This is a genomic window from Reichenbachiella sp. MALMAid0571 (assembly GCF_040151475.1).
GTDB lineage: Bacteria > Bacteroidota > Bacteroidia > Cytophagales > Cyclobacteriaceae > CAXBNB01.
Genome location: NZ_JBDKWG010000150.1, coordinates 115,343 through 173,013 on the forward strand (window position 1 = coordinate 115,343; position 57,671 = coordinate 173,013).

The following is a 57,671-nucleotide window of genomic DNA, read 5'->3' on the forward strand; positions in this document are numbered from 1 at the left end:
GGTGCAGGAATGCCTTTTTGGAGTTCTGGTAAAAACGATGCAAACTTGGCCAGTCGGTCACTCCATGATTTGTCTTTGATCAAGACATAGGCCTCATGTGCGGATTTGTAGTTGTAGAGGTTGTCTTCGTAGTTTTCGATTGGTCCAACTACAAAATCCAACCCATTGGTTTTCATGTCCATCCATGCCATGTCGCTGGGTTGGTATTGATCTGTTAACAGTGCTTCAGCTCTCAATTCAAGGTATTTTTTCAGCCCTTTGTCTTCTGCCAATTCAGCCGCTTGGAGTAGCAGTTGTGAAGCCTTGGTGATTTCTTTCTTGAAAGCCACATGATAAGGAATGTTAATCAAGTTACCATTTTCATCTCTTCTCACCAGGTTGTATTGCTGATCTGTTTTAGCAATAGCTGAGGCTTCAAATTCGGCTTTGGTCATGTCAGTAGGGTAGAAGTTGGCACCATTGGGTTTTGAGCCAATTCCGGTTACAAATGATTTATTGCCATCCAGTCTGTCCCATGGGCCGTAATTAATCAATCCATATTGTTTGTAATCTTCATCGGCTAAACTACTCAGAAACTCTTCTTTGTTTCCATAAGCTTCCTGCCAGAAGATGTCATCCATTATTTTAGCTATTTCAATAAATACCGGAATCATCTTTTTTTCATTTTCCGACAATCCGGATAAATCTGCTGTGAGTTTTACTTTTATATAAGTTTCCAATTTTTGTTGAATTTCAGTTTTGACAGTCTTTTCTGTGGGTATGTCTTGCTTTTTTTGCTGATTACAAGCAATAAAAGCAACTGTTATAATTAAGTAGAATGTTTTTTTCATTGTTTTGGGTTTAGTACTGCTTGCTGACTCTATTGATCGCAAAGATCGATTTATTCGATTGTGCTTTCGATCAATACACTAATCTAATTTTTTATTTGTTAATTTGAGAAAGAAACACAATTGAGAATATGAAAAACATACAAACCTTTTATGGCTTACTACTAGCTCTGTTTTTGATAGGATGTAATACATCTACCAATTCACAACCCATATCTAAGGTGATACCTCCGGTTGAATTTGAAGAAAAAATGAAATCCGAAGATGCCATTATATTGGACTTACGAACCGACAAAGAAGTAGCAGAAGGTGTAATTCCAGGAGCTATTCAATTGGATTTTTATGCAGATGATTTCAGTAAGAAAGTCGCCGAACTAGACAAAGATAAGGTCTATATGGTTTATTGTGGATCGGGAGGACGAAGTGGCAAAACCGCTAAATTATTCTCTGAAAAGGGTTTTCCAGAAGTATATGATTTGCAGGGAGGTATAAATGCCTGGAAAGCAGCAGGAAAAAAACTTGAAAAATAAAGTCCGTCAATGCTCTGGGATAAGTGTCTTGGTTATGCATTTCGTTATCGGAAATGCGCACTAGGGGTTTAATGCCAAGTGAAAAATGCTTGATTTGGTATATGTTTTGAGACCTGTCAGGTTTATCTCTCAAAACCCGATGTTGAAAGTAGTTTTCCTGTCTTGTCTGGAAGAAACCTGACAGGTCTGTGTATCGGCTAACGATATAAACTTGTTTTCCCTGATGCACATTTAGCCATTTCGGCATAACCCCTGACTTCAACTTGTAGCAGTTTTGTTGGATGCTTTACTCAAAGTCATCATACAGCAGGTATTTTTTTCTTTTCGCTTTATAAGCAATCAATCCTTCTGCCCAGCTTTGTCTTATTTCATCTTCAGAAATCCCGGCTTCTATTTGCTTTTGGAGTTGATCTGTTCCAGCAAGTTTGACAAAGTATTTATTGAAGAATTTATCCTTGTTTTTTGATTTGTTGTAGAACTCGATGAGATAACTCAAATCCAATTGATTCTTTACTTTGACATTGGATAAATCATAGCCATAGCATGTTTCACCTAAGTATTTGGGATTTTTTGACATACCGTCAATGCTTTCAGGAGTGAAACTATAATCTCCCATCGTGCTGTCCGGTATTCCAATAATTTGAAAGGGAGTCAGTGTTCCTCTTCCCACACTTACTGCTGTACCTTCAAACAGACAAATGGATGGATACAGAGCAATAGATTGATCGGTAGGTAGGTTAGGAGATGGTTTCACTGTCAGAGAATAGGGAGTATTGTGATCCCAGCCCGTCATTTCAATAACCGTTAGTTTAAGTGCTTCAGCCTGATTGATCCATTTTTCACCTACCATCATTTTGGCGTATTCTCCGGCGGTAAGCCCGAAAACTATAGGTACCGGATTCATGCCTACATAAGACTTGTTTTCCATTTCCAGTATTGGCCCATCTATATAATGCCCATTGGGATTTGGTCTGTCGAAAATGATCATTTCTACTCCATTCTCAGCACAAGATTCCATCATGTACTGCATGGCACTGAAGTAGGTAAAAAACCTCGCCCCAACATCCTGACTGTCAAATATTACCACATCAACATTGTCTAAATCTTCCGGGGTGGGCTTTCTGTGATCCCCATAAACTGAAATAACAGGAACTCCTGTTTTGCTGTCAATCGAGTTGTCGATATGTTCCCCAGCATCGGCATTTCCCCTAAATCCGTGCTCAGGAGCAAAGATCTTGGCTACATCGACATTTAGTAAAATCAGGGTGTCCAATAGGTGAGTTTGCCCGATCACTGACGTGTGATTCACCAGCAGCCCGACTTTTTTGTCTTTTAACAAAGGTAAATACTGACCTAATTGCTCGGTTCCAAGTACTATTCCTGGTGGTTCTGGCTCAGTAGTGGTTTCCTTGTTTTGGGTGGCAGAGTTGCACGAAAAAATAAGCACAAAACAGAAGTAGATTATTAAATGTTGGATGTTAGATTTATACATATATTTTTGTTGAATATTTGAAAGAACACAGTGTCTGGTTGAAATCTCTTTCAGTAAGAGGTAAACAAATGTATCAATTAATTTACGGAGTTTAATTTACAATAACGGCAAAACCGATTTGAATCTACCTTATTTTATATCCAGAAGAATAACCAACGACAGTCAGTCGTCCTTCTCTTCTGTGATTTCAAAAATTGCTGTAGTGAGCATAGCAGTCAGCCTGGCTGCTATGATTCTTGCGTTTTTCATCTTGGGAGGTTTTAAGGAAACCATTAAGAACAAGGTATTTAATTTTAAAGGTCATCTGGAAGTTACAAAATATAATTTTGGAAACTCAGTGGACGAGCAGGCAGTCAGCACCAATTCGGATTTTGCTCATTTTTATAAAGACATTAAATACATAGATCATATACAGGCCTTTGCTCATAAGGCCGGGCTACTCAAAACCAAAGAAGAAGTGCAGGGTGTAATCTTCAAGGGAGTGGGCAGAGACTTTGATACAACCAGATTCGGGCCAAATATTGTTGAGGGCAGGTTGTTTGGTTTTAAGGATTCCACATACAGCCAGGAGGTGATTATTAGTAGGAAAATTTCTCGTTCGCTTAGACTCAATGTGGACGATGATGTATTTATTTCTTTTGTCCAAAATCCTCCCAGAACCAGAAAACTGCATATTACCGGGATTTATGAAACGGGTTTGGAAGAATTTGACAAACAATTGATAATAGGAGACATTGGGCTTGTTCAACGAATGAACAACTGGGCAGATACATTGGTAGGAGGGTATGAGGTGTTTATCAAAGACCCAAACAAGATGACAGAGGCTGAGGAAGACCTTTTTGATATTATTGACATCAATTTGTTTGTGGACAAAATAAGCGACAAGTATGTGCAGCTTTTCGATTGGCTCAATCTTCTGAATCAAAATGTTGCAGTTTTTCTTGGCTTGTTACTGGTGGTAAGTGTTATCAATATGATTTCAATATTGCTGATCCTGATCATGGAAAGAACCAATATGGTTGGGGTGTTGCAGGCATTGGGTTCTCCCAGAAAACAGATTAAAAAGATATTCATTTACAATGGTATGTTGCTGATAGCAAAGGGTTTGTTGTGGGGAAATGTAGTCGCTTTATCTGTCGCTTTCATCCAGGATAAGTTCAAGGTAATTCCCCTTGATCCTGAAAACTACTATATGTATTTTGTGCCGATCCATTGGGATTTTGTAATACTTATTACTTTGAATTTACTAACTTTTATTGTAGTCAGTTTGGCACTGGGCATTCCTACTTTGGTAATTTCAAGGATAAAACCCATTACGGCTATTAAGTTTGATTGAGGAAAGTCTGAACAAATGGAAACCTTCAAAGATCATTTTTCAGGCCATTCTTCCAGCTACCAAAAATACCGTCCGGCCTATCCTGTGGAGTTGTACCAATACATTTCCGGATTATGTGAGGAGCACGATCGTGCCTGGGATGCAGGTACAGGCAATGGACAATGTGCTTTGAGGCTTGTCGATTATTTTGATCATGTATTGGCCACAGATCCCAGTGCCAATCAAATAAAGAATGCTGTTTTACATAATCGAATAAAATATCATGTATCCAGAGCGGAAAACTGCCCTGTTTCTGACAGTAGTATGGATTTGGTGACAGTAGCTCAGGCCATTCATTGGTTTGATTTTGATCTGTTTTTCAAGGAAGTCAAAAGGGTATTGAAACCAAATGGAGTATTGGCTTTTTGGACTTATACTTTAGCTGAAATTTCTCCTGAAGTAGATGAAGTCACAAACTACTTTTATCGGGATATTGTAGGGAAATATTGGCCAAAGGAGAGAAATTTTGTTGAGGACAAATATCAAGGTATTCCCATGCCTTTTGAAGAAATACAAACTCCTGCTTTTGAAATAAAGATCAACTACAACATGCACAACTACCTGGCTTATCTGGGAACATGGTCAGCGGTTAAAAACTTCAAAACAGATAATCATTCTGATCCAATAGATCTGATTAAATCTGAAATGTCAGCTGCCTGGATCAATATCGATGAATATAAAGTAGTCACCTGGCCAATTTATTTGAGGGCAGGAAGAATATGATTTCAATTGGTTGTTTTCTTCACAATCTTGTAGCTTTTTACTGTCCCATTTTGAGCTAATTGTACGATATATATTCCCTTCGAAATATTTTCAAGTCCATAAATTTCATGTGTGGTTTGGACACTGTTAAGTTGCCTGTTAAGGATTTGTCTGCCGTCCAAAGTATTTATTGTAAGGGTGTAAGTGTCTTTGGCTTCCTGAGGTAGTACAATCTGGAATGTTTTGACAAATGGTATTGGATATATTTGAACCCCCGATAAAATATTTTCTTCTATTCCGGTAACTTTATCAATAGTCAATATTCCATTTTCATAGACAAAATCATAATGATCATCACTTCCCCCTGTTAGCTCGATACTATATTCACCAGCATCACTTGACTGAGTAGCCTGAGTATTAATAGTCGGAGGGGTGTCGATCACCGAAGCATCCTCACCGTTCACAAAACCGACATACTCAAAAGTTAGGGTTGGCATCTCATCTCCCTGATTTATAGTTTGATCATCTGCTGTCACCGTTAGCGTTGCTTTAGATACATTAAATGTTTGTGTGACTTCCTGAGCTGGATTGTAGGTGTCATTACCTGCCTGATTGGCAGTTATTGTTACTTCACCTACTCCGGTGATAGTTACTTCATCATTTGAAACAGTGGCCGGGCCGGATGTTACTTCATAGCTAACATCTAATTGGGAACTGGAGCTAGCATCCAATGCGAATGTATCTCCATAAACTTTATTTCCTATTTGATCAAAATTAATCGTCTGATCTAACAAGTCTGGAAATACTTCAAAAGACATCTCAACTTTGCTGGCTGCAAGATAGTTGTCATTTCCTTCCTGACTGGCTTCAACTCTGAATGTACCTATACTATTTACAGTGAGTTGATTTCCAGAGATCACCCCATCACCTTCAAGCAAGGTAAATTCGACGGTTAAGTCAGATGTAGCACTCGCCTGTAGGCTAATGGGTGAATCCTGTAGCGTTTTATCGCCTGTTGTTGTGAAGTTTATTGTTTGAGGTGCTTTTTCAATGGTCAGCGTTCCACTTACATAGTTGAAGTCATAGTTGTTGTCTATTCCGTCGGAAAGTGTGATTTCATAATCACCAACTGCACTTGCTTCTGTAGCAGTAGCGGTAGCAGTGGGAGGGGTGTCTATCATCGAAGCATCTTCATTATTTACAAACCCATCATATTCAAAAGTTAGTTCAGGATTTTCACTGCCATAAATTTTGGTTTGATTATTGGCAGTTATTGTGAGAGTTGCTTTTTCTACGGTTAGTGTTTGAGTTTTACTTGTAGGTAAATAGACATCATTTCCTGCTTGACTTGCCGTGATTTCTGTAGAACCTACTCCGATTATCACCAACATATCACCCTCTATTACAGCCACAGACTCTTCTGAACTGGAATAGCTCAATTCGAGTTGACTATCGATAGAGGCTGGTATTGTGAAATTTGAATCACCGTATGATTTACTCATGTCAGTGAATGTAATGGTCTGTGTTGCCTTGCTTACTGTTAATATTTGTGATTGGTTGGTTGCCGCTTTGAAGCCGTTGTTTCCATCTTGTGATGCTGTAAAAGTCGTTTCACCCAAACTGTGAATGGTGACTGTTTTTCCATTTACGCTTGCCACATTGGTGTTGGAAGAAACTATGGTTACATCCAAACCACTGCTCGCTGAAACTTCAAGATCAAATGACTCATCTAATATCGATTTACCTGGTATTTCTGCAAAGGAAATAGATTGTGTGAGTTTAGATGCAGTAGTGAAGTGTAGTGTTTCGGAGGACGGTGAAGTTCCAGTTTCATTGGCTAGTCTAATTCTACAATAGTAATCTGTTTCTTCGTTCAGAGACTCAAAGATGAAATCCTCATTATCTGTAGAAGCATTATCAATAACCACTTCAAAATTTTGATATCCATCTACATAGGTTGAGAAATGCTCGTCCAAGGCTAAATCAATATAAGCAGTGATGCCAAAAGCACGTGGGCGCGTATAGTTGATGCTTGCTGTGACGGCTTGAATATAATTCGTTTTTATGGTAGGTGGATTTGGAGTATAAGTTACTTGCTGTTGCTCGGAGTAATTAGAAGTGCCTGCTGCATTTTTCGCAGCTACGTACCACTCTGAAAAATTACCGTTTACTTCGAAAAAGTTGTCAGTAATTTCAGTAGCATTAGTACCGGCAGCACCTCCGCCTGTAGTATATGAAAAGATGTAACTTTCAGCTCCCTCTACTTCATCCCAGGTCGCTTTGTAAGAATTATGGGTGATATCAACCGCAGTAAGTCCAGTTGGTACGTCGGGAATTAATATTTCATTAGTAAATGTCCAGCCGTCATTGCCTTCTCGATCTATTGAAAAATCGGCTGTTATTGTAGCACCTTCTGCTGGTAGATTAGTTAATTCGGTATAAGAGATTTCGATATCCTCTTCTTCTCTACTGACAAATTTTGCCCCATTGTTTCCAATCAATTTTATAAAGTTGTCAGCCTCACCATTAATATCCGCAAAGGCCACTTTTATCGTCTCATAGATATTTACGGTTTTTCCCGGAGGAATCATTAAAGTGTCGTAACTGGAGTCAAAAATCTGTGCCTCGTTTCCTGTTTGCAAATAGCTTAGTGTGTCGCCACTAATATCAATTCTGGGCCAGGTGCTGTATTTGTTTTCATTGTCGCTAAGGTAGATGTGGGTATTGGTGAAATCAGATCCATTTTCTTCATTATTGCCAATAAGCCTCCAATCAATATTTATAGAGCTATTCTGAAATTCTCCACGTCCGGATAAATTGTAAAGTTGCTCGACATCAATGTATTTATCAGATAAGTGCGCATGCCCTCCGTCAATAAAGATACTTTTTGCTCTTAGGGTATCACCAGATACGGAATGCTCTCCATCATAAAAATATAGGGAAAAGAGGTTATCATCTGTATTGCCAAGGTAGTGAGAAGTAACATCAGTGCCTCGGAAATTGATTGTCATCAGGTTGGATATTGTGGTTTGTGAGAGATAGATTAATCCATATAAATTAATTTCCTTTAAGTCAAATTCAATGGAATCTGTAACGCCAAGCATTTCAAAATTATTGATTGCAATGTCCTCTGATGAAGTAATCACAGCATTTCCATCTGTAGAATTTGCGTCAAAAAGAATGTTGTCTATTTTCGAAAAAGCATCTTCATGCAGTTCGCTTCCTCCGGATGATGTAGCCCAGTGTGCGAGATCGGAAATATCTCCTGAGCCTCCAACCCAATAATAGGTTAGTGGGGTAATTTCATTGATTGTAAAACCTGAATTGTTTCCTTCATCCAGACTATTGTTGGCTACTACTGTTTCGCTGGCGGTGATGTTGATATTTGTAAAGCTACAATAAGACAGAGATGCTTCATTTGTAATATCAAGTGTGGACTGATTTTCTCCTCCTACAATCTCTGCAAATTCACTTCTGGTTCCTTTTAATTCAAGATATTCAACGGTATTAGTCGTATTGTCGGATAGTTCCAACCGACTGCTATGCATGATCAAACTGTCTATTGAATTTTCATTAATTATAGTAAGTTCTCCATTGCATGATGATAGTTTCTCTATGGTGTTATTGTTTCGAATTGTGGCATTTGGCATTACCAAACGATAGTAAGAGTGCCCACCTCCAAAAAAGGATAATTTGGGATAATCAACACCATATATAGTTGATGTAGGTAGATCAATGGTGCTATTGGCTTGAGTATTGAAACGATTACCAGTAAGATGAATTTGAGCTGCTTCATCTGAAGTTAGCGTAGCATCATAAACCCATACGGCTCCATTAAAATTGACAGCCTGCCCGTTAATATCAAGAATTGATGAATTACTCAAATTGGCATAGTCGAAAGCAACTGAATCTTGAAGAATTAGCGTACCTCCTCCATCTACATGTAAGCTTATTTTGTCAGAAAAACCATCTTTTTGGAAACCTCCGTTGTTTTGGAAAGTGCTTGTGTTGCCTGATGAAAAATACATAGGACAAGTAACAAGAATATTGTCTTCAAGAATCACATTCCCTGAAATGGATAGCTTGCCTCCATCAACATCATCGAGGACTATGTATTCATAAGCCAGATTAGTTACAGTCAAATCCTTCATCTCAGCGTCCACATCGACATATACCCTGTTACCATTGCCTATAAATGAGTTTTCATCAAACACTACATTATCAGTCGGGCCTGGAAGTACACCAAAGCGCTCGGTACCGCCGCTGGTGGTTGCCCATTCATCCAGATCGGACCAGTTGCCCGGGCCACCTACCCAATAGTAGGTTTGTTGGGCATTTGCGAATTGCGAGAGTACAATAAAGCTGATAAAGAGGAGAATTCGATTGTTCATTATGGTATGAATTACAGGTTTCATCCATAAATGTAGATCAGCAAATAGGGGAGCTAAAGGCTGTTTTAGCGAAAGGAGGTTTTACTTTAGTAAAGGTGCTTTTATTTTGAGTAAAGCGTAAGACTAAATCATGGTTAGCCGATCCATTAAATCCTTGCGATACGATTTACCGATTTGTACTTTCAAGCCTTTCAAAAACACATAATTTTCGGAGATAGAATCTATATGATCAAAATTGATCAAATAGGAGCGGTGAATCCTATGAAAACCTAATGGAATAAGTGTTTTCTCAATACTTTTTAATGTGTGGCTTATAATAAATTTTCCTTTTTCAGTATAGACATTGGCGTAATTGTCGAAGGCTTCTACATACACTATATCCGAAGACATCATAGATACAATTTCTTGTCCGTTTCTGAGAAATAGTTTTTCAGGTTTTCGCTGCTGAATGTCTGGTTTAATGGTTCTGGCAAATGCCATCTCTACATTGGCAATAAGATCACCTTCACTGAAAGGCTTGACGATATAGCCCGAGGGGCTGGTCTTTTTTGCACGGTCAAGGGTTTTCTGATCGTAAAATGAAGTGAGGTAAATAAATGGGATTTCAAGTTTCTCAGCTATCTGTATGCCATCCATTTCTCCTGCGATTTTTACATCCAGCAAGGCCAAATTTGGGCTGTGGTTCTCCAGATGCTTAAAAACATCAATTCCTTCGTCCAGTACGGCAGAAATATGATATCCCTGACTTTCCAACGTAGCTGCCAGGTCATCGGCTATTAATGGTTCGTCTTCCACTATTAAAATGCTTCCCTTACTCATTTGATTAATTTATACCTTGAAAGAACCAATTGAACGGTTGTTCCTTCATTGTTGATGATATTGATTTCTGCTTTTAATTTTCTTGAAAGTGATTGTATCATTTTCCAGCCAAATGAATCTGACTTATTCAAATTATCAGAATCCATACCGGTACCATCGTCTCTCACTTTTACCCAAAGTTGCTCACCTTTCTCTTCAATTTCAATATATAATTTCCCCTTTTTGTTTTCCTCAAAAGCATATTTGAGTGCATTGGTTATTAGCTCATTGACAATCAGTCCTAACGGAATCATTGTGTCAATATCCAGCTTAATGCTTCCTGTTTTTATCTGATGATCGATTGTACGCACACCAAAGGTCTGGAATATTTCTGAGATCAAATTTTCAAGGTATTCCTGTACATTTACTCCTCTTACGTCATCTGCGCTGTATAATCGTTGATGGATCAAAGCCATAGATTTAACCCTGCTTTCTCCTTCTCTTACTGCATCAATAGCAGCTTCATCACTCAGGTTTCTTGCCTGTAGTTTCAGTAAGCTGGAAATAATTTGAAGGTTGTTTTTAACCCTATGGTGGATTTCCTGTAACAGTACTTCCTTTTCGACCAATGATTTTCTTTTTTGTCTGAAAAGAAAAAGCAGCAAGACAGCAAGCGACAAAACAAATATTGAAATAACCAGAAGACTATTGCGTTCAGATTCACTTTTTGCTAATGTTAATGTTTGCAATTTGTTCTCAGCATTGAGCTGTTGGATTTCAATTTCCCTTTTCTCTTTTTCATACAATTGTTCGAGCTCTGTGGTTTTTACGAGCACCTCATTGTCAAATAGTTTTTCTTTTTTGTCTAAAGCCTTTTCCAGTTGTTTCAGTGCTAAATCCACCTTTCCAAGAGCCTTGTAAATTTGGTAGGATAAAAAGTAAAAATTGTATGCTATTTCAAGTTTCCCTTCGTCGTTGATCACTTTACCCATACGATCGACATATTGTTGCGCTTTAAGGGTGTTGCCATGTTGGTAGTAATACTGGCCTAGTGCATTCAATACCTGAGCTTTTGTTTCATAAGGTGTTTTAATATTTAGCAAGCTTTCCGCTTCATTGTATAGGTTCAATGCCTTGACAGAGTTTTCTAACTGTTCATGAACCATAGCCTGATTTACCAGCTCATGTAAATATACGGACTGGTTTTGGAGTTTTTGACTTAGTGCCAAAGCTCGTTCTGAGATAAGAATAGCACTATCGTATTCTTTAAGGTATCTTAATGCCGAGCTCAGATTAGTGAGAGAATTTAAAATACCACTTTCATCACCAAGTCCTTCTTTTATCTTTAGAGAGGTTTGATAGGCACGTTTTGCTAATTCATATTTTCCGTTCTTTCTGTATATAATCCCCAGGTTGTTGTGAACAAGGGCAATCATTCTTTGGTTACCTAGTTTTTTATAAATTTCGCCTGATTCGTTATATTTTTCAATTGCCTGTTCCATCTCTCCTTTAAAGGAATGCATTACTCCAATATTGAAAATGGAGCTGGCTTGTCCTTCAAGATTTTCATGCAATCGGGCATATTCACCTGCTTTAAGGTAATAATGAATGGCACTATCAAACTCATTTTGGTAGTCATAGGCAATCGCTTTGGATGTCAATCCTTTGGTGATGAGGTAAGGGTTGTTCAATTTGGTTCCAATCAGCTCTACTTGATTAGCGTAATGCCATGAGGAATCAAAATTGTACTCTGCCCACTGGTAATTCAGGTCTGAGTAGGTGATGGCTCTTGTACTGTCATTTGTGGTTTGAGCGGCTTTGATTCTAAGCGAGTCAATTATCGTTAGGTTTTGGGCATTATCAATTGCCGGAAGAAAGAAAAGAAAAATAAGCAACAGCCAACGGATCATATTTTTAAAATTAATTCATCATCGTTGACATGCAATAAAAACGGTATAATATAATTTGGAGTAGTTGTTTTTTTGGCGAAAACAGGTTTGAATATTTTACAAAATAATGATCGATCACAAAAATCCGGCATAGTTTTGTAGCTTCCTTTGAATTCAATGATCAAAAAGAAGCAACTTATTGTGATAGCCGGACCAACTGCGGTAGGAAAGACTTCTATGGCAATTGATTTGGCACGCCATTTTGATACGGAAATCATCTCTGCCGATTCCAGACAATTTTTTCAGGAAATGAACATTGGTACAGCAAAACCAACAGTGGAAGAGTTGAGTTTGGCAGTGCATCATTTTGTTAATAATCTTTCAATAGAGGAGGATTATGATGCTGGTAAATTTGCTGAAGAGGCTGAACAATTACTTGTACAGCTTTTCGAAAAACACGACAAAGTAATACTGGTTGGTGGGTCAGGAATGTACATCAAAGCACTCTGTGATGGCTTTGACGAAATGCCTGAAGTGCCTCAGCACATTAGAATGGAATTGAGCGAAACATGGGCTACCGGAAACCAAGAGAGCCTGCTTGAAGAACTGAGGTTGAATGACCCTGAGTTTTATGAATTTGTTGATTACCGCAACAAACAAAGGGTGACCAGGGCATTGGAGGTAATTCGTGCGACGGGCAAATCTTATTCTTCGTTTAGAAAAGGAAAGACAAAAGTCCGGAAAGCGTATTCAATAGTTAAAATAGGTCTGGAACGGGAGAGGAGCGAGTTATATCAATTCATTAATTTGCGAATGGATGCTATGATCGATCAGGGTTTATTTGAAGAAGCCGAAAGCCTCTATCCGTTCAAAGAGTTGAATGCCTTGCAGACCGTTGGTTATAGGGAAATATTTGATTATTTAGATGGGAAATACGATAAGGAAGAAGCCATTCGTTTGTTGAAAAGAAACTCACGAAGGTATGCCAAACGGCAGATGACCTGGTTTAAAAAAGATGAAGAGTTTAAATGGTTTTCTCCTGAAGAAAAAGAAAAGATTATTAAATACATTGAAAGTCAGGAACAGTAGTAAGTGGAATGAAATTAGAACAAGCATGAATAAACTATTTGGACTGATCATTTTAGCTGTATTACTCTCTGATATTAAGCCAATCACAGCTCAAGATCATCAATATACAAGACAAGACTCGTTGCGTGGTTCTATCACTCCTGAGCGTATATGGTGGGATTTGACTTATTATCATTTAGACCTCAAAGTTGACATAGACAATAAATTCATCTTCGGAAAAAATTCAGTTTATTATAAAGTCTTAACTCCAAACCAGGTGATACAGATTGATTTGCAGCCTCCAATGAAAATCGATAAAGTACTGCAAAATGGAAAAGAGTTGACGGTCAGACATGAAACGAATGCTCATTTCATTGAATTATCTGAAGTGCAAAGGGAGGGGGCTCAAATGGAATTGGATATATACTATTCGGGTAATCCAATTGAAGCGAAGAATGCTCCCTGGGATGGAGGTATAGTTTGGTCAAGGGATAAAAAAGGAAATCCCTTTGTAGCATCAGCTTGTCAGGGAATTGGTGCCAGTGTCTGGTGGCCATGCAAAGACCATAGTTATGATGAACCAGACAGCATGCTTATAAGTACTACAGTTCCTGAGACATTGACAAATGTTTCTAATGGTCGGTTGAGGAAGGTTGACGAAAATGTTGATGGAACAAAAACATATCATTGGTTTGTGTCGAACCCCATCAATAATTACGGAGTGAATATTAATATTGGCAATTATGTACACTTTTCAGAAAAATATACAGGAGAGAAGGGAAGTCTTGATATGGATTTTTATGTGTTAAAGTATAATTTGAAAAAGGCTCAAAAACAGTTTACACAGGCAGCCATGACTATCGAAGCTTTGGAATATTGGTTTGGTCCTTATCCTTTCTATGAAGATGGTTATAAGCTGGTGGAGGTGCCTTATCTGGGGATGGAGCACCAGAGTTCGGTAACTTATGGTAATGGCTATAGCAATGGTTATAGAGGTCGTGATTTGAGTAGCTCGGGTTGGGGAATGAAATTTGACTTTATCATTGTGCACGAAAGTGGTCATGAGTGGTTTGCCAATAATATTACCAACATTGACGTAGCTGACATGTGGATTCATGAATCATTTACTTCATACTCAGAAAATCTATTCCTCGACTATCATTATGGAAAGAAAGCCTCGTCTGAATATGTGATCGGTACCCGACTCAATATTGTGAATGACGAACCTATTATTGCTGATTACGGCGTAAATCAGAGAAGTTCAATTGATATTTATTATAAAGGATCTAATATACTTCATACTTTGAGGCAAATCATTGATAATGATGAAAAATGGCGACAAATCCTTAGAGGATTGAATAAGGAGTTTTATCACCAAACAGTCTCAACCAGGCAGGTAGAAAATTTTATTTCTCAACAAGTCGGTATCAATCTTAAAAGCTTTTTTGACCAATATTTGCGAGATTCTCGAATGCCTGTGTTGGAATATTTTATAAGGAATAATGAATTGAATGCAAGGTGGACAAACTGCTTAGGTGAATTTGATATGTCTCTGAAAATCAAGTCGAATGGTAAAGAACATTGGATAAAGCCTACTACGCAATGGCAAGTGATGAAGCTGGATGAAAAAACAGAATCCATCCGGATAGATTCAAACTTTTATGTAGGCAGCATGAATGTTTTGGGAAATTCGAAAGATTAGGATTTCTTCATCAACTCATTGTAATCATTGATCGCCTGCTTAACGATAAGTTTGGCAATATCTGCATCTAAAAAGTCTTTGACCTCAACTGTTTTCTTTTCCAGTTTTTTATAGTCTTCAAAGAAATTCCTCAGCTCTTTCACAAAGTGTTTTGGGAGTTCTGAAATGTCATTGATATGGTTGACACTCATGTCATTTTCTGCTACAGCTATGATCTTATCATCGTGCTCACCCTGATCCAGCATCCTCATCACGCCAATTACTTTCGCAGGTACTATACAAAGCGGAACGATAGTGATTTGAGACAAAACCATGATGTCCAACGGGTCATTGTCATCACAATAGGTACGTGGAATAAATCCGTAATTCGCCGGATAATATATAGAAGAATACAGCACACGATCCATTCTAAGCAACCCACTTTGTTTGTCCAACTCATACTTTGCTCTGGTGGCAGTGGGAATCTCAATGATACCATTTACTGTGTCAGGTGCATTTTCACCTATTTCTACAGAGTGCCAGGGGTTGTTGGATTTGTTGCTCATCTTTGATTTATTGTTTAGTGCTATTTGATAATTTGATTTTTATCAACATTAATATTGTTGCAAGTTAATATTGTTTCCTAACCTGATGGCAACAATATTATCTCAATTACTTAAAACCGTGAACTTTTTGGATTGGTTTAATCCCGGATCTGTCCTCATGCAACATTGGATTTTCGAAATAAGTAATGATCACACTCTGAATAGTGGCAAATGTGTTGGTCATTGCTATTTCTACTTCACGTTTATTCATCCACCTTGCCTCTACGATTCCCTCTTCTTTTTGTGGTTTTAGGTTTGAATCATCTATACAATCCATAGCATACCAATAAGTTCTTTTCAATACATACTTGTTGTTGCGTAGATAGGTGTGCCAGGTAGCTCCAATTTTACTGTGAATTTTTACTCTTACGCCTGTTTCTTCTTCTACTTCACGCAATGCACCTTCCTTTTTTGTTTCGTTGTTTTCTAGTTTTCCTTTGGGCAAGTCCCACTTTCCTTTTCTGAAAATCAACAAAACCTTATCCCCATTTTGCACAATGCCTCCGCCGGCTTCTACTATATCAAACTTAGATTTCAGGTATTCAACACTTTTGACTTTGTCTTTTACCTGAATAAGAATCTTTTTGATCTTATCATGGCGTTTTTTAGTCATAATCTTCAAGAGATCGTCTATGGCTTCCCTGTCTTTGTTGCGTATTAAAACCCGTCCTTTTAACTTATTAAGTGAGATTTTCTCCTCTTCATGGGTGATCTCAATGTCATAAGACTTTTTGGTATGTTTTTTATCGGTAATTTTTACCGGGATGTCATTAATATATATCCTCATACATATATAATTATTAGGAAGCAAAGTCAACTTAAATCATTCGACACTTCTTCCTTAGGCTATCTCCTTTATCTGTTACTATTGGCTATCAATTACTTATATCAATAGAGATATTGTTCACATTAATACGTCGCTAATCTATAGAATAATTCTCTGCCAAAGAGTAGAAAATATTACTAATTTAGCACTCAGAAATTTATTAAATAATACAGGATGAGTATCAAAAATTACATTGCCACCGAATTGTTGAAAATAGAAGCCATCAAACTAAGACCGAATGACCCCTTTACGTGGAGTTCGGGATGGAATTCTCCAATTTATTGTGACAACCGAATGACTTTATCTTATCCTGAATTGAGGGCTGCAATTAAAAATGCATTCAAAGAAGAAATTGAAAAACGGTATCCTGATGTAGAAGCCATTGCAGGTGTAGCCACTGCCGGAATACCACAAGGAGCATTAATTGCTGATGCTATGGGATTGCCTTTTATTTATGTGCGCTCCAAAGCCAAAGGACATGGCATGACCAATATGATAGAAGGTGAGGTAAGGAAAGGCCAAAAAGTTGTAGTGATTGAAGATTTGATTTCAACTGGTGGAAGTTCCATAAAAGCTGCTTTGGCTTTGAGAGAAGCAGGAATAGAAGTATTGGGGCTTGGAGCTATATTCACTTATGGATTTCCACATGCAGCAGCCAACTTTAAAGCAGAAAACCTGGACTTTTTTACTTTGAGTGACTATACAGCTATGCTCAAACCAGCTGTAGAAATGGGGTATATTAGTGATGCCGATCTCAAATCTCTTGGAGAATGGAGAGAAAATCCAGAAGGGTGGAGGAAGTAGTAGAAGCAGGTTGACTTTATGCAGGTAGAATCAAAACTTCTCGATCACTCCCAAACCAAATAAAGCAAAATCATACTTCACAGGATCATTTGGATCAAATTTCTGTAAGTTTTGGGTGAGTTCCTCTGCTGTTTGCCAGTCGGTTTGTTTTCTGGTAATCAATCCCAGTTTTCTTGCAATCCTATCCACGTGTACATCGCATGGACATATTAATGCAGATGTTGGTATATTTTTCCAAATACCAAAATCAACTCCATTTTTATCATTTCGTGCCATCCATCGCAGAAACATATTGAGACGTTTACATGCCGATTTGTTGGCAGGAGTTGAGATGTGTTTTTTTGTTCTTTGAGGAAAATCAGGCAGATCGAAAAAGTAGTTTCTGAAATGAATCAGCGCAGATTTCATCTCAAAATCGTTGTTATTTGATGCACTGATGAATGCCATTTCCAAAGAATCATGCTGATGGTAATGATGTTTTAATTTTTCAATAAAATAAAGCGTATCTGTAGCATTGAATGTACGGTGTTTGAAGCTTAGCAAGCGTTTGAGGTCTGTATCCTCATGGGAGGCAATGAAATCATGAGGTGAGTTGTCCATCAATTGCATCAACTCATTGCACTTGTTGATGATGGTCTTTCTTTGTCCCCAGGCTAAAATGGAAGCGAAAAAACCAGCTATTTCAATGTCTTGTTTTTTTGAAAATTGGTGAGGGATACAAATTGGATCATCCTTTATGAAACTTGGATTGTTAAATTCCTCTACTTTTTGATCGAGAAAAGATTTTAACTCATTTGAATCAATCATTCTCTCTAACGTATCCTATTTCTACAGGTATTTTTGCATCGAGAGCTTTAAGTTTTTCATAAGCTGCATGTGATATTCGAATGAGAACATTCTTATTTATTCCGGTTTCAGGAAGTTTGCCTACCACACGAGCAAAGATTGACATATTGTTCATTTGGTTTTTTACCTCTATCACTGTTCCAACAGGAGCAGTACGGTGCAGGGCAAGATACCTTCTCGTGTCGTTTGTATTTTTTATTTTCATGGCAAACCCATCTTCAAGGGTTTTGTTTAAGTTTCCGATTTTTTCTGTTCGCTCTTTAAAGCGGCTATTGTTAGTCGATACATAAAGGGTGTCTATAGGTTCAAGTTCTTCAATTTCTTCTGTATCAGGCACTACTTCGTTTTTAATAGATAATTCGTTTTCTTGAGCTTTTTTAGAAATGAGTAATTTTTGTCCGATATTTAGCTCATTGGATGTCAGATTGTTAAGTCTTTTGATCTCCTCTAAAGAAGCGTTGTACGATCTGGATATACTATATAGAGTTTCAGACCCTTTGACTATATGATATTGATTCTGATTCAGTCTGTTTTTTATAGGATCATTTTCCGCTATTGGAATAGTAACAGGCGATTTAATAGTACCTTGGTCAATTGGTTTTTCCCTTTCCAAAGATTTAAACCCTACAATAAGTGTATCCCCAAGACTTAGTGTAGTTGATTCCAATCCATTTAAAAGGATCAAAGAATCAATGGAAATGTTATATTGTTTTGATAACCTGTACGAAGTTTCACCCGGTAGTACCACGTGTAAAATTTCATTACCACTTAAAGAGATACTTTTTGAAGTCTCATCTTCAAAATAAGGAACTACTATTTCCTGATTGATATTGATGCCATTTTCTATTCCCTTGTTGTTGTTGATTAATTCTTGAATTTTGACATTATATTTTTTAGAAATAGCAAACAACGTTTCCTGAGCATCTACTTTATGGATGATAAACTTTTTGCCTCCATTAGTTTCCATTCTCAAAGAGTCCATTCCTGTTGCTTTGCAGGCAAAACAAATAAACAGGGTTATAATCAGCAGCTTAAACTTCATATATATTCAAAGTATTTTTATTTGATATAAAAACAAGTTTGTTTTCCAGTACAAAAAAAGTGTCTTTTCCGATTCCTTTCAGGTTTTCACCCAGATTTATTGTGCACAATACCTCACCCTCACTATTTGCTACCAGTAATACGTTTCCCAGGGTTTTATTTTTATGAAAATAATAAGATAGAATCATAACATTTCCTACTTCCAGATACTCACAGCATATAGCCGCTTGATGTCCTGTTTTTTCATTAATGAATTTAGAAAACGTACCAAAATGCTCACTGTTCTCAGGATACAACAACGGAAAAGACTCAGTTTTATTAGACTGAATATCGTTTTCTTCTGGCATGTCAATTACCAGACCTGTCTTAACGTCCCAGTAGGCAAACCGATTCTCAAAATACTGATGTGGAGACTTGATCACCTCTCCATTGACCTCCAAAATACGAAAGTTTTCTTTTTCCCACTCTAAACTTTTGGTTTTGTAATTATAGGCAATTGCAGTTGCGTGATCGGGGTTTTTACCGTTGTGGTATTCGTTGAGAATAAGATGGGTTGATGTGACTGATTTAAGTACCAGCGTTTTACTGTTTTTGACAAATACATCTTCTACAGCTATCTTGAAAGATTGCAGATCTACTATGTGATACTGGGGAGATGGAGTTGACTCGCTGATCTGTTCAAGACAAATGACCGCATGATCATCCGATGGTTTGACGAATCTTATTAAACTTGAAAATTGCTTTTGAAAAAGTATGTCCAAAATAATTTATGGTTAAGGGTATAGCTATAAATTACGCCAAACCGTTAAATTTACATTAGAAAGTTATCACTATAGAGTGATGGCAAAAATCGAAAATATTGAATACATATAAGCAATTAATCCTGATTAATCCATGGAAAATAATTGACTGTTTTTCAGAGTTGGTTTTGAATACTATTAACCTTACACTTTCATTAATTATCTATCTGGCATGTTTATCCTAAAAAATATAAAATTTCTTCTCGTACCACTGCTATTTGTATCTCTGTCAGTTTTAGGGCAGGAAGAGAAAGTAAAAAAGGACAAACCCTTGGTATTCAAAATGAAATTGGATAGTGAAATCGATCCAAGAACCAACCGTTATTCTGAGCTGGCACTGGATCAGGCGAGAGAAATGGATGCTGATTATGTAATCATTGAAATGGATACTTATGGAGGTGCTCTAAATGATGCTGATGATATTCGAACCCGGGTAATGGAGTTTGAGATTCCCATTTATGTATTCATCAACAAAGATGCAGCATCTGCCGGGGCATTAATCTCCATCGCCTGTGACAGCATCTATATGGCTAAAGGTGCCAGTATAGGGGCAGCTACTGTGGTGACTGCAGATGGATCTGCTGCTCCGGATAAGTACCAGTCTTATATGCGCTCAATCATGCGGTCAACGGCAGAAGCAAATGGACGTGATCCTAAAATAGCTGAGGCTATGGTGGATCAGAATATTGAAGTGGACAGCATATCTCAGGAAGGGCAGGTAATCACATTTTCTACCTCAGAGGCGATCAAATACGGTTATTGTGAAGCTCAGGTAGCCAATATAGATGAAATAATGAAACGTACAGGAGTTGAAGATTATGAACTCTATGAATATGCTTTGAGCGCAACCGATAAACTCGTGCAAATATTCCTCAATCCCTTTCTGAGTGGTATTTTGATTATGGTTATTCTGGGTGGAATCTATTTTGAACTACAAACGCCTGGTGTGGGTTTTCCGATCTTAGCGGCTATTGTGGCTTTAGTACTTTACTTCATTCCTTACTACCTCAATGGATTGGCTGAAAATTGGGAGATAGCATTGTTTTTTGTAGGTATCATTTTAATAGCCCTGGAGATATTTGTGATCCCCGGCTTTGGGTTGGCAGGAGTAGCCGGAATCACTCTCACACTTGCCTCATTGGTATTGGTGATGCTCAACAACAATGCATTTGACTTTTCATTTGTGGATACTTCTAAAATTATTACAGCATTGTTTACTACGGCTGTTGCACTAGGTGGTGCTATAGTTCTTATGTTTATAGGTGGTGCTCGTTTGACACAATCAAATGTTTTCAAAAGAGTGGCTTTAATGGATGAAATGACAAAAGACCTGGGCTTTACATCCAATTTTAAAAAAGAAACTTTTACCGGAAAACAAGGGGTGGCTTACACAGTACTCAGGCCAAGTGGTAAAGTGATGATAGATGGAGAGTTGTATGATGCTTTTACCCGTGGAAATTATATAGAAAAAGATACTGAAATAGAAGTGATTTCCGATGAGGGGACATCTCTAAAAGTAAAAGCCATTTCATAAAATGAAGATATTAGGAGTAATTCCGGCAAGGTATGATTCGACTCGATTTCCCGGGAAATGTCTTGTGGATATTCAGGGAAAATCAATGGTAAGGCATGTGTATGAGCGGTCTGTTTTGGCTAAGTCATTGACTAAGGTAATAGTAGCGACAGATGATCAGCGAATTTTTGATGAAATAAAAAATCATAATGGCAATGTGGTGATGACTTCTACGACTCATCGTAATGGGACAGAAAGGTGCAGTGAAGTGTTGGAGAAGGTTGAAGAAGAATATGATTACATTATCAATATTCAGGGAGACGAACCCTTTATCAATCCCAAACAGATTGAGATTCTGGCTTCTTGTCTTGATGGCAATACAGAACTTGGTACCTTAGTGAGGCATGAGACTGATATGGCCGTTTTAGATAGTCCAACTGAGATGAAGGTTGTACTCAATAAAAACATGGAAGCCATGTACTTTAGTCGGTCAGTTATTCCTTTTGTTCGTGATGCGAAAAAGTCAGACTGGGCGAAAAAACACCAATTCTACTTACATGTCGGTATTTATGCCTACAGAACGGACATTTTAAAGAAAATAGTTAAACTCTCGCCAGGTGAATTGGAAATGACAGAGTCACTCGAACAATTGCGTTGGCTGGAAAACGGATACAAGATAAAAGTTGCTCTGACTACACACGAGTCGTTTATGATTGATACACCAGAAGATTTGGAAGCTGCACTTGAGCATTTCTCCCGAAAGAGGGCAGAGGTTTCTAATTGACTGGCCACTCAAAAGTCACATCTTATGCCCTTTGATGAGTAATGTTGAGCGAACGGATTGTTCTTTCAAATGCAAAAAGCTTAACCGGGTATCATCACTCAAAAAGTTGTTTAAATCTTCTTCAGAGTCAAAAGAGATAAAGTGTATTTCATAGGGACGGTCTTTGTCACCTGAAATATAAGATTCTTCTGTAGGCCGTAATCTGTAAATAATTTTGCCATTGTACTTTTCCATCAACGGAATAGCAAACTCTTCAAATTTCTGAAACGTTTTTTCTGCTCCGGATTTCACAAAAATCAGTTGAGTAATAAAAATCATTAGTGTGGGTGTAGGAAGGATAGTACTAAAGAAATTCTAATACCTTCCTGTTGTTAATAAATCATCAATGTCAGAGAGTACTTCCAAAGAGTATTTATTAAGAAGGCTAATTTTAACAGAAATGGAATCTATGTCTATTTCGTTCTTTGTAATTTGTTCGATCTCCCTTACCAAATTAGAAAACTCATCAATTCCAAGTAGTAATATAGAAGGCTTGATTTTATGAGCAATTCTACCCATTTCCTTCCAGTTTTTGGTCTCAAATGCATAGTTGATTCCATCTACTGATTCCGGGGTGATTTTTACGAAAGTGGTCAACATTTCTTTAATGAAGTCTCTGTCGTTATCACTAATGTTATATATATACTCTAAATCCACTTTTATCATAGCAGAAGGGTTAAAGTTGAGAAGCTATTTGTAATATAATATTTAATAGAACTTAATATAATTTTTTGTAAAAAAATTGAATAATAATGCAGTAGAAAAATTTAAACCCTTGTGTTTTACACTTATAAGTCTGGCATTGCTTCTTTATTAGGAATAATCGTATAAATATGATTGAGCAGAACTTTTTGTGACTACTTGATGGCTTTATCCTACCTTATTTTGCTGATAGATTTTCTCTATTTTAATTCATTAATTTACTGTAATTCAATGTTTTAATATTATTCATATTAAGTGATAAATTATATACAACAAATTCTTAATGGCATACCTCGTTCTTATTTTTTAGAATAACAGGTTTCTTGAAGTAAGCTTTATCAGACTTGAAAGTTATGTTTCAGAATATTCATTGTTATAATCTTTCTGCAAATGTCTGAAATAATATGTGGCCAGTAATGCCAGAAAAATAATGAATGGATAGTTCATTACATTGTCTTTGGTTTTGAAATCTCCCTGACTTCTGCGAGCCATTTTTAAAGAACTGTAATCTGTGTTTTCAAAATAGGTAAGTAGAGTGGTTTCGAGAAGTTTGCCTTCATCGGAGGAGCAAAAGGAAAAATCGTGATTCCATGAATTGATTGAAACGCATACAGGAAAACTGGGCTTTTTCACATTTTGATTAATACTTTTAGCTAGTATTATTTCCCCAGTAGTTTTATCAATATTTATCTGCAGGAATTCAATATCCAAAAGACTAAATCTAAAGTAGATAAAGTGCCATATTTTATTTGCAATGTTTCGAATGAATTCAGGATTGTTTTCTTTATTCCACACAAAGTAGTAGTTTATTGCCACTTCTGAATCTTCTTCAATCACCTCGTAAAAAATATTTTCCAATTGTGTATCATCTTCAATTGAAAAACTTACTTTGGGCATGTATTTTTTAGCCAGGTCATAAGGGCTGTAATCAGATAATTTAAGGTTAATTTGAGTGTCTGGTGAGCTAACTATATAATCTCTGTCAATAGAACCAGTGATAAGCAATCCGATTGATATTATTCCTAAAAAGAAGATCAATCTAATCAGGTAAAATTTTATTTTAAAGAGCATTTGGTAAGGTTGGTAATGTAGTTTGAGTATCAAATCCGTTAGTAGCAATATTAATACAAATTTTGATTTTGACTCCTTGAAAGGCCGTCATTTCATAAATGATATTTAGAGAGAAATAATTTATTGAATTCCAAAATATGTGTATGCTGTAAATTGATGATTTTGAATCATGTGGAATAATTAATTAGTAAAAGAAAGTATAAATTGAATATTATGTTTCGATACATTGTATTTATATTTACGAATATTAACTTTTTTATTTGATCAATCTCTCAGTAAATACGTTATATTTATTTTCGTTTCAATTTTGATAGCACTTCTGAGTTGATTATAATCAATATTAAATAGCAAGAATTCGTCGAATGCAGTCTGATCAACATTTATCAAGGTAAATTATTAGTATGAAAAATTATTTAGTGGTAGTAGCAGTTTTGTTTGGGTTTTCTGCCCTTAGTCAAAGTCAGCAGCCAGAAGTGAAATTTGAATGGAGTGATATAAAAGATCTTGGAGTCAGGGGACAGGGATGGTTGGAGGACGAACTGTTTTACAATCGACTTCCTCACTATGCTAAAGGAAAAGTTACAGATGCTGTGTGGGGCTTAAGTGCGCATACTTCCGGTTTTTATGTCGAGTTTAAAACTAATGCTCCAACCATATCGGCTAAATGGACTTTAACCGGAGGGCATGTAAATAAAATGCCCCATTTTGCAAGTACAGGTGTTAGCGGTTTGGATTTATATACTAAAACTGCTAATGGACAATGGCATTGGGTGGGAGTTGGTAAACCTAATTCTTATCCTGATAATGAAGTAGTGCTTATTGACAATATGCCAACAGATGAGCATATTTTTCTATTGTATCTACCACTGTATAATGGTGTTTCCAGTGTGCAACTGGGAGTGCCTTCAGGCTTTAACCTTCAAAAGGTAACTGCTGTGGATAAAAAGCAAATTGTTTTTTATGGTACTTCCATTACTCAGGGTGGTTGTGCTTCCAGGCCGGGAATGTCCGCCACTGCCATTCTCAGTCGCCAGTTAAACTGTGAAGTGGTCAATTTAGGCTTTTCAGGGTCAGGAAAAATGGAACTGGAAATGGCCGAATTACTTGGGGAACTGAACCCTGAAATTTATTTTTTGGATTGTCTGCCAAATATGGATGCTGAAATGGTAGCTTCAAGAGTTGCTCCATTTGTGAAAACATTGCGAAAACTCAGGCCACATACTCCTATTGTGATGGCTGAAAACAGAATGTATGAAAATGCTTTTATGGATCAAAAGAGGTATGAGTCTGACCTAAACAAAACAAAAGAACTGCGTAAGGTTTATGAGACATTAATGCAAGAAGGTGTTCTTGGTTTGCATTACCTGATAGGCAAGGGGCAACTCGGATATGATGGTGAAAGTACGGTAGATGGCTCTCATCCTACTGACCTTGGTTTTATGCGACAGGCTGATTATTACAGACCAATTCTCGAAAGAATATTAGAACAACCTTACGTAACTAAAAGTAATTGAATGGTATATTTGATTTGAAATTCATAGTACATGACAAGTAAATCGGATAAAGTAGTAGTCAGACAAATGCATCCATCGGATGTGGAAACTGTGATGCAATTCAAGAATGCTGAAAATTGGAATCAGACTGAAAAGGACTGGTTGTTTCTTATGTCTCATAGCCCTGATAGCTGCTTGGTGGCATGCATCGATAATCAGGTAGTAGGCACTGTAACTGGCCTGAACTATGGCAACCAGTTGGCATGGGTAGGGATGATGCTGGTTTCCAGGGAGTTTAGAGGGCTTGGTGTGAGCAAAATATTGCTGAATACCCTCATTGAAAAACTCAAGGGTTGTAAATCTATCAAGCTTGATGCTGTTCCTACTGGAGTTCCCATTTACAAGAAATTAGGCTTTGTTGAAGAGTATGAGATTTGTAGAATGACCACAAGTCAAATGAAGCATATCAATACTGATTTTTACCATGGGGATCACCTAAGAAAGAAAAAAACAAAAGCTGTCATGACCATGCTGCCTATTACGGAAAGCAGTCTTGTAAAAGTGTCTCAAATTGATGAGAAATTGTATGGTGTCAATCGAATTGATCTGTTTAAATTTTTACTGAAAGAACAGAAGAGCAGTTGTTGGGAGATTCGTGAAGATGATTTTGTGAAGGGTTATGTTTTTGGACGAAGTGGCAGCAAATACCTACAGGTAGGTCCCGTGTTGGCTCATGGCGAGCACAACGTGAAAAACTTACTGATGCAGGTTTTCAAGTCATTTGCAGGCCGTCCACTTGTGGTAGATGTATTGATGCGTAAAAAGGAAATAATAGACTGGTTGATCTCTTTAGGATTTGAAGATCAAAGGAGGTTTGTAAGAATGTACTTGAATAGCAACAATCGTCCCGGAAATATTGACAATCAATATTTGATCAGTGGTCCGGAGTTAGGTTAGTTTGAAAAAGTTTTGAATTTCAAGAGGCTGTTTCAAAAGGGTTAAACAGTTGCCGGGCTCCTGATTGCCGTTAGGCAAGTTGTTCCGGCATCCCTTTGAAAACGCAGCAATAGCTGTTTCTAAGACAGATCCCAGAATACCTGTCTGACGACAGTCAGGAATCTGGGAATTATCTGACTTTTGAGACAGCCTCTTGAAATTTTATTGAAATAAATATTTAAGGCTTGAAGCCAGTGATATAAGAGAAATGTGAACTACTTATAAAGATTCTGAATCGTAGATCAGAACTTTTGTCCACAGTTCTTTACATTCGTCGATGAAAATTTGGTGTGCAGGTTCTATCTGATATTTATCATGCTCTTCTCTGGAGGGAAAAGTTACCATTAAAGAATAAGTGTATGAACTGTCGATCACATCTCTTTCAGCTACTGAAGGAGTACCAATATGCGATGCTTTTACATATTGTGAATCAGCTATGAATTGTTTTAATGAAGCTTCGAACTTTTGCTTGTCAGCACTACTTTCTGGATTTTTTAACCAAAAAAATACCGTATGCACGAAATCGTTTTTAATGTCACTCATGAATTTTGAATTGATTAATTTTTAAAACTGTAATAATAAATGATTTTCCAGAGAGCTGAATCAGATCAGTCTGTTTTATAATTGTTTTTATGCCAGAATATGCCAATAATGTGCGCTACCCTTTCCAAATATTCACATTAAATTAGACGTTCAGGTAGTACATTTAATTTTACACTGTTATCCGAAAGAATAAGAATTTATATAAAACCATTATCCATGAAATATTTATTTATCGTACTTTTTACATTACCAAGCCTCATTTTTGCTCAGTACAGGCCACAAACCTTTTTCAGAGAAGATTTTAAAGAAACCCCAGCAGAAATACCCGTAACGCAAGATCATATAGCCAACCCCGACCTTAAAATTTCTTTGTATGGGTCTGGTGCTGGTGTAATTAAGAAAAGCAACCATGACAAGCCAGCTGACGATCCTTTTTATATATGGTCAGGGCTTTGTGAAGGTAATTGGGCTGTTACCTTGAAACACGTATCCAAAAACGTCGATCTTTCCAAAAATGGAAAAATAAGATGGAGATCAAAACAATCGGGTTTCAGGCAATTGCGTTTAATACTGAAATTGTCTGACGGTTCATGGCTTGTTAGTGATTTGTCAGATGGGGCTTCCTTAGATTGGCGTATTTATGAATTCAATATTTCTGATATACGATGGATGTCATTGGATATAGACAAAGTATTGGAGAAAAAGTGGGTTGAAAATCCAGACCTAAGTAAAGTAGAAGAAATAGGATGGACAGATCTTATGATAGGTGGTGGATCTATTGCCTGCTCCAGGGTGGACTGGATAGAAGTGGATGGTTTTCCTATCAATAGAGATTGATGTGGTTTCTACAACAATTTGGATACTATCAAATTTGAAATAGTTTTTATATTTTGTTTATCAACCCACAATTCATAGTTATAAAACAACTTCCTTTTTTCCTGTCTATAATAATCATTGATGTTTATATATTTTTTATTGAATTTAATAAAAGATAAAATTGTCCTTTATTAAATCATTTACTAATTTTGCTTTAAAAATTAATTAAAGGTGTTTTCCAAAGCATGTGTATATGGCATTCGGGCTTCAATTTTCATAGCCAGCCAATCCTTAAAGCAAAATAGGGTGGGGCTAATATCTATTGCCGAAAACATTCAAACACCTGAAGCATTTACTGCCAAAATATTGCAACAACTGGTAAAGCATGGGATTGTAGATTCTGTTAAAGGACCTGCAGGAGGTTTTCAAATTGAAAAAAAGCGAATCAATGATATTAAAATTAGTGAAATCGTCGATTCTCTGGAAGGAAATGATATTTATCTGGCATGCGGGCTTGGATTGAAAAACTGTAATAGTTCAAAGCCTTGTCCATTACATGACAAGTTTGCAGCTATCCGAAACAACCTTAAGTATATGTTAGAGAGTACCAGTTTATATGAATTGGCTATGGGAGTTGATATTGAATCAACTTTTCTGAAAAGGTAAAAAAAATTTAACCAGATAAAGGATAATATTATCTTTTATTTGAAATATTATGGTAATATGAAAAATGATATTTTAAATATTGAAGATGTAAAATTACTTGTCAATCGCTTTTATACTAAAGTAAGAGAAGATGCTATGTTAGCAGACATCTTTAATCAAAGAATCGGTGATAAATGGTCTGAGCATTTAGAGAAAATGTACCGCTTTTGGCAAACAGTTTTACTTGAAGAACACACCTATTTTGGCAGCCCTTTTTTACCTCATGCCAATTTACCAGTTGAAAAGCAACATTTTGAACAGTGGCTCAATCTTTTTAACGAAACCGTCAATGAGCTTTTCTCCGGAACGAAAGCAGAAAGAGCAAAGTGGCAGGGAGAACGAATGGCTCAGATGTTTTTATCCAAAATTGAATATCACAGAAAACATTCTACAAAACCATTGTTATGACAACTGTAAGACATCCCATATCCCTTATCGCTGTATTCCTATGGATCGGATTTGTTTGTGCCATCAGCTTTATGGAAGCATGGCTGAAATTTCAGGCACCAGGAATTACGCTTTCTTTAGGCCTGGGTATTGGGCGTTTGGTGTTTGATGCACTCAATAAAATCGAATGGGTATTTGTATTTGCTGTTTTTCTAAGTTCTCTTATTTCAAAAGGGCAATTCTTTTCTGCAAAAAAGCTGTTTTATTATTTGCCAGTAATCATTCTTATTATACAAACTACATGGCTTTTACCTGCTCTTGATGCCAGGGCAGAGATGCATATTCAGGGCTTAGAGGTGCCTTCTTCAAATTTACATTTTTACTATGTGGCTCTGGAAGCCTTGAAGGTCATCAGCCTAATCATATTTGGTATTAATCAGTTTAAAATCATTAAATAAATATATCATGGAAGTTAAACAGAATCAAATCATAGGAGAGTTGGTAGCGCAGGATTACCGCATTGCTACTGTGTTCAAAAATCATAACATAGATTTTTGTTGCAAAGGCAATAGAACATTACATGAAGTATGTAAGGAAGAACAGATGGAACCTTCTGATCTTATCAACGAAATAGAAGCTATATTTAATAAAATAAAAGATACTTCTGCTGATTACAAAACCTGGCCTATTGATTTATTGGCAGACTATATAGAGAAAAAGCACCACCGTTATGTAGAAGATGCCATTGTGGAAATCAATCCGTATTTAGATAAAATAACTGAGGTACATGGTGAAACTCATCCTGAATTATTTGAAATAAAAGAACACTTTAAAGCAGCATCAGGTGAGTTGGCAGCACACATGAAGAAGGAGGAATTTATTCTTTTCCCTTATGTGAGAAAAATGGTAAAAACGCAACAAGATCATTCTTTGGTAGAAAGACCACATTTTGGAACGGTCCAAAATCCAATACAAATGATGATGCATGAACACGAAACTGAAGGGGATCGTTTCGGTCAAATTGCTAAGCTGAGCAACAATTACACTCCCCCTGAAGATGCTTGTAATACTTACATTGTGACTTTTGCTTTGCTCAAAGAATTTGAAGAAGACCTTCATTTGCATATACATCTGGAAAATAACATCTTGTTCCCTAAAGCCGTTGAATTAGAGAAAGAACTGAAATCATGGGACAACAAAAATATTACGACACAGTAAGTGAAGCGACAAAAGATCTGTCAAAACGAGGTTACACAGCAGATTTTAAAATTCTTGTTGAAGACGAGTGCTTAATTTGCAACAAATCTACAACGCAACTATCTCCTGATGAATTTGAAATTGATGAAGTACATCGTTTCGAAGGAGAAACTGACCCGGCAGATGAGATGATTGTTTATGCTATTTCTTCTACCAAACACGATATCAAAGGAGTGGTAATCAATGCCTACGGAGCGTATGCTGACACATCCACTTCTAAAATAATTGCACTTTTAAATAAGCATTAATGAAAAGAACTCCCATTAAAAGAAATGAGTACCTCAAACCCATAAGTAGGGAGCATCACCAAGGACTATTATTGTGTTGGAAAATTAGAACAGGTTTTGCCAAAAACGTAGAAGTGAGTCGAATAAAAAATTATGTAGATTGGTTTTATCAAGATCATTTGCTACCTCATTTCGACCTGGAGGAAAAGTATATTTTTACGATTCTTGAAGATGAAAATGAATTGGTAAGAAAAGCACTTTCCGACCATAGAAGACTAAAAAGGTTGTTTGAATCCCCAACAGATTTAGAAAAAAACCTTAGTTTGATCGAAGAAGAGCTGGAAAGTCATATTCGATTTGAAGAACGTATTTTATTCAACCAAATTCAAGAAATAGCATCAGACGAACAATTACAATCTCTAGAAGCGATTCATAATGAAAAAGGTTTTGTTGACAACACAGAAGATCCCTTTTGGTCAAAAGAGAACTAAAATTCCATCTTTTCCCTTTAACGCTATCTTTTCCAATTGTCTGACTCCTGACTATTGGGTAATCATAAATGGAACTAACTTTATAGGATAATCTGTTGTCAATACTCAAAATTCAATTGAGCATGAAAAAACTTATCTTATTATTTTTTGTAATCACATTGTGTAATTGTGTAGGTGAGGATATTTATGATGATTTTGTTGAGCAAAGAATTATTGTTTCCAACCCTATAAGCGACCTGAAAGTAGGTGACACCTATCAGTTCGGGTTTTCTTATTTCAATAATGTAGGAAAAAAAGAAGATGTGAATGTAAATTGGATGAGCTCCAATACTTCTGTTATTACTATAGACAATCAAGGTCTGGCAACAGCTGTTGCAGAAGGTACGACTAAGATCACCGTTTCATTAACACAAGATGAAAATATCAAGTATGAATTGTCTGTTAACTCAGGATCCGAGACTGTAATGATGGAAGATCCTACAGAAATAGTCGGAGTAATCAAATCCACCAGTTCCTACCAGTTGGAAGGAGATTTTACACTGGCAGATGCCGGACATGGATTAGAATTACGACTGGCAAGTAATTTCAAAGCTACAACCGCACTTCCAGGGTTGTATGTATATCTATCAAACAATCCAACATCGATCAGCAATGCTTATGAAATCGGAGCGGTTACTGTATTTTCTGGTGCAAATACAATGAGTATTGATGCTTCAATTGGTATTATGGATTACACCTATCTGTTGTATTTCTGTAAACCATATAATGTGAAGGTTGGACATGGTAAAATTTCTAATTGATCAAATCATGAAACAGGCACTAGTAATCATTTTATTTCTAACTACCACCAGTTATGTACATGCAGGTGGGGGTTGGGTCAATGGAAAAGGAAAAGGTTTTTTCAAACTCAGCGAGTGGTGGGTGGTAGCTGATGCACATTACACGGATACAGGTGAAATAGATCCCAATGTCACCATCGGCTTATTCAATACAACGCTATATGGAGAATATGGACTCTCAGACAAGTTTGATGTAATTCTTAATTTTCCCGTATTTAGCAGATCATACTCAAATTTGATAAGATCGAAAACTACAGGGGATGTCATTGCTCCCGGTCAATCGGTCAATTCCCTTGGAGATGCAGAATTGGGAATGAAGTATGGATGGATAAGGAACAAAGCTGTTGTTGTCAGCTCCACTATTTATTTTGGGCTGCCTTTGGGAAATGACATGGGGGGAGATAATGGAACACTACAAACCGGAGACGGGGAGTTTAATCAACGTATTTCATTGGATATAAGTACCTCAGCTCCAGTAGGTAATGTGAATACATTTTATTCTGTTAATCTGGGCTTAAATAACAGAACCCGGGGTTTTTCAGATGAGTTTCGATATGGCCTGGAAACAGGATTGATTGTTGACAAAAAAGTAATAGGAATTTTCAGGTTGCAGGGTTTGAAGTCTTTTAAAAATTCTTCTTTTACCGAAACCAATGGCGCGACTTTGTTTGCAAGCGATACTGAATACTTGTCTTACACCTTCGAACTTGGCTATGAGATTAAAGAAAGATATGGTATATCTGCCAATATGGGAAAAGCCTTTTCGGGCAATTTAATTTTTGCTAACCCTTCTTATTCTATTGGCGTTCATGTTAAAATATAAGTAGTGGAAATTCATTAAATTGAATAAAATTTTAAGGTTTCGTTATGGGAAAAGTATTAAAAACAGAGTCGGAGTGGAAAGAAAAACTGACCGATGAAGAATACTATATTTTGAGAGAAAAAGGTACTGAACGTGCTTTTACGGGAAAATATTGGGATCATAAGGAAAAAGGCATATACAACTGCAAGGCGTGTGGGGAGCCGCTGTTTCTCTCTGATTCTAAGTTTGACTCTGGGTGTGGCTGGCCAAGTTTTTTCGAACCCTCAGACAAGACGAAGATAGCAGAGCACGTGGATAAATCCCACGGGATGTACCGTACTGAGGTAACCTGCAAAAATTGTGGCGGTCATCTGGGACATGTATTTACCGATGGCCCTCGACCTACTGGGTTGAGGTATTGCATCAACAGTGCTTCTATTGATTTCGGTAAAAAATAAACTTTGGTCCAATTGTTAAACGCAATTCACACAGCTTGATATTTAGGCCAAATAATATTGAACAAGAAATACTTGATGAGCTCAATGAGGCTGATCTGACCAAACACCTGAAAAATTACTGTCTGTTTTTGGATTCATTAATAAACCTAAACGAAACATTAACGGAATCAAAATTGAAAATTCCTTTGTGGCAGATATATAGTGAAACTCTTACAATTAAATTCATATTGCATAGCAACTCATTGTACCAACTTTTCTTAGCTCATCCATTGAGGTCACAACAAATGAAGAAAGACTTGAGATTTTTGGACATATCATCAATTCTGGTACTTTCAAGAACGCTACTTGAGAATTTTCTTACTCATTGGCATATATATATTAATCCAATATCTATTGAAGAACAAGAGTTTAGATTTAATGTCTGGGTATATTCGTCTCTAATAGACAGAAAAAAGAATAGAGGTATTCGTCGAATTTTGACTGAAGAACTACGTTTAAGAGAGGAAAAAGAAATTCAAGAGTATGAATATAAGCTTATTAATTCGAAATTTCTTAAGGAACTAACACCAAAACAACAAAATCAGCTTTTGAAGAAAGGAAATACTAGATTATTCAAAGATTGGAGAACTATAATTGATGAATGCGAATTCGCTGATGCAAAAACTTGGAAAGAGCATTATGGATATTTATCTGGTTTTACACATTCTGAAGGGATAAGTGCTGCAAAGATTCGATTCAACTATAACAATAACCCAGATGAAGTCAATAATGAGGCAATCCTATGCTGTTACATGATAAAGATGCTAATGGCAAAGTTTATCATGGAACTGGTTTCCAAGTACAAAATCATTGAAATAAAATTCAACACCTTTCCTCTTGAAATTAGAGAAGCAATCAAAATTTACTCAATTATAGCATCAAATAAAAAAGTCTAATAGGATCTATGAACGCATTAGAGTTCAGTGGAAATTAAACCTTTCTTCATATTTGTAATTACGTTGTGTTTGAAGAATATTACTTATAACTAAGTTCTAGACGAGACCAAAAATTAGTTTAATTCGAACAATATTATGACCATCCGTTTGTTTACTATATTCGCACATTGAAAAAAAGGCATATCAATGGCGAAAGATGTAATCATAATTGGTGCAGGAATAGTAGGGTTGGCTACTGCATGGAAAATCAAATCCAATGCACCTAATACCGAGATCCTCATAATTGAAAAGGAAAAAGAACCTGCTGTCCATCAAACTGGTCATAACAGTGGAGTCATTCATTCAGGCCTGTATTACAAACCCGGAAGCCTGAAAGCCAGAAATTGCATTGAAGGCTATAATCAAATGATAGCGTTTTGTCAGGAAGAGGGAGTTGATTTTGACTTGTGTGGCAAAATAGTAGTCGCAACCGAACAACATGAATTACCGCTTTTGGATACCCTTTATGAAAGAGGTGTGCAAAATGGACTTCAAAATCTAAAATACATTTCTTCTGATGAACTCAAAGAATGTGAACCCCATGTAGCGGGACTCAAAGGCATACATGTACCACAAACGGGTATTATCGACTACAAACAAGTAACAAAGAAGCTTGAAGAAAAACTTCTTCAGTCGGGTTGCGAAATAGTATATAATCAACAAGTTATAAAAATAGAATCAGACTCTACTTGCCGAACTGTTATCACTGCCTCTGGAGAACATCAAACTACCTTGGTAGTGAACTGTGCAGGGTTATATTCTGATAAAGTGGCTAACCTGACACCAGCAAAATCTGACCTTAAGATCATTCCATTTAGAGGAGAATATTATAAGTTGAAGGAGGGAAGTGAACATTTGGTAAAAAACCTGATATATCCCGTACCTGATCCCAATTTCCCGTTTTTGGGAGTTCATTTTACCCGAATGATGAAAGGTGGAGTAGAAGCAGGACCAAATGCGGTCTTGGCGTTTCAGCGTGAAGGATATAAAAAATCAGACATCAATCTGGCAGAACTGTTCGAAACATTGACCTGGCCCGGATTTCAAAAGGTGGCCATGAAATATTGGAAAACAGGTTTTGGTGAAATGTATAGATCCTTTTCAAAAGCTGCTTTTACCAAAGCATTGCAAAAGCTGATTCCGGAAATCAAAGAATCAGATTTGGAACCGGGTGGGGCAGGAGTACGTGCACAGGCATGTGATAGAAACGGCGGACTATTGGATGATTTTAGTATTCAGGAGAATGAACATTTTGTAAATGTATGCAATGCTCCATCTCCAGCAGCCACTTCTTCTCTGGCGATCGGTACGTCGATTTCCAATATAGTATTAAAGAAATTGTAAGTAAGCATTGCAATGCATGCTGATCAATTTAAATTTACAATATGTCTGAAACTACTTTTTCCAAACAAGAACTAGAGCGCTACAGTCGTCATTTGATCATCCCTGAGTTTAACATTGAAGGGCAAACGAAGCTCAAAGAAGCTAAAATATTGGTAGTTGGAACAGGAGGGTTAGGAAGTCCTTTGTTGCTGTATTTAGTAGCTGCCGGAGTTGGCAACATCGGCCTCATAGACTTTGATGTAGTGGATGAATCCAATTTGCAACGTCAGGTGCTTTTCTCAGTAGAGGATGTAGGGAAATCAAAAGTAGAAGCAGCAAAAGCAAGACTTGAAGGTTTAAATCCGCATATCAATTTTACTACCTACAATGCCAAACTGACTTCTGACAATGCACTTGATATCATTAAGAAATATGATATAGTTGCAGATGGCACAGACAATTTCCCGACCAGGTACCTCGTAAATGACGCTTGTGTGATATTAGGTAAAACTAATATTTATGCTTCCATTTTTAGGTTTGAGGGGCAAGTTTCGGTTTTTAACTATCAGGATGACAAGGGTGAATTTGGCCCTAATTACAGAGATATTTTTCCTACTCCACCACCTCCCGGAATGGTGCCGAGTTGTGCAGAAGGCGGGGTTTTGGGAGTGCTTCCCGGTATTATCGGTTCTCTGCAAGCCAATGAAGTGATCAAAGTAATTACCGGAATAGGAGAACCTTTATCAGGAAGACTATTTTTGTTTGATGCCCTTGCTTTTGATACCAGAGTAATGAAAATTAGAAAAAATCCTGACACTCCTAAGATAGAAAAATTGATTGATTATGAATATTTTTGTGGCTTTGGAGAATCAAAACAAGAAGAAATGGTAAAAGAAATATCTGTAGAAGAACTGAAAGCACTTCAGGACAGTGGAGAAGACTTTCAATTGATAGATGTAAGAGAAGAGTATGAGAATGAAATAGCGAGTTTGGGTGGAGAACTAATTCCTTTAAACACTGTTGAAGACAATGTTGATAAAATACGAACCGATGTAAAAGTTGTGGTTCATTGCAGGAGTGGTGCAAGGAGTGCTACAGCCATTAAAATTCTTGAGCAGTACGATCTGGACAACTTGTACAACCTTGCTGGTGGTATTTTGGCGTGGGCTGATAAAATTGATCCTGATATGGCAAAGTATTGATTTCTACTAAAATAGATAGATCACGAAAAAACCGGGGGAGTTATCTTCTTCGGTTTTTTGTTTTTAGTGTAAAAAATCATCTTTCTCGGAATAACATTGGCAATACCTTCTCATAAATAATCCTAATTCCTTATTTTGGCTAAATATTAACCATTTAAAAAGTATGCAATACAGAAGTACAATTTTATTAGCTCTGGCAGTTCTATTAGTACTGGGGTGCAAAGAGCCAAAGAAACCACAGGTTGAAACATCCGATTTGCCAAACATTATATACATATTGGCAGACGACCTGGGCTATGGCGATTTGAGCTGTTTGGGACAGACAAAATTCAGCACACCAAATATTGATTTGCTGGCCGAAAATGGAATGCTTTTCACCCAACATTATTCCGGATCTACAGTGTGTGCTCCATCTCGAAGTACTTTGATGACAGGCCTTCATACCGGGCACACTGCCATCAGAGGCAATAAAGAAGTGAAACCTGAAGGGCAGCATCCTATGCCAACCAGTTTTGTTACCGTAGCTGAGATGCTAAAAGAAAAGGGTTATGCTACCGGGGCTTTTGGTAAATGGGGATTGGGTTATCCAGGGTCTGAAGGAGATCCCAATCGTCAGGGGTTTGATACATTCTATGGCTATAATTGCCAGAGAATAGGACATAATTACTATCCTTTCCACCTCTGGGATAATGATAAAAAGGTAATTCTTGCTGAAAATGAAGGAGAAAATGAAGGTACTTATGCTCCCAATCTCATCCACCAAAAGACATTGGAGTTTATTGAGAAAAATAAAAACAAACCCTTTTTTGCTTATGTGCCAAGTATTATTCCTCATGCTGAACTCAAAGTGCCTGAAAGCTACATGACTGATTTTAGAGGAAAACTTGTGCCTGAGAAAAATTATAAGGGATGCGACCCAGGTTGCAATAGATATAAAACAGGTGGTTATGGTTCACAGTCAGATTCTCATGCGGCATTTGCAGGTATGATCACACTGCTGGACGAGCAAGTAGGAGAAATAGTAGCTAAGGTGAAAGAATTAGGATTAGAGAAAAATACTATTATTATGTTTTCTTCCGATAATGGGCCTCATCAGGAAGGCGGAGCTGATCCGGATTACTTTGACAGTAATTCTATTTACAGAGGTTATAAGAGAGACTTATATGAGGGTGGTATTCGAGTACCTTTTGTAGTCCAATGGCCGGGAAAAATCAAAGCAGGAACGAAGAATGATCACATTTCAGCATTTTGGGATGTACTGCCAACCTTAGCAGATATCGCCGAAACCAAGCCAGCTACTAAAATTGATGGAATCTCATTTTTACCCACTCTTTTAGGAAAAGAACAGCCAGAGCATGACTATATGTATTGGGAATTTCACGAAAGAGGTGGGAGACGAGCTATAAGAAAAGACAACTGGAAAGTAGTGTTGTATGATGTCAAAACCAAAAATCCAAAGCCATCAGAACTATATAACCTAAGTACTGATCCTTCAGAACAGAACGATATTGCCAGCGAACATCCCGAAATTGTTGAAGAATTGGTTGCACTACTATCCAACAGGACAGCATCCCCTGTAGATGTCTGGAATTTTAACTAAATCAAACTTGCAGTTGAACTGATCGAATGGAATTAAATAAGGATGAGATAAGATTGAAAATTGAGGAAGAAATCCTAAAGACCGAAAGAAGTATTAGAGATTTAATAGAATTGACTCAACCTGTTTCACCTGAAAATGCCATAGGACGGATCAGTAGGATGGATGCCATCAACAATAAAACAATCAATGATGCATCACTTTTAAAATCTAAGGAGAAGCTCAAAAACCTGAAAATAGCTTTAGAAAAGTTAGACACACCCGATTTTGGAATATGCATAAAATGTAAAGGAAATATCCCGATTGGTAGAATAATGCTCATGCCACATGCCAACAAATGTGTCAAGTGCGCATGATTTTTTGAATTTAAATAAAAACAATAATATGAAATTGAAAGCAGGAGATAAGGCTCCAGAATTTGAAGGAGTAGATCAGGATGGAAAACCAATTAAATTGACAGATTTTCAGGGTAAGAAACTAGTGTTGTACTTTTATCCCAAAGACAATACTCCGGGGTGTACAGCAGAATCTTGCGATTTGAGAGACAACTATAACCGACTTTTGGAATTGGGTTATGAAGTAGTAGGAATAAGTTCTGATAGTGAAAAATCTCATAAAAAATTCATTGAAAAATATGAGCTTCCTTTTCGGTTGATAGCTGATACAGACAAATCAATCCATGAACAGTTTGGAACATGGGCTGAAAAATCTATGTATGGACGAAAATATATGGGAACGGTGCGTACCACCTTTATCATCGATGAAAAAGGAATCCTGGAAGAGATTATTGAGAAGGTAAAAACCAAAGACCACACGGCTCAGATTTTAACATAAATATCTGATCAAACAAATTGCCTATAAACTGAATCCCTTTACATTCAACATCATTTTTGCCCATTATTTTGTAAGGTTCTTTGACCATTTATGTATTTAAACAACCAATTTTTATGTATTTGATATATTCTTCTTATTTTGCCAGTTGGTTAACCCCTAAACAAAACATTGAAACCACAACATTTAAACATTAACCTTTAGATAGAACATGGAAGAAAGAGAAGAATTATTCGGGCATCCCAAAGGGCTCTACATTTTATTTATGGTGGAGATATGGGAACGTTTCAGTTATTATGGAATGCGTGCCCTATTGGCATTATTTGTAGCAGCTCCACTGGTTGGTATTAATCCCGGATATGGTTGGGACAATGAGCGAACTTTGGCATTTTATGGTTGGTACACAATGCTTGTTTATCTTTCTTCAATTCCCGGAGGAATCTTGGCCGATAAATATATCGGTCAAAAGAAATCGGTAATGATTGGAGGCTTACTTTTAGTGATTGGTCATTCAATTTTAGCTGTTGATGCGCAATGGGCTTTTTTTACAGGTTTGGCATTTATTATAGTAGGAGTTGGTGGGCTTAAAGCAAACATTTCTTCCATGGTAGGTGGACTTTATAAGCAGGGAGATTCCAGGCGTGATAAAGGATTTTACATATTCTATATTGGCATCAATATCGGTGCTTTTTTTGGATCATTGGCCACTGGGTATATGGCTGTAAAATATGGTTGGCATTATGGATTTGGTTTGGCAGGATTAGGAATGATTCTGGGGCAAATAGTATTTATGTGGGGAGGAAAGTACTTAAAAGGGATAGGGGAAGCTCCTGCTATTAGTACTAAAGAAGATTCTGAAACAACAAGCTTTGGGGAATTGCTTTCCAATTTGATGAAAAGCCCGAAGCAACTTGGAATTACACTGATTTTGATGGTACTAAGTGTTTTCTTAGCAATGACTTACGCATCCGGCATTGAAAAATATGCCTATTCGTTGCTCGGAATATTCCTTTCATGGGTATTTGGCTTTATGACCATGATCTATAATGATATAGATGAAGTAGAAAAGGACAAATTTTCTGTTTTGCTTTTATCTTTTTTGATCGTCATTGTATTCTTAGGTGCTTTTGAGCAGGCTGGTGGATTGATGAACCTGTACACTCAGCAGAAAACAAATCGCATGATAGAATTTTTGAATTTTGAAGTACCTTCGGCATGGTTTCAATCTATCAATGCATTTTTCATTATCACATTAGGAACCGCTATTGCATCCTTTTGGATTTGGTGGCAAAAAATAGGAAAGGAATATTCTTCTATATTTAGAATGGCAGTTGGAGTAATAATCACTGGTTTGGGATTCGGATTTATGTCTATGGCTTCATTGGAATATTCAGCCAGTGGGAGTTCCGCAATGTTATGGTTGGTACTGGCTTATTTTCTACATACCGTAGGGGAGTTATGTACATTTCCCGTAGCACTTTCATTTATCACGAAAGTAGCACCTGTTAAATACGTTTCTATCATGATGGGTGTTTTTTGGGCAGCAACCGGCTTGGGAAACAAAGTAGCCGGGTTAATTGGTGAATTTTCTCAGCAAGCAGGAGAGTTTGAGATATTTACTGGCATACTGGTGTTTTGTGCATTTTTCGGAATTTTGGTGATCCTGCTGTTGAAACCACTGAAAAGGTTGACCCACGGGGCTGATGAAGTTTCCTATGATGCTCATTAAAATACTCCTTTATTTTCTATAAAGAGGTTGAATACCAAAAATCCCTGCGTTAATCATTACGCAGGGAAGTCGTTTGGGTAAACATTGAATAATGCTATTTTTCAACTCCGCTTTTTCTGAGGATGTCATCCAACAAACACCATCTGCTCAGAGAAGATTGAAATAGATTGATACCTACAAATGCTGTGAGTATGTACCAATATTCATTTACAAAATATCCCAAAGCCAGTCCGATTAAGACCATGCTGCCGGCAGCACCTCTTATTATTCTCTCTCTCATTTTATTATATATTTAGATTAAACAAATTTTTCAACAGGCATTTGGAAAGCGTGAAATGGCCTGATTCTGTTCTTGCTTAAATTCAGTTTATTAATATCTTTCAAAATAGCGTCCGCATCTTTTGTGTGTACAAAAGTGAAAAACATTACTGAAAAATCAGACTCTTTGTGATTTCCAAACCAGTTGGACATATCTGCCACGTTTTCTTCTGTTTTAAATCCTTCAATATCTACTTTACTGAATATTGGGATTTTCATCTCCTTGAAGACTTTGTTCAGTTCTCCCTGGATTTCTTTAATGCCTAATACTATGATCAATTTCATTTTTTTAGATGTTAAATGTTCAAAAGTTAAAACAGTCTATACTTCATCGGTTTCTGGTTGTTCCGGAGCATTACCTTCTTTGTTATCAGTAATGAGCTCAAGTATTTCTACTACTGGTTCATATTTTTTTCTTTCTGTCATATAATAGATTAGCGGTACGATGATCAATGTAAGAAATGTGGAAGCAATAGATCCGCCCATAAGCGAAATGGCCAGGCCTTGAAAAATAGGATCAAAAAGAATGACTATTGCACCGATAACCACAGTGCCAGCTGTGAGCAATATTGGCGTGGTACGCACAGCACCTGCTTCTATTACAGCTTGTCCAATCGGTATTCCATCTTTCAATCTCAGGTTGATAAAGTCAATCAAGAGAATAGAGTTGCGAACCATTATTCCTGCCAGTGCAATCATTCCTATCATGGAGGTGGCAGTAAAGAATGCCCCAAAAATCCAGTGACCGACCAAGATGCCAACAAGCGAAAGTGGAATAGCCACCATCATGACAAAAGGCACTTTGAAGTCCTGAAACCATCCAATGATCAATAAATAAATGATTACCAGTACAACAGCAAATGCACCACCAAGGTCTCTGAAGACTTCATAAGTGATTTGCCATTCCCCGTCCCATTTTACACTAAAGTCCTGTTCCATAAAAGGCTGAGCTGTATAGTATTCTTTAAGTTCATAGCCAGATGGGATTTCAATTTCTCCAAGGCGTTCTGAAGCATCCAATATGGCATATACCGGACTTTCAAGTTTACCAGCCACATCGGCGGTAACATAGGTTACCCTTTTCTGGTTTTTCCTGAAAATACTTTTATCATGAAGGCCTTTTTCTACTTTTATAATATCTCCTAGTGCTACCATGTCACCTTTCTGTGATTTAACATGAATTTTTTTCAGGTCATGCACTGTAGCCCTAGTGGACTCTTTGAGCCTTAAATTGATGGGAGTAGGGGACACTTCCACATCATTGTGCAAATAGGATACAGTTGATCCTTCCAGAGATGTTTGGAGCACTCCGGCAACCTGTTGTGGAGATACATGAGCCAACATTGCCCGCTCTTTATCTACCTCAAAATTGTATTCCACCTGATCGTCTTCAACCATCCAGTCAACATCCACAACATCATCTACTTCAGAAAGTATTTTCATTACTTGCTTCGCAACTTTTTCCTGACCTTCCGGACTATTTCCATAGATTTCTGCAATAATTGTGGAGATCACCGGAGGGCCTGGTGGAACTTCCACTACTTTGACATTGGCATTGTATTTTTTGGCAATATTCTGAATGTCAGGCCTCAACCTTTTGGCTATATCATGGCTTTGTTCAGACCTTTCTTTTTTAGGTAATAAATTGACCTGGATGTCGGCCATGTTTCCGGATTTTCTTAAATCATAGTGACGAACCAACCCGTTAAAATTAATGGGTGAAGAAGTGCCTACGTAAGTTTGGTATTGAGTGATTTCAGGCTGTTTTTTTAAGTAAGCCGCAATCTCTTTAGCAACCACCGATGTACGTTCCAATGTGGTGCCTTCAGGCATGTCTATCACTACCTGGAATTCATTTTTGTTGTCGAAAGGCAACATTTTTACCGCTACCAATTTAAAGTACAATAATGTGAATGAAGCAAAAAGAAGTACAGTAATGGAACCTATAAATGTCCATCGTTTCCAGGTTGATTTCAGCATAGGCTGCATTAACCGATTATAAGTCCTGTATATCCAGGTTTCTTCCAATACAAATTCTTTATCGTGACTTTTATCATTCTGCAATAAATAATAAGCCAGATAAGGTGTGATTATCAGAGCTACCAAAAGAGAGAAAAACATAGCCAAAGAGGCACCTATAGGCATGGGGCTCATGTATGGCCCCATCAACCCTGATACGAATATCATAGGGAGTACTGCAGCTATTACCGTGAAAGTGGCAAGAATTGTAGGGTTTCCAACTTCATTAATCGACGCTATGGCTGCTTGTAAGAACGGCATCTTTTTCATTTTAAAATGCCGGTGCATGTTTTCTGCTATGATGATAGAATCATCGACAACTATACCCGTTACAAACACAAGAGCAAATAAGGTGATACGGTTCAATGTGTATCCGAACAGGTAATAAACAAACAAAGTCAAAGCAAAAGTGACTGGTACCGAAAGAAACACAACCAATCCACCTCTCCATCCCATAGAGAGTGCAACCACTATGGTTACTGCGAATATTGCTGATGCCAAATGGATCAATAATTCCTTTACTTTATGTGATGCAGTCTCACCATAATTTCTTGTCACCTCAATTTTCACATCTGAGGGTATCAGATCCTTTCGCAGCATTTCTATTTTTCTCAAAATAGTGTCTGCTACATTCATGGCATCAGCACCCTTTCTTTTAGCTACAGATATTGTCACTGCAGGAAATTCACCTTCAGGATTCCCTGTTTCTTTAGCTTCTCGTTTACTGTACCCAAAAGCAACATATTCCGATGGTATTTGTGGGCCATCCACTATGGTGGACACTTGTCTCAGGTATAATGGTGTTGAATTAACAACTCCTACCACCAAATTTTTTATTTCCTCTGCATTTTTTAGGAAATTTCCTGTTTCAATAAGAAATTCCTTATCGTTGTTTTTTAACGAGCCAGCCTGAACTTGCTGATTAGCTTCCAAAATGGTATTTTGGATTATATTGGGATCTAAGCCGTAGGCTGCCATTTTCTCCTGATCAAGAAGTATTTGCACCTGTCTGCTTCTTCCACCATAGATTTTAGTTTCACTTACTTCCTCAACTTTTTCTATTTCCAATGTAAGTTCCTCTGCAAGTCTTTTCAACTCAAAGTCGCTGTGTGTTTCACTCCACAGGGTAAGCCCCAATGCCGGTACATCATCAATTGATCGGGTTTTGATCAAAGGGAAACTTACTCCAATTGGAGCTTTATCCATGTTTTTTCGCACTTCGTTGTACAACTTTACTATGCTGCGTTCTATGTCTTCCCCTACGTAATACCTCACTACAATGAAGGCCATACCTTCCATAGATTGTGAATAAACATATTCTACACCTTGTATATTGGATAGATATGCTTCCATTGGTTTTACAACTCTGGATTCTATTTCTACGGCACTCGCCCCGGGATATTTGATAAAAATATCAGCAATGGGCACGTCTATCTGCGGCTCTTCTTCTTTTGGTGTCAATGTGGCACTGTAGATACCTACGGCCATAAAAGCCACCATTAAAAGAGGGGTAAGTTTAGAATTAATGAATTGTCTGGCAATATTTCCTGCTATTCCACTCATGGTTATATACTCTTGGTTATTTCAACTTTTGCGCCATCTGTTAATTTCGATTCAGAAGACAGAATGAATTGTTCACCTGCTTCGAGACCTGAAAGCACTTCCACACCTTCCGGATATTCTTTTCCCAATCTTATCCATCGCAACATGGCTTCTCCTTGTTGGTTTACTGTATAAATGCCGGACAATTGCCCTCTTTGAAATAGGGCATGCTGAGGTACAATTATTTTTCGTTCTGTATTTTTTAACAAGTTCACCCGTGCAAACATTCCCGGTTTCAGGTCTTTATTGTTTTCTTTTAATTGAACAATTACTCGATATTGTGTCCCTGAGAATGAAGTAGAAGGAACTATATATTCTACAAATCCTTCTAGAGGCTTTTTGCCAATATCATTGATTTCTATTTGAACAGAATCACCTTGATTGAATAAGCCAATTTCGAATTCTGGCACTGTGATTTCAATTTTCAGGTTATCCAATGATTCTAACATAATCAATGGGTTGCCCGGAGTAGCCATTGTTCCTTTGTTGACAAATTTTTGAGAAACAAATCCATTGATTGGAGATTTAAGGTTCGTATATCTCAAAAGTTCATTGATTTCTTTGATTGACTGATTTACAGATTCGGTTCTTGCCTTGCCTATTTCCTGCGCCGTACTAATGTCATCAAATTCCTTTTGTGTGGCACTGCCTTTATCATAAAGCCTTTTGATGCGTTCATAATTCTTTTGTGTATTGCTCAGTGCAGCCTCAGCTTCTGTAAGGGAAGCCTTTGCAGCGTCTAATTGTGATGAGATGTCATTGCTTCTTATTTTTAAAAGCAATTGTCCCTTTTTCACCGTTTCTCCATTGTCCACATAAACTTGCTCCACCTGTCCAATTACCTTGGTACTCAATGTCAATTTATCGTCAGCTTTTACTTTTCCTGGAAACTGGAACTGACCACTTTTTTCAAACGGAGCGACCTTTTGAACCATTACTTTAAGTGGATTTACTACCTCTTCTTTGTTTTCACCAGGCTTGCAGGAAGATAATCCTAAAACTATTGTGAGTATCCAAATTGATATTTTTAACTTTTTCATAATCTTTTATCCCATTATTTTTTTTTAATAGTTATTTCCTTGTCTAGCAGCAATTCCAATTTGAAAATCAATTGCTGGTAAGTGTTTATACTTTGTAAGTGGCTTATTTTTCTTGACTGCAGATTTGATTGAGCTTGTAAAAGATCAGAGGTCTGTTCCATTCCTTCTTTAAACCGATCTTTCCTTACCCGGTAGGCCTCTTCTGCGTGTTGAGTTGCCATAACGGCTAAATCAATCTGTTTTTTTGCCAAGGTAAGGCCGGATCGAACTTTGCTCAATTCTCGCTTACTGGCTGACAGTCCTTCTTCATAGTCTATATCCGCCAGTTTTTTCTGATAAACGGCTTTCTGGATTTTGGCTAGGTTTTTTCCTCCTTTAAAGATGTCCCATTCTAATTTTGCCCCCAGCAGGTAGTTGTTTGCATTGGCACCAAAAAAACCTGTATCGTTCCATTCGTAGCTTCCAAATGCGTTTAACCTTGGCAACATTGATCCTTTGGACGATTTGACCATTTGGTCACTGGCTTGCGTTTGTAGGTATTTTGCTTGAAGATCCGCACGACTCATGGGTATTTCAGTTGTTTCCAACAATGTGTTTTCCAATTCGATATTTGAAATGGAATCTATAGGATGAATCGTTACTCCTTCATCAAGGTGAAGGAAATGTGTAAAGCTGGAGTTGATATCACTTATCTGGTTGTCGATTGCGATGATGTCGCTTTCAATTTCAGTCAGCCTCATTTTAGCAGATAAAAGATCTGCTTTGTGGAGCATATCTTGTTCATACAAATCATTGGCAACCTTGTAATTTTCAAGTGTTGCTTTTAGCGAACTTTCCAATACTTTCTTTTTTTCATATGACAGATGCAATATGAAATAGAGGTTTTTAGCCTGAAGGTTTGCCATGCGTTTAGACCACTTTATATTAAGTTCTGCTGCATGTACTCCGATAGATGCCGCTTTTCGTGCAGAAATACCATCAGGATTTATTATGGGTTGCTCGGCATATATTCTGGTTTTAAAGTTGTTAATGGTACCTGGATCGTTCATAAGTGTTGGATTAAAATCCTCTGCTGAAACATTTTTTTGCTGTAGTTTAAAACCAAAGGCTGCCAACGGGTCTGAAGTGGTTATATATGTTTCGGACAGGTTGATACTTGGGAGAAATACTGAATTTGCAGCCTTTAAATTTGCGGTAGCTATTCCCATACTTTGTTCCACCTTTTGGATTTCCCAATTGTTTCTTTCGGCTAATTCTGTCGCTTCTGCAAGTGAAAGTGTTAGCACTTTTTGACCAAAAGCGAATTGTATTCCCATAGCCAATAATAGGGTCAACATTAGTTTTAAAATGATCATATTTTTATATGTTAATATATTCATATTATAATTCAAAAAAAGTTACATATTACATTTAGCCATACAGTCAACAACCGTCAGTACTTCTTTTAATTTCAAAGAATAGAGGATACATTTTCCTTCCCGTCTGTTGCTGAGGATACCTTTGAGTTTCATATTATTTAAGTGATGCGAAATAAGGGATTGCTCAATATTCAATTTGTCACAAATGTCGCTTACAGATAGCGCCTCAGTGTCAGCCAATAGGCTAATAATACCTAACCTAACAGGGTGACCTATAGTCTTCAATATGAAGGCCACCTTTTCCATTTTTTCACTGTTTATTGCTATTGCTTCCATGTGATATAAATAATCCGCTCCAAATATATGATAAATTAATCATATGTACAAATTTTCATACGTAATGCTTGAATAAAGAGTTGCCATAAAAAATCAATAATTATAAAATGGCAACTCTATTTGAATTCGGTTAAAATTTTAATGAAACAGAATATCCAATCCACATTTTTAAATTTGTACCGGAGTATGTTTTGTTGAAAAAGGTCTTTTCGGCCAATCCTACAGTACCGTATTTTTTAGTCTCAGGGTCAACGACACGGGTTACATAGATGTTTAATACAGGGCCAGCATTAAGAGATAATTTTCTGGCTATTTGATAACCAATGTTTAGATTGAAACGGTTGAGTAAATTGAGATCGTCTGAGTGACCTTCACTGGTGTTAATGGCATGAGATGATAGTTCAATATTCCCAAAAACATTATTATTAAAATTATGCTGAGTGCCCAGGCCAACTCCATAAGACCAGATAAATTCTTCTTTTGTTTCGACACCCGCAGATAGGATGGTGTATAATGTTTTTGTGCCTGACCTGAAAACCAAATTGACATCTGTGACATCATTATTCTCAGTAGCAAATTGCACCAACCCGGATTTTACTATGTTGATAAGGCCAATAGTGGCACCAGACTTTACCGAGTCAGCAATGTTTATTATTCCCACCTGAACACCTTTTACGGTTTTTGCTTTGTTTAAAAAGCCAGACCATTGCATCCCATTTATTTCATTGGATTTGTTAACAAACCCTGCCATTTGAAGGCCTTTTGAGTTGTTGGAAACATTTACAAAACCGGATATCTGTGCTCCTTTGATGTCTTCTGTGCTAATATTTGCAAATCCTGATATTTGAGAGCCTTTGATATTTCCTTTAGAAATATTAGTAAATCCTGAAAGTTGCCAGCCTTTTGTACTGTCGCCTGCATAATTTAAAAAACCGCTAATTTGAGCTCCTGTCAGTTCTCCTTTTACTATGTTGTTGAACCCTCCAAGTTGCAATCCAATAGCAGATCCTCCGGCTGAATTGCCAAACCCTGCAATTTGTACTCCAGTGATATCACTCTTATCCACATTGTAGAAACCTCCCATTTCAAATCCTTCAAAACTATATTCCGAACCTGCGAATAAATTGAAAGACAGTTTGTTTTGGTACATTTCGGCTGCACCATTACTGGTTCCGAATCCCGGTATTACAGTAGCTTGAAATAAGCGTTCTTTTGATTTTTCATCCTCGTCTTTTCTTTTGATGGTTTCAGCAAATGCCGTAGAAAGATTGAGAATGGTAATTAGTCCTATGATAATTTTCGTTTTCATACCTTTTGTTTTTGAAACTTTTAATTGTTGTATATCAAAAACCAGAAAACAAAGTGCGTTTTTACCCCTACAAACAGATTGAAGAAAAATTAGAATTTTAATGAGGCAGAGTATCCCAGCCAGATTGATAGCCCACTACTGTCGTATTTTTTACTAAAAACAGGATTTTTAACAATGTCATAACCATATTCCTGAGTATCTTCATTCAGGGCATTACTTACGTATATGTTGAGCGTTGGACCCATATTAAGAGAGAGGTGAGGAGCAAACTGGTAACCAAAATTTAAGTTTAGTTTGTTCAATAAATTCATGTTTTCAAATGAGCTTGACTTAGAGGAGAGTACGTGAGACGAAAGTTCAATATTTGAAAAGAAGCTCTTGACTATTTTGTATTGACGTCCAAAGCCTAATCCGTAAGACCAGATGTAATCTTCTCTGATTTGAATGCCCGATGAAAGGATGCTATAAAACGCATTGGAACCTCCTCTAAATTCCAGGTTTACATCTGTGACATCATTGTGGCTCAATGATAGCTGGTGCAGGCCTTTTTTTACAAAATTGAATAGTCCAATGGTTGCTCCGGATGCTACAGAGTCAGCAATATTGACTACAGAAAGTTGGATGCCTTTAACTGTTTTAGCATGATTTACGAATCCCGCCAATTGAAATCCGTCCATTTCTTTGGCTTTATTGTAAAATCCTGAAATCTGAGCACCTTCTAAGTCGGCTGCTATATTAGTGAACCCCGCTAATTGCAGGCCTTGCATTTTTTTTGAAGATATATTTATGAATCCTGTGATTTGACTGCCAGTAGTGTTTTCAGAGATGTTGTTGAAACCGGACAATTGTATGCCCTTCATATCATCAGCAACCACGTTGAGAAATCCGGATAGTTGCATACCGGCAGTGTAAGATTTATTTGTATTGATAAAACCTGCAACCTGCGTTCCTTTTACTATTTCTCCAACTGCATTTCCAAACCCTGCAATCTGAAGTCCGGCTACTTCTTTTCTATCAATATTGTACAATCCTCCAAGCTCAAAAACAGAAAGGCCATAAGAGTATCCTGCAAGCAGGTTAAATGAATACCTGTTTTTAATTTGTCCACCCATCTGCATATTTGTTCCGATAGATGGGATAAAAGAAAACTGAAAATCCTTTTCTTCAATTAGTCCAATATTTTTAGAATTTTCCCTTTCTTTTTTACTTGTAAAAAACTGTACCAGCTTTTTGGTTTCTATTTCTTTGAGTTTGGCTTCTACGTCTTTAAAAAAGGTGATTTTCTTTTCAGGTTTGTCCGTAACAGGGTTTAGATACAATTCTCGGTTGAAATTCAACTCTTTGGGAACCCGGATAATAGTGTCTTTATAATTTGCCCGGCTCACAGCAAATGTGACATAGTCTGATTTGGCAGAGACGGACAATTCAAAATTTCCCCTGTCGTCGGATAGAGTGGAGTTCAGTTTATTAACTTCATATACAGTTACACCTTTTATGGTCTCTCCGGTTTCAGCATCCTTAATGTCTCCGGCAATTTTGAACTTGTTTTTAGTTTGAATTGCAGGTTGTACTCTTTGTATGATGATATAACTTCCTCTGTATTTTAGTTCTATCTGGTTTCCTAAAAGGTCATTCAACACCAGCTCAATCGGAGTATTTGAATATGATTTGTTGATGTTTTGATGTACCTGAATAACATCCGGATTGTAAGAAAGGTTGAAGTCAGATATGGCACTAATTTGCTCAAGAGCCTGTATGGTATTTACATTTTCAAAATTGATTGAAATTGATTGATTTTTAGACTGTTGAGCGTTGCTCGAAGTGTGTATCAATAAGGAAAATACCAGCCCATAAAGCAAACATGAGATAGAAATACTTTTTACGGAATTAATCACATCCATTACCTGTTAAAATGTATTGTCCGCTTTGATTCTCAACCTCCAGATGTAGCGTAGCTGCAATTACGTCCAATACATTTTCCAATTCTTCATCTTGAAATACCACAGATATTTTGCAGGAATTGAGCTTTGTGTCAGATAGCTGGATATTAGTATTGTATGTCTTTTCAATAGCATCAATTGCTTCACCCAAACTAACACTACTAAAGGTCAGGGTTTTAGTACGCCAAAAGTCATGAGTGATGGTTTTAGGGGTGTTTTTTCGATAAAGCAGATCTTTACTTTTAAGGTAAATTCCTATCGATCCTGGTGTCAGTTTTTCTTGCTGATCGTTGGCAGCAAAAAGCACCATTCCGGTATCTACTGTGACAACAATACTATCTGATGCTTCTTCCGAACTTACATTGAAAGAAGTACCCAACACTTTGATAGTAGTGTTTTGTGTGCTTATGACAAAAGGCTGATTTGGATTGGATTGTACTTCAAAGTACGCTTCTCCTTTTAGAGAAACAGTTCTTTGATTCTTATTAAATTTATCAGGGTAGGAAATACTGCTGTTCTTGTTTAAAGTGATTTTGCTGCCTTCTGAAAGTAGCTTTTCAACAACCTGATCTTGTGCAGTTACCGAAATGATATTTTCATTGTCTTTTTGTATGAAGAACCAAATACCCATCAGCAAAATAGCCAGGCCTGCCGCATATTTCAAAGTAGAAACAGGTAGCTTTATCGTTTTCCTTTTGTCATGGCCTTTGATGTTATTTTTAAATTTCACTTTTTCCCATGCATTATCTGTATCAAATGCCTGCTTATTCTTTTTCAGGTAGCTTAATGCCTCTACATCAGTATAAAAAATCCCTGTGTCATCTAGTAATTTTTGATTTTCAGAAGAAAGGGCAGACCAATTTTTAATAGCAGACACTTCTTCAGGAGTAACATCTCCCGAGAAATACCTGAACATGAGTTCCTCTGATATGCTATGTTGGTTTTCTTCTTTCATTTATACTGTATAAGCTTGACAGCCATCTTCGTTTTTACCCTTAAATATATTTTTGAAAGTACAATAGCCAGGGTATAAAGCCTGGTAAATACTTCCCTAATGTATCTCTCATTACTTTCAACGCTCGTCCCATTTGTGATTCTACTGTTTTGATCGAAATGTTGAGTTCTTGAGCTATTTCTTTGTACTTCATTTCTTCAAACCTGCTCAGTTCAAAAATCTCTCTGCATTTTGCAGGGAGTTTGTTCAATGCTTCATCAATTTTATCCTGTAGTTCATCCAATTCCAGGTAATCAATTTCGTGATAATCACTTTTTCCTTTTTCATATTCTTCGTGTTGCTTTTTTACCTTTTGATGCTTTAAGTGGTTTAAGCAAGCATTTCGCACAGACCCGTACAGGTAAGATTTTAGCGATGTTTTAATTGTGATATTATCAGCTTTTTCCCATAGGTTGCCAAACATCTCCTGAACTATTTCCTCTGCAAGGTCTGAGTTTGAAACATACTGATAAGCAAAAGCTGCTAGCTGGCTATAATAGGCTCTAAATACACTTTCAAAAGTGTTAGAGTCTTTTAGGTTGGTGATATTTTGTGTGGGTGTAGCCTGCAATATGTTCAATAATTACCGCTAAACTACCAAGTTTTATCAGAAATTAGAATTGATGTAAGAAGTCATACTTCCTTTATTCATTTTTTTCTGATTTGCTTTGAAAAAATAAAGGTTTGAAAGTGATCATCACCCATGCCCAGTTGTTGATTTTATTCTTATTTCCTCCTTTTAGTGCTTCCATTGTATCTGTGGCAAACATTTGAGAGTAACCACATTGTAGCACCACATCATTTTTGACTTTATACGAAAGGGAAAGATCCACTTCCTCACCCAATGCCTTACTCATTGTGTTTGGAAATGAACCACTGCTTACTTTTCCCGTGCTTGCAAAAATATGGAGTGCCCCGTAAAGATTCATTTTTGAAATGGCTGTTTTAGCTCCAAAGTAAATATCGCTTAGACCTACACTATTGATGTGATTACCTACGTAAAAGTAATCCATATAACCGTTGAATTTGTGGTTGGTACCGTAAAATGGTGTGAATGCTTTGTTTTTATTTCCCGGGCCTACCTGATCATTCCCTGACATCATTTCATAGCCAACAAATACTGAAGTTTTTACTCCTGTTTTATAATCGACATCAAGTCCTATCAGGTTTGCATTAATGTCTGATCCATCCGAATGTTCACCTGATTGATGATATAAATTAATTGAAGAAGAGATGGCATTTTTTTTATATTCAAAATGAACCCCTGTAGTTTGACTATAAACGGTTCTATAGTTAGTAGGTGTGCCTGCCTGAATTCCGTTATTTAAAAAAAGGAAGCTGCCTTTGAAATCACCCCGGGCATGATGTGCCCAGATGTATTGAAAGGCTTTATAACTGTTAGACACTGAATAATAGGTGTCTGTTGAGTTTGGACGATCCTGATTGAAGGCAAAACCCATTTCTAATTTAAAGTTATCAGTTTTGTACTTTGCAACAGCAGCGTCGTGGCTCCTGGCTTGTTGTGCCCAACCTACATTACCAAAAATCCTGTGATCATCGTAAACTATCTCTTGTCTTCCTGCCCTGAGTGAGTATTTACTAGTGAACAATACTTCTGCCCATGCTTCATGTATGGAAGTGAGTGAACCATCATTGTTTACTAATTGAGACTGACTGCCCCATGTACGGACGTCTTGCATCACTACCCTGAATATGTAATCATTATTTTTAAAGTCAAAATTGATTCTTGTTCTTTGATCTGTAAAAGATCCGAATTGACTGGAGTTTTGAGATAAAGACTGATACCCATTTCTAAACTCATATCTTGGCCTGATTTCACCTGAAATGGAGAATTGAGAAAAAGCCTGCTGTGATAGTACAAGAAAGACAATTAATGTGAGTGATTTATTCATGATATTATGTTCAAAATGGACATAAAATTATGAAGAAAACAAAGATTATCAACTCTCATTGATCAATAATATATAGATCATTTGTCATGAAAATGCCTGATGACTAAGTGAAAAAATCACTCAATCATCAGGCATAAACTGTATCATGTAACCCTTAAGAAGGGTAGGGGTTAGTTGTTAGAAATTATTGTTTCACTGGTTTTCAACTTAAACATCACACCCTTTGTTGCTCTACTGCTTTTTGCATTCAGTACCAATGTTTTAGATATACCCATCGCATCTTCACTGGCAGTTACTATCATTTGTTTTTGTGTCAATGGATCAGTGCCATCTTTAAAACTGATAGAAATTCCTTCCGGTAGTGTGCTGCTTATAGACAAATCTATTTGGGTTTTACTATAAGATTTAGATCGGTTGATGGTAACATCAATTATCTGTGTTTTTCCAGGCAAAATACTGATATCCGTTTCAGACAATTTTACAGTAAACTCTTTCTTAGGAGTTGTTTGAGCGAACGACTCTGTCAAAACAGTTGACAAAGCGAAAAGGGTAAATAGGATGATTTTTTTCATTGGATTGAATTTTTAGAACAAATTGTTGTAATGTTAGAAAATAGTACAAAAGAAATACCCTAATGGGCAATGCAAAGATATACGTCCTCTCGAACAAAAGGTTTATTTGTTCGAATAATAGTAAAAGGTGCACAATTAGTGTATTGAATCTATACTTTTAAATAATGAAAAACTGAGTGTCAAAAATCCTATTGGTTAAACCAATACTTAGAATTAAAATAAGTTTTAGATTTGCTCATGCAAAGGCGCAGTATGCGATCTGAAATTCAATAAACCCTCTATGATCAATCAGGCCACCATTGATGAAATAAAATCCAGAATGGATATTTATGAAGTTGTCAATGACTTTGTTCGCCTGAAAAAAAGTGGTAGCAGCTACAAAGCTCTTAGTCCCTTCACAAATGAAAAGACTCCTTCTTTTGTGGTTTCACCTTCAAAAGGAATTTATAAATGTTTTAGCTCCGGTAAAGGTGGTGATTCGATAAGCTTTCTACAGGAAGTAGATGGCCTTAGTTATATAGAGGCACTTAAATATCTTGCTCAAAAGTATGGCATTACCATTGAAGAGGATGAAATGCCTGACAATTTCATTGAAGAACAGAACCTCAGAGAGAGCCTCTTTATAATTCTTAATTTCGCCAAAGACTATTACAAAAACAACCTTCACAATTCGGATGAAGGTAAAAGTATCGGACTTTCATACTTTAAAGAAAGAGGTTTTAGTGAGGAAACTATTGATAAGTTTGATCTGGGATATGCTTTTGACCAATGGGATGGTTTGATTAAAAGTGCCAAGGAAAATGGTCACAATCAGGATTTTCTGGAACAAGCAGGGCTCAAAATTGTCAAAGAGGAAAAACAATATGACCGTTTTCGCAGCAGAGTCATTTTTCCTATTCACAATATCACTGGAAAGGTAATTGCTTTTGGTGCCAGAATACTAAAAAACGACAAAAACCAACCCAAATATATCAATAGTCCGGAAACGGATTTGTATCATAAGAGCAATATTCTTTATGGTATTTTTCAAGCTAAAAACACCATTCGCAATGAAGATAATTGCTACTTGGTGGAAGGATATACTGATGTTATTTCATTGCATCAGGCTGGTATTCACAATGTAGTCGCATCTTCAGGTACATCACTTACTGACGATCAGATAAAGCTGATAAAACGCTTCAGCGATAATATTACAGTATTGTTCGACGGAGATAAGGCAGGGTTGAAAGCATCAATGAGAGGTATTGATATGATTTTGGAAGGAGGGCTAAATGTCAAAGCTGTTCCGTTTCCGGAAGGTGAAGATCCTGACAGTTACTCTAAGAGTCTGGGGCCTGAAGGGTTTAAACAATATCTTGATGACAATGCTAAGGATTTCATCGCTTTCAAGGCTTCCGTTTTTATAGCAGAGGGCAAAAATGACCCGATCAAAAAAGCAGAGTCTATCAGGGAAATAGTTCAGAGCATTTCTTTAATACCTGACCCAATTAAAAGGTCGGTTTATTTGCAGGAATGTAGCAATCTGCTAAATATTGAAGAAACTGTTTTGATCAATGAGCTAAATAAGCTTTTGATTAACAAACGTCGTGATGTTGTAAAAAAAGAAGAAAGGGCTGAGCTTGTTCCAGAAGCTTTTATTCAGGAAAAGGATGAAAAAACAGACAGGTCTGATGCCATTTACAAGCAGGAAAGAGAAAGTATCAGGATATTACTCAACTATGGTATGGAGTTGATCAGGGGGAGTGAAGAACAGGAATTACACCTTATAGAATATTTCATATCTGAATCTGAAGACCTGGAATTTGAAACTCCCGTTTATAAAAGAATATTTGACCTTTTTAAAGAGAAATTGATTGATGGAGTAATCATAGATGCCAATTATCTTTTAGACTCTGTTGAAACGGAATTAAAATCAGTAGCTGTAGATTTGATGACCGAACGGTACGAACTCAGCCCGCAATGGAAGGATAAGTATAAAATAATTGTACCCAATGAAAAAGATGTATTGAAAAATGCAACTTATACGAACATTTTAAGGTTGAAACTGAGAATAGTACAAAAGCTGAGTCATGAAAACATGGATAAATTGAAGGCTTCCAAAGATGAAAAAGAAACGAACGAAATTTTAATGGTTCAGCGAAATTTAAAGAAATATGAAGTGTCAATAGCCGAAATTTTAGGTATTGTTGTTACATCGAAATGAGAGAGAGTAGCTGTATGTTACTATTTAAAATATAGAACAAATATTATCATAAATAATAGAAGAATGTTAGACGAAATATCAGAGGCGATAGAAGCAATAAAAAGGGGAGAAGTAGTTATTGTGGTGGATGATGAAGACAGAGAAAATGAAGGAGATTTTATATGTGCAGCAGAGAGCATCACACCGGAAATAGTGAACTTTATGGCTACTCATGGCCGTGGATTAATATGTGCACCGCTCATCGAAGAAAGGTGTGATGAATTGGGGTTGAAACTAATGGTGGGAGAAAATACAGCACTTCACGAAACTCCCTTTACTGTGTCTATTGATTTGAAGGGGTATGGTGCTACGACCGGTATTTCGGCAAGTGATCGTTCAAAAACCATTAAAGCATTGGTAAATCCGGATATTAAACCGGAAGAATTTGGAAGACCCGGTCATATTTTTCCATTAAAAGCCAAGGCTGGTGGAGTGCTTAGAAGATCCGGACATACTGAAGCTGCTATAGACCTGGCGAGATTGGCTGGAATGTATCCTGCTGGTGTTTTGGTTGAAATACTGAATGAAGATGGTACTATGGCTCGTTTGCCTGACCTGAGAAAAGTGGCAGACCAGTTCAATCTAAAATTGATTTCTATCAAAGATTTGATTGCCTATCGAATGGAAAAGGAATCTTTGATCGAAAGACAAATTGATGTAAAAATGCCTACTGAATTTGGAAACTTCGATTTGGTGGCCTACAAGCAAATTAACACTGGAGAAACACATCTGGCTTTGATAAAAGGAGAGTGGGAGGAAAACGAACCTGTAATGGTAAGGGTGCATTCATCTTGTGTCACCGGAGATATATTTGGCTCCTGCCGGTGTGATTGTGGTAGTCAGTTACACAGTGCTATGAAAATGGTGGAAAAAGAAGGCAAAGGCGTGGTATTATACATGAATCAGGAAGGGAGAGGAATTGGCTTAATCAATAAGTTGAGGGCTTATAAATTGCAGGAAGAAGGCTTGGATACAGTAGAAGCTAATTTGAAATTAGGCTTTGATATGGATCAGCGTGACTATGGTGTTGGAGCTCAAATCATTCATGATTTAGGGATTAAAAAAATAAAATTACTAACAAATAATCCAAAAAAACGTGTTGGATTAATGGGATATGGTTTGGAAATTGTTCAGAACATACCAATAGAAATTGTTCCAAATCAACATAATCAAAAATATCTTGAGACCAAGAGAGATAAAATGGGACATAACATTCTAAAGAATGAAGAGGCTAATTAAATATACTACACTACTATTATTAACAATTTATTTCAGTACCGCTCAGGCTCAGGAATTCCCTTCCAGAATATGGCATGAAGGTTATTTGGTTACTGCGAAAGAAGATACTGTTCGGGGTTTAGTCAAGTATGACATGGACACGGATATAGTCCAGGTTATTGTAAATAAAGATCAGGTGCAGACTTTCAGCAGCAAGAAAATTCTGTATTTTGAAATATTTGATAAGACGGTTAACAATTACAGACAGTTTTATTCATTACCATATCAGGTAAAACTGGACTACAAAACTCAATCATTGTTCGAAGTATTATATGAAGGCCCCCTGACTTTGCTTG

The 57,671-nt window shown here is 37.0% G+C and carries 56 protein-coding genes (2 of these 56 running past the window's edge); 30 read left to right on the forward strand and 26 right to left on the reverse strand.

Features of this window, described 5'->3' with window-relative positions:
• Window positions 1–830 carry the 5' portion of a DUF8614 domain-containing protein gene (locus AAOP42_RS21725; RefSeq protein ID WP_349530695.1) on the reverse strand. Its footprint begins 811 nt before the window's first position, so 830 of the gene's 1,641 nt are visible here — the first part of the coding sequence; its start codon is at window positions 828–830; its stop codon lies off the left edge, out of view.
• Window positions 831–958: 128 nt separating this feature from the next.
• Between AAOP42_RS21725 and AAOP42_RS21730 the strand changes: the two genes are divergently transcribed.
• Window positions 959–1,357 carry a rhodanese-like domain-containing protein gene (locus AAOP42_RS21730; protein ID WP_349530696.1) on the forward strand — a complete coding sequence of 133 codons (399 nt, stop codon included), beginning with the start codon at window positions 959–961 and terminating at the stop codon, window positions 1,355–1,357.
• A 286-nt stretch (window positions 1,358–1,643) separates the two neighbouring features.
• Here AAOP42_RS21730 and AAOP42_RS21735 read toward each other — a convergent pair whose 3' ends face one another.
• On the reverse strand, window positions 1,644–2,849 hold the full coding sequence (locus AAOP42_RS21735; RefSeq protein WP_349530697.1) for an exo-beta-N-acetylmuramidase NamZ family protein: 1,206 nt from the start codon (window positions 2,847–2,849) through the stop codon (window positions 1,644–1,646).
• Between the two features lie 118 nt (window positions 2,850–2,967).
• Here AAOP42_RS21735 and AAOP42_RS21740 point away from each other — a divergent pair, with 118 nt between their 5' ends.
• Window positions 2,968–4,185: an ABC transporter permease gene (locus tag AAOP42_RS21740; protein ID WP_349530698.1), complete on the forward strand. Its 1,218-nt coding sequence runs from the start codon at window positions 2,968–2,970 to the stop codon at window positions 4,183–4,185.
• Between the two features lie 15 nt (window positions 4,186–4,200).
• The gene (locus AAOP42_RS21745; protein WP_349530699.1) at window positions 4,201–4,947 is read left to right on the forward strand and encodes a class I SAM-dependent methyltransferase; all 747 of its coding nucleotides are present in this window, start codon (window positions 4,201–4,203) and stop codon (window positions 4,945–4,947) included.
• A gap of 2 nt (window positions 4,948–4,949) precedes the next feature.
• On the opposite strand, the gene AAOP42_RS21750 is transcribed toward AAOP42_RS21745, so the two are convergent.
• The 3 genes from AAOP42_RS21750 to AAOP42_RS21760 form a co-directional block, all read right to left on the reverse strand.
• Window positions 4,950–9,317 carry an MBG domain-containing protein gene (locus AAOP42_RS21750; RefSeq protein ID WP_349530700.1) on the reverse strand — a complete coding sequence of 1,456 codons (4,368 nt, stop codon included), beginning with the start codon at window positions 9,315–9,317 and terminating at the stop codon, window positions 4,950–4,952.
• A 123-nt stretch (window positions 9,318–9,440) separates the two neighbouring features.
• Window positions 9,441–10,136, reverse strand: coding sequence for a LytR/AlgR family response regulator transcription factor (locus AAOP42_RS21755; RefSeq protein WP_349530701.1), 696 nt, complete (start codon window positions 10,134–10,136; stop codon window positions 9,441–9,443).
• Window positions 10,133–12,025 (reverse strand): tetratricopeptide repeat-containing sensor histidine kinase, encoded by a 1,893-nt coding sequence (locus tag AAOP42_RS21760; RefSeq protein WP_349530702.1) that lies wholly within the window; start codon window positions 12,023–12,025, stop codon window positions 10,133–10,135. Before AAOP42_RS21760 ends, AAOP42_RS21755 begins: the two co-directional genes overlap by 4 nt.
• 156 nt (window positions 12,026–12,181) lie before the next feature.
• On the opposite strand from AAOP42_RS21760, the gene miaA reads away from it, so the two are divergent.
• Window positions 12,182–13,093 carry a tRNA (adenosine(37)-N6)-dimethylallyltransferase MiaA gene (gene miaA / locus AAOP42_RS21765; protein ID WP_349530703.1) on the forward strand — a complete coding sequence of 304 codons (912 nt, stop codon included), beginning with the start codon at window positions 12,182–12,184 and terminating at the stop codon, window positions 13,091–13,093.
• Window positions 13,094–13,118: 25 nt separating this feature from the next.
• Window positions 13,119–14,774 (forward strand): M1 family metallopeptidase, encoded by a 1,656-nt coding sequence (locus AAOP42_RS21770; RefSeq protein ID WP_349530704.1) that lies wholly within the window; start codon window positions 13,119–13,121, stop codon window positions 14,772–14,774.
• Here the strand turns inward: AAOP42_RS21770 and AAOP42_RS21775 are convergent.
• On the reverse strand, window positions 14,771–15,319 hold the full coding sequence (locus tag AAOP42_RS21775) for an inorganic diphosphatase (protein WP_349530705.1): 549 nt from the start codon (window positions 15,317–15,319) through the stop codon (window positions 14,771–14,773). The genes AAOP42_RS21770 and AAOP42_RS21775 overlap by 4 nt on opposite strands.
• A gap of 106 nt (window positions 15,320–15,425) precedes the next feature.
• Window positions 15,426–16,145: an NUDIX hydrolase gene (locus tag AAOP42_RS21780; protein ID WP_349530706.1), complete on the reverse strand. Its 720-nt coding sequence runs from the start codon at window positions 16,143–16,145 to the stop codon at window positions 15,426–15,428.
• Window positions 16,146–16,358: 213 nt separating this feature from the next.
• On the opposite strand from AAOP42_RS21780, the gene pyrE reads away from it, so the two are divergent.
• On the forward strand, window positions 16,359–16,988 hold the full coding sequence (gene pyrE, locus AAOP42_RS21785) for an orotate phosphoribosyltransferase (protein WP_349530707.1): 630 nt from the start codon (window positions 16,359–16,361) through the stop codon (window positions 16,986–16,988).
• A gap of 30 nt (window positions 16,989–17,018) precedes the next feature.
• Here pyrE and AAOP42_RS21790 read toward each other — a convergent pair whose 3' ends face one another.
• From AAOP42_RS21790 to AAOP42_RS21800, 3 genes are read right to left on the reverse strand one after another with little or no spacing between them, the layout of a single operon-like run.
• Window positions 17,019–17,795 carry a TIGR02757 family protein gene (locus AAOP42_RS21790; RefSeq protein WP_349530708.1) on the reverse strand — a complete coding sequence of 259 codons (777 nt, stop codon included), beginning with the start codon at window positions 17,793–17,795 and terminating at the stop codon, window positions 17,019–17,021.
• A complete protein-coding gene (locus tag AAOP42_RS21795; protein ID WP_349530709.1) occupies window positions 17,788–18,876 on the reverse strand; it encodes a LysM peptidoglycan-binding domain-containing protein in 1,089 nt (362 codons plus the stop codon). The genes AAOP42_RS21790 and AAOP42_RS21795 overlap by 8 nt, the downstream gene beginning before the upstream one ends.
• Window positions 18,866–19,636, reverse strand: a complete 771-nt coding sequence (locus tag AAOP42_RS21800; RefSeq protein ID WP_349530710.1) for a hypothetical protein — start codon at window positions 19,634–19,636, stop codon at window positions 18,866–18,868. Before AAOP42_RS21800 ends, AAOP42_RS21795 begins: the two co-directional genes overlap by 11 nt.
• Before the next feature lie 211 nt (window positions 19,637–19,847).
• Between AAOP42_RS21800 and AAOP42_RS21805 the strand changes: the two genes are divergently transcribed.
• Window positions 19,848–21,209 carry an NfeD family protein gene (locus AAOP42_RS21805; protein ID WP_349530711.1) on the forward strand — a complete coding sequence of 454 codons (1,362 nt, stop codon included), beginning with the start codon at window positions 19,848–19,850 and terminating at the stop codon, window positions 21,207–21,209.
• Window position 21,210: 1 nt separating this feature from the next.
• A complete protein-coding gene (kdsB, locus tag AAOP42_RS21810) occupies window positions 21,211–21,972 on the forward strand; it encodes a 3-deoxy-manno-octulosonate cytidylyltransferase (protein WP_349530712.1) in 762 nt (253 codons plus the stop codon).
• A gap of 15 nt (window positions 21,973–21,987) precedes the next feature.
• On the opposite strand, the gene AAOP42_RS21815 is transcribed toward kdsB, so the two are convergent.
• The 3 genes from AAOP42_RS21815 to AAOP42_RS21825 all read right to left on the reverse strand — a co-directional run bounded on the left by AAOP42_RS21815 (window position 21,988) and on the right by AAOP42_RS21825 (window position 23,784).
• Complete coding sequence (locus AAOP42_RS21815) at window positions 21,988–22,290, reverse strand: DUF1330 domain-containing protein (RefSeq protein ID WP_349530713.1); 303 nt, start codon at window positions 22,288–22,290, stop codon at window positions 21,988–21,990.
• Window positions 22,291–22,326: 36 nt separating this feature from the next.
• Window positions 22,327–22,677, reverse strand: a complete 351-nt coding sequence (locus tag AAOP42_RS21820) for an Hpt domain-containing protein (protein ID WP_349530714.1) — start codon at window positions 22,675–22,677, stop codon at window positions 22,327–22,329.
• 387 nt (window positions 22,678–23,064) lie between these two features.
• A complete protein-coding gene (locus AAOP42_RS21825; RefSeq protein ID WP_349530715.1) occupies window positions 23,065–23,784 on the reverse strand; it encodes a hypothetical protein in 720 nt (239 codons plus the stop codon).
• A 401-nt stretch (window positions 23,785–24,185) separates the two neighbouring features.
• Here AAOP42_RS21825 and AAOP42_RS21830 point away from each other — a divergent pair, with 401 nt between their 5' ends.
• Together AAOP42_RS21830 and AAOP42_RS21835 are read left to right on the forward strand one after the other, a co-directional pair.
• A complete protein-coding gene (locus tag AAOP42_RS21830) occupies window positions 24,186–25,298 on the forward strand; it encodes an SGNH/GDSL hydrolase family protein (RefSeq protein ID WP_349530716.1) in 1,113 nt (370 codons plus the stop codon).
• 30 nt (window positions 25,299–25,328) lie between these two features.
• The gene (locus AAOP42_RS21835; protein ID WP_349530717.1) at window positions 25,329–26,234 is read left to right on the forward strand and encodes a GNAT family N-acetyltransferase; all 906 of its coding nucleotides are present in this window, start codon (window positions 25,329–25,331) and stop codon (window positions 26,232–26,234) included.
• Between the two features lie 258 nt (window positions 26,235–26,492).
• Here AAOP42_RS21835 and AAOP42_RS21840 read toward each other — a convergent pair whose 3' ends face one another.
• Entirely contained in the window at window positions 26,493–26,816 is a 324-nt protein-coding gene (locus AAOP42_RS21840) for a Dabb family protein (RefSeq protein WP_349530718.1), read from the reverse strand.
• Between the two features lie 216 nt (window positions 26,817–27,032).
• On the opposite strand from AAOP42_RS21840, the gene AAOP42_RS21845 reads away from it, so the two are divergent.
• The 17 genes from AAOP42_RS21845 to AAOP42_RS21925 all read left to right on the forward strand — a co-directional run bounded on the left by AAOP42_RS21845 (window position 27,033) and on the right by AAOP42_RS21925 (window position 40,454).
• Window positions 27,033–27,653 (forward strand): hypothetical protein, encoded by a 621-nt coding sequence (locus AAOP42_RS21845; RefSeq protein WP_349530719.1) that lies wholly within the window; start codon window positions 27,033–27,035, stop codon window positions 27,651–27,653.
• A gap of 210 nt (window positions 27,654–27,863) precedes the next feature.
• A complete protein-coding gene (locus tag AAOP42_RS21850; protein WP_349530720.1) occupies window positions 27,864–28,298 on the forward strand; it encodes an RrF2 family transcriptional regulator in 435 nt (144 codons plus the stop codon).
• Window positions 28,299–28,355: 57 nt separating this feature from the next.
• Complete coding sequence (locus tag AAOP42_RS21855) at window positions 28,356–28,745, forward strand: group III truncated hemoglobin (protein ID WP_349530721.1); 390 nt, start codon at window positions 28,356–28,358, stop codon at window positions 28,743–28,745.
• A complete protein-coding gene (locus AAOP42_RS21860; protein ID WP_349530722.1) occupies window positions 28,742–29,182 on the forward strand; it encodes a hypothetical protein in 441 nt (146 codons plus the stop codon). The genes AAOP42_RS21855 and AAOP42_RS21860 overlap by 4 nt, the downstream gene beginning before the upstream one ends.
• Window positions 29,183–29,189: 7 nt before the next feature.
• Window positions 29,190–29,942, forward strand: a complete 753-nt coding sequence (ric, locus tag AAOP42_RS21865) for an iron-sulfur cluster repair di-iron protein (RefSeq protein ID WP_349530723.1) — start codon at window positions 29,190–29,192, stop codon at window positions 29,940–29,942.
• Window positions 29,912–30,229 carry a phosphoribosylpyrophosphate synthetase gene (locus AAOP42_RS21870; RefSeq protein ID WP_349530724.1) on the forward strand — a complete coding sequence of 106 codons (318 nt, stop codon included), beginning with the start codon at window positions 29,912–29,914 and terminating at the stop codon, window positions 30,227–30,229. Before ric ends, AAOP42_RS21870 begins: the two co-directional genes overlap by 31 nt.
• The gene (locus AAOP42_RS21875) at window positions 30,229–30,699 is read left to right on the forward strand and encodes a hemerythrin domain-containing protein (protein ID WP_349530725.1); all 471 of its coding nucleotides are present in this window, start codon (window positions 30,229–30,231) and stop codon (window positions 30,697–30,699) included. The genes AAOP42_RS21870 and AAOP42_RS21875 overlap by 1 nt, the downstream gene beginning before the upstream one ends.
• A gap of 122 nt (window positions 30,700–30,821) precedes the next feature.
• The gene (locus tag AAOP42_RS21880) at window positions 30,822–31,499 is read left to right on the forward strand and encodes an Ig-like domain-containing protein (protein ID WP_349530726.1); all 678 of its coding nucleotides are present in this window, start codon (window positions 30,822–30,824) and stop codon (window positions 31,497–31,499) included.
• A 7-nt stretch (window positions 31,500–31,506) separates the two neighbouring features.
• Entirely contained in the window at window positions 31,507–32,361 is an 855-nt protein-coding gene (locus tag AAOP42_RS21885; RefSeq protein ID WP_349530727.1) for a hypothetical protein, read from the forward strand.
• Window positions 32,362–32,405: 44 nt separating this feature from the next.
• Window positions 32,406–32,798, forward strand: coding sequence for a peptide-methionine (R)-S-oxide reductase MsrB (msrB, locus tag AAOP42_RS21890; RefSeq protein WP_349530728.1), 393 nt, complete (start codon window positions 32,406–32,408; stop codon window positions 32,796–32,798).
• Between the two features lie 35 nt (window positions 32,799–32,833).
• Window positions 32,834–33,733 carry a hypothetical protein gene (locus AAOP42_RS21895; protein WP_349530729.1) on the forward strand — a complete coding sequence of 300 codons (900 nt, stop codon included), beginning with the start codon at window positions 32,834–32,836 and terminating at the stop codon, window positions 33,731–33,733.
• 186 nt (window positions 33,734–33,919) lie between these two features.
• Window positions 33,920–35,116 carry an L-2-hydroxyglutarate dehydrogenase gene (lhgD, locus tag AAOP42_RS21900; protein ID WP_349530730.1) on the forward strand — a complete coding sequence of 399 codons (1,197 nt, stop codon included), beginning with the start codon at window positions 33,920–33,922 and terminating at the stop codon, window positions 35,114–35,116.
• A 41-nt stretch (window positions 35,117–35,157) separates the two neighbouring features.
• Window positions 35,158–36,297 carry a molybdopterin-synthase adenylyltransferase MoeB gene (moeB, locus tag AAOP42_RS21905; RefSeq protein ID WP_349530731.1) on the forward strand — a complete coding sequence of 380 codons (1,140 nt, stop codon included), beginning with the start codon at window positions 35,158–35,160 and terminating at the stop codon, window positions 36,295–36,297.
• A gap of 163 nt (window positions 36,298–36,460) precedes the next feature.
• Window positions 36,461–37,897, forward strand: a complete 1,437-nt coding sequence (locus AAOP42_RS21910; RefSeq protein ID WP_349530732.1) for an arylsulfatase — start codon at window positions 36,461–36,463, stop codon at window positions 37,895–37,897.
• Between the two features lie 26 nt (window positions 37,898–37,923).
• Window positions 37,924–38,250 (forward strand): TraR/DksA family transcriptional regulator, encoded by a 327-nt coding sequence (locus tag AAOP42_RS21915; protein WP_349530733.1) that lies wholly within the window; start codon window positions 37,924–37,926, stop codon window positions 38,248–38,250.
• Between the two features lie 28 nt (window positions 38,251–38,278).
• A complete protein-coding gene (bcp, locus tag AAOP42_RS21920) occupies window positions 38,279–38,728 on the forward strand; it encodes a thioredoxin-dependent thiol peroxidase (RefSeq protein ID WP_349530734.1) in 450 nt (149 codons plus the stop codon).
• 208 nt (window positions 38,729–38,936) lie between these two features.
• Window positions 38,937–40,454, forward strand: coding sequence for a peptide MFS transporter (locus tag AAOP42_RS21925; RefSeq protein ID WP_349530735.1), 1,518 nt, complete (start codon window positions 38,937–38,939; stop codon window positions 40,452–40,454).
• A 94-nt stretch (window positions 40,455–40,548) separates the two neighbouring features.
• Here the strand turns inward: AAOP42_RS21925 and AAOP42_RS21930 are convergent, their stop codons facing one another.
• The 12 genes from AAOP42_RS21930 to AAOP42_RS21985 all read right to left on the reverse strand — a co-directional run bounded on the left by AAOP42_RS21930 (window position 40,549) and on the right by AAOP42_RS21985 (window position 53,855).
• Window positions 40,549–40,734 (reverse strand): YgaP family membrane protein, encoded by a 186-nt coding sequence (locus AAOP42_RS21930; protein ID WP_349530736.1) that lies wholly within the window; start codon window positions 40,732–40,734, stop codon window positions 40,549–40,551.
• Window positions 40,735–40,751: 17 nt separating this feature from the next.
• Window positions 40,752–41,057 carry a hypothetical protein gene (locus AAOP42_RS21935; protein ID WP_349530737.1) on the reverse strand — a complete coding sequence of 102 codons (306 nt, stop codon included), beginning with the start codon at window positions 41,055–41,057 and terminating at the stop codon, window positions 40,752–40,754.
• Between the two features lie 36 nt (window positions 41,058–41,093).
• A complete protein-coding gene (locus AAOP42_RS21940; protein ID WP_349530738.1) occupies window positions 41,094–44,354 on the reverse strand; it encodes an efflux RND transporter permease subunit in 3,261 nt (1,086 codons plus the stop codon).
• Between the two features lie 2 nt (window positions 44,355–44,356).
• Window positions 44,357–45,433, reverse strand: coding sequence for an efflux RND transporter periplasmic adaptor subunit (locus AAOP42_RS21945; protein WP_349530739.1), 1,077 nt, complete (start codon window positions 45,431–45,433; stop codon window positions 44,357–44,359).
• 14 nt (window positions 45,434–45,447) lie between these two features.
• Window positions 45,448–46,788: a TolC family protein gene (locus tag AAOP42_RS21950; RefSeq protein WP_349530740.1), complete on the reverse strand. Its 1,341-nt coding sequence runs from the start codon at window positions 46,786–46,788 to the stop codon at window positions 45,448–45,450.
• 42 nt (window positions 46,789–46,830) lie between these two features.
• Window positions 46,831–47,127, reverse strand: a complete 297-nt coding sequence (locus AAOP42_RS21955; protein ID WP_349530741.1) for an ArsR/SmtB family transcription factor — start codon at window positions 47,125–47,127, stop codon at window positions 46,831–46,833.
• 130 nt (window positions 47,128–47,257) lie between these two features.
• Entirely contained in the window at window positions 47,258–48,436 is a 1,179-nt protein-coding gene (locus AAOP42_RS21960) for a hypothetical protein (RefSeq protein WP_349530742.1), read from the reverse strand.
• Between the two features lie 89 nt (window positions 48,437–48,525).
• A complete protein-coding gene (locus AAOP42_RS21965; RefSeq protein WP_349530743.1) occupies window positions 48,526–50,337 on the reverse strand; it encodes a carboxypeptidase-like regulatory domain-containing protein in 1,812 nt (603 codons plus the stop codon).
• Complete coding sequence (locus AAOP42_RS21970; RefSeq protein WP_349530744.1) at window positions 50,324–51,331, reverse strand: FecR family protein; 1,008 nt, start codon at window positions 51,329–51,331, stop codon at window positions 50,324–50,326. The genes AAOP42_RS21965 and AAOP42_RS21970 overlap by 14 nt, the downstream gene beginning before the upstream one ends.
• 40 nt (window positions 51,332–51,371) lie before the next feature.
• Window positions 51,372–51,950, reverse strand: coding sequence for an RNA polymerase sigma-70 factor (locus AAOP42_RS21975; RefSeq protein WP_349530745.1), 579 nt, complete (start codon window positions 51,948–51,950; stop codon window positions 51,372–51,374).
• A 64-nt stretch (window positions 51,951–52,014) separates the two neighbouring features.
• Window positions 52,015–53,283: an alginate export family protein gene (locus tag AAOP42_RS21980; protein WP_349530746.1), complete on the reverse strand. Its 1,269-nt coding sequence runs from the start codon at window positions 53,281–53,283 to the stop codon at window positions 52,015–52,017.
• Between the two features lie 170 nt (window positions 53,284–53,453).
• Entirely contained in the window at window positions 53,454–53,855 is a 402-nt protein-coding gene (locus AAOP42_RS21985) for a hypothetical protein (RefSeq protein ID WP_349530747.1), read from the reverse strand.
• A gap of 280 nt (window positions 53,856–54,135) precedes the next feature.
• On the opposite strand from AAOP42_RS21985, the gene dnaG reads away from it, so the two are divergent.
• The 3 genes from dnaG to AAOP42_RS22000 all read left to right on the forward strand — a co-directional run.
• Window positions 54,136–56,058, forward strand: a complete 1,923-nt coding sequence (gene dnaG / locus AAOP42_RS21990; RefSeq protein ID WP_349530748.1) for a DNA primase — start codon at window positions 54,136–54,138, stop codon at window positions 56,056–56,058.
• A 63-nt stretch (window positions 56,059–56,121) separates the two neighbouring features.
• Window positions 56,122–57,336, forward strand: a complete 1,215-nt coding sequence (locus AAOP42_RS21995; RefSeq protein ID WP_349530749.1) for a bifunctional 3,4-dihydroxy-2-butanone-4-phosphate synthase/GTP cyclohydrolase II — start codon at window positions 56,122–56,124, stop codon at window positions 57,334–57,336.
• Window positions 57,320–57,671: the 5' portion of a hypothetical protein gene (locus AAOP42_RS22000; RefSeq protein ID WP_349530750.1), read on the forward strand. 278 nt of this gene lie beyond the right edge of the window; 352 of the gene's 630 nt are visible here — the first part of the coding sequence; it begins with the start codon at window positions 57,320–57,322; the stop codon falls past the right edge of the window. Before AAOP42_RS21995 ends, AAOP42_RS22000 begins: the two co-directional genes overlap by 17 nt.

What these genes read in the sequence shown, in the direction of transcription:
- dnaG (WP_349530748.1), top strand. Translation starts at nt 54,136, where the DNA reads ATGATCAATCAGGCCACCATTGATGAAATAAAATCCAGAATGGATATT.
- AAOP42_RS21845 (WP_349530719.1), top strand. Translation starts at nt 27,033, where the DNA reads ATGAAATATTTATTTATCGTACTTTTTACATTACCAAGCCTCATTTTT.
- AAOP42_RS21910 (WP_349530732.1), top strand. Translation starts at nt 36,461, where the DNA reads ATGCAATACAGAAGTACAATTTTATTAGCTCTGGCAGTTCTATTAGTA.
- AAOP42_RS21925 (WP_349530735.1), top strand. Translation starts at nt 38,937, where the DNA reads ATGGAAGAAAGAGAAGAATTATTCGGGCATCCCAAAGGGCTCTACATT.
- AAOP42_RS21820 (WP_349530714.1), bottom strand. Translation starts at nt 22,677, where the DNA reads ATGATAAAAGTGGATTTAGAGTATATATATAACATTAGTGATAACGAC.
- AAOP42_RS21875 (WP_349530725.1), top strand. Translation starts at nt 30,229, where the DNA reads ATGAAAAGAACTCCCATTAAAAGAAATGAGTACCTCAAACCCATAAGT.
- AAOP42_RS21885 (WP_349530727.1), top strand. Translation starts at nt 31,507, where the DNA reads ATGAAACAGGCACTAGTAATCATTTTATTTCTAACTACCACCAGTTAT.
- AAOP42_RS21855 (WP_349530721.1), top strand. Translation starts at nt 28,356, where the DNA reads ATGAAAAATGATATTTTAAATATTGAAGATGTAAAATTACTTGTCAAT.
- miaA (WP_349530703.1), top strand. Translation starts at nt 12,182, where the DNA reads ATGATCAAAAAGAAGCAACTTATTGTGATAGCCGGACCAACTGCGGTA.
- AAOP42_RS21985 (WP_349530747.1), bottom strand. Translation starts at nt 53,855, where the DNA reads ATGAAAAAAATCATCCTATTTACCCTTTTCGCTTTGTCAACTGTTTTG.
- AAOP42_RS21735 (WP_349530697.1), bottom strand. Translation starts at nt 2,849, where the DNA reads ATGTATAAATCTAACATCCAACATTTAATAATCTACTTCTGTTTTGTG.
- AAOP42_RS21960 (WP_349530742.1), bottom strand. Translation starts at nt 48,436, where the DNA reads ATGAAAACGAAAATTATCATAGGACTAATTACCATTCTCAATCTTTCT.
- AAOP42_RS21930 (WP_349530736.1), bottom strand. Translation starts at nt 40,734, where the DNA reads ATGAGAGAGAGAATAATAAGAGGTGCTGCCGGCAGCATGGTCTTAATC.
- AAOP42_RS21760 (WP_349530702.1), bottom strand. Translation starts at nt 12,025, where the DNA reads ATGATCCGTTGGCTGTTGCTTATTTTTCTTTTCTTTCTTCCGGCAATT.
- AAOP42_RS21825 (WP_349530715.1), bottom strand. Translation starts at nt 23,784, where the DNA reads ATGCTCTTTAAAATAAAATTTTACCTGATTAGATTGATCTTCTTTTTA.
- AAOP42_RS21750 (WP_349530700.1), bottom strand. Translation starts at nt 9,317, where the DNA reads ATGAACAATCGAATTCTCCTCTTTATCAGCTTTATTGTACTCTCGCAA.
- AAOP42_RS21755 (WP_349530701.1), bottom strand. Translation starts at nt 10,136, where the DNA reads ATGAGTAAGGGAAGCATTTTAATAGTGGAAGACGAACCATTAATAGCC.
- AAOP42_RS21860 (WP_349530722.1), top strand. Translation starts at nt 28,742, where the DNA reads ATGACAACTGTAAGACATCCCATATCCCTTATCGCTGTATTCCTATGG.
- AAOP42_RS21770 (WP_349530704.1), top strand. Translation starts at nt 13,119, where the DNA reads ATGAATAAACTATTTGGACTGATCATTTTAGCTGTATTACTCTCTGAT.
- AAOP42_RS21840 (WP_349530718.1), bottom strand. Translation starts at nt 26,816, where the DNA reads ATGAGTGACATTAAAAACGATTTCGTGCATACGGTATTTTTTTGGTTA.
- AAOP42_RS21745 (WP_349530699.1), top strand. Translation starts at nt 4,201, where the DNA reads ATGGAAACCTTCAAAGATCATTTTTCAGGCCATTCTTCCAGCTACCAA.
- AAOP42_RS21915 (WP_349530733.1), top strand. Translation starts at nt 37,924, where the DNA reads ATGGAATTAAATAAGGATGAGATAAGATTGAAAATTGAGGAAGAAATC.
- lhgD (WP_349530730.1), top strand. Translation starts at nt 33,920, where the DNA reads ATGGCGAAAGATGTAATCATAATTGGTGCAGGAATAGTAGGGTTGGCT.
- AAOP42_RS21995 (WP_349530749.1), top strand. Translation starts at nt 56,122, where the DNA reads ATGTTAGACGAAATATCAGAGGCGATAGAAGCAATAAAAAGGGGAGAA.
- AAOP42_RS21790 (WP_349530708.1), bottom strand. Translation starts at nt 17,795, where the DNA reads ATGATTGATTCAAATGAGTTAAAATCTTTTCTCGATCAAAAAGTAGAG.
- AAOP42_RS21980 (WP_349530746.1), bottom strand. Translation starts at nt 53,283, where the DNA reads ATGAATAAATCACTCACATTAATTGTCTTTCTTGTACTATCACAGCAG.
- AAOP42_RS21730 (WP_349530696.1), top strand. Translation starts at nt 959, where the DNA reads ATGAAAAACATACAAACCTTTTATGGCTTACTACTAGCTCTGTTTTTG.
- AAOP42_RS21815 (WP_349530713.1), bottom strand. Translation starts at nt 22,290, where the DNA reads ATGATTTTTATTACTCAACTGATTTTTGTGAAATCCGGAGCAGAAAAA.
- AAOP42_RS21940 (WP_349530738.1), bottom strand. Translation starts at nt 44,354, where the DNA reads ATGAGTGGAATAGCAGGAAATATTGCCAGACAATTCATTAATTCTAAA.
- AAOP42_RS21780 (WP_349530706.1), bottom strand. Translation starts at nt 16,145, where the DNA reads ATGAGGATATATATTAATGACATCCCGGTAAAAATTACCGATAAAAAA.
- bcp (WP_349530734.1), top strand. Translation starts at nt 38,279, where the DNA reads ATGAAATTGAAAGCAGGAGATAAGGCTCCAGAATTTGAAGGAGTAGAT.
- AAOP42_RS21950 (WP_349530740.1), bottom strand. Translation starts at nt 46,788, where the DNA reads ATGATCATTTTAAAACTAATGTTGACCCTATTATTGGCTATGGGAATA.
- AAOP42_RS21965 (WP_349530743.1), bottom strand. Translation starts at nt 50,337, where the DNA reads ATGGATGTGATTAATTCCGTAAAAAGTATTTCTATCTCATGTTTGCTT.
- AAOP42_RS21880 (WP_349530726.1), top strand. Translation starts at nt 30,822, where the DNA reads ATGAAAAAACTTATCTTATTATTTTTTGTAATCACATTGTGTAATTGT.
- AAOP42_RS21955 (WP_349530741.1), bottom strand. Translation starts at nt 47,127, where the DNA reads ATGGAAGCAATAGCAATAAACAGTGAAAAAATGGAAAAGGTGGCCTTC.
- AAOP42_RS21945 (WP_349530739.1), bottom strand. Translation starts at nt 45,433, where the DNA reads ATGAAAAAGTTAAAAATATCAATTTGGATACTCACAATAGTTTTAGGA.
- ric (WP_349530723.1), top strand. Translation starts at nt 29,190, where the DNA reads ATGGAAGTTAAACAGAATCAAATCATAGGAGAGTTGGTAGCGCAGGAT.
- AAOP42_RS21775 (WP_349530705.1), bottom strand. Translation starts at nt 15,319, where the DNA reads ATGAGCAACAAATCCAACAACCCCTGGCACTCTGTAGAAATAGGTGAA.
- moeB (WP_349530731.1), top strand. Translation starts at nt 35,158, where the DNA reads ATGTCTGAAACTACTTTTTCCAAACAAGAACTAGAGCGCTACAGTCGT.
- AAOP42_RS21970 (WP_349530744.1), bottom strand. Translation starts at nt 51,331, where the DNA reads ATGAAAGAAGAAAACCAACATAGCATATCAGAGGAACTCATGTTCAGG.
- AAOP42_RS21830 (WP_349530716.1), top strand. Translation starts at nt 24,186, where the DNA reads ATGAAAAATTATTTAGTGGTAGTAGCAGTTTTGTTTGGGTTTTCTGCC.
- kdsB (WP_349530712.1), top strand. Translation starts at nt 21,211, where the DNA reads ATGAAGATATTAGGAGTAATTCCGGCAAGGTATGATTCGACTCGATTT.
- AAOP42_RS21870 (WP_349530724.1), top strand. Translation starts at nt 29,912, where the DNA reads ATGGGACAACAAAAATATTACGACACAGTAAGTGAAGCGACAAAAGAT.
- AAOP42_RS21835 (WP_349530717.1), top strand. Translation starts at nt 25,329, where the DNA reads ATGACAAGTAAATCGGATAAAGTAGTAGTCAGACAAATGCATCCATCG.
- msrB (WP_349530728.1), top strand. Translation starts at nt 32,406, where the DNA reads ATGGGAAAAGTATTAAAAACAGAGTCGGAGTGGAAAGAAAAACTGACC.
- AAOP42_RS21805 (WP_349530711.1), top strand. Translation starts at nt 19,848, where the DNA reads ATGTTTATCCTAAAAAATATAAAATTTCTTCTCGTACCACTGCTATTT.
- AAOP42_RS21795 (WP_349530709.1), bottom strand. Translation starts at nt 18,876, where the DNA reads ATGAAGTTTAAGCTGCTGATTATAACCCTGTTTATTTGTTTTGCCTGC.
- AAOP42_RS21935 (WP_349530737.1), bottom strand. Translation starts at nt 41,057, where the DNA reads ATGAAATTGATCATAGTATTAGGCATTAAAGAAATCCAGGGAGAACTG.
- pyrE (WP_349530707.1), top strand. Translation starts at nt 16,359, where the DNA reads ATGAGTATCAAAAATTACATTGCCACCGAATTGTTGAAAATAGAAGCC.